Origin of the sequence: Bacillus cereus group sp. BfR-BA-01347 (assembly GCF_022663835.1) — a bacterium.
Classification (GTDB): Bacteria; Bacillota; Bacilli; order Bacillales; family Bacillaceae_G; genus Bacillus_A; species Bacillus_A thuringiensis_K.
The window spans coordinates 1-57,324 of sequence record NZ_JAKUGG010000002.1; the positions used below are offsets into that span (position 1 = coordinate 1).

Sequence of the window (57,324 nt, forward strand, 5' to 3'; positions counted from 1 at the left end):
TAATGAACTCTTGTCTTCAAACGAAAAACACCTCCAATGAATTTGCATACTTAGTATGCGAATTCAGGAGGTGTTTTTTTCATGTACCACTATTCGGGTTCACTTCAAAATCCTCGGTGTTTTTTTACTTAAACCATCCTTTTTTATAAAACCAGGCCATCATTCCCCCGCCAATTAGTGCCATGATAAGTAGACAAATAAAATAACTATATTGTCCACCAAGCTCTGGCATATGCGTAAAGTTCATTCCATATACTCCCGCAATAAATGTTAATGGCATGAAAATAGTCGAGAATACAGTTAATGTTTTCATAATGTTATTCATATGATGTGAGTTTAATGAAAAATAACTATCCCGAATATCTGCTGTTAACTCTCGGCTTGCCTCAATCATTTCTGTTAGTTTAAGCAAATGATCATGTATATCTTTAAAGTAAATTTCATGATCGCTTATACCGTAAAAACGAGTCGAATTTAAAATACGATATAATAAATCACGCATCGGAATGATTGTACGCCTTAGCTTTGATAAATCTGCACGTATATCAAATACCTCTTCTAATACACTTCCTGCTGTCTCCCCCGTTAAATTATCATCAATTGCATTTAAATGATCCTCAATGTAATATACAGGCGCAAAATAGTCATCTACAATTTGGTCGATAATTGTATGAGCTACGTGTAAAGGACTATTTTTAATACGCTTCTTTTCTCCAAGTGTTTTCCATACTCTTTCGATTGCATTGTTATGAGAAAAGTGGAAAGAAACAATATAACGATCACTAATAAATAAATCGATTTCGTGCGGTTCTAGTCCATCTTCCCCAAATGCATGAAGAACTAAAAAGTTATATCCATCATAAAAATCAACTTTTGGCCTCTGTACATATTCTATACAGTCTTCAATTGCAAGGGGATGGAACTTAAAATGGTCTTGCAGAATATATGTATACTCTTCTTTCGTTGGCTTATATAAATCTAGCCAATACCATACAATATGGTCTTTCTTTGTTTCTTCTAGAGAAACATCATATAATACTTCATCTGTTTTTGTTACTGCACAAATTCTAATCATAATTTCACCCATTATTATTATAAACAAAAAATAGTAAAAAAAGCCAAGGAGAAATCTCCTCAGCTTTTTTTATTACTTCGTTACGATACCGTGTACTAAAGTTGGTGCATCTACGTGTTCTTTAGAGATCTTCATGTTCTCATAAATTTTCGCTTTTACATCTTCAACATTTTCGCGGTTTGCGTAAATTGTAACAAGAGATTCACCTTGCTTCACGCTATCGCCTACTTTTTTGCGCAGCATTAGACCAACTGCTAAATCAATTTCAGACTCTTTCGTTGCACGTCCTGCTCCTAAAAGCATTGCTGCTGTTCCGATTTCGTCTGCAACGATTTCTGATACATATCCGTCTTCTTTCGCTTCCACTTCAATTTTAAATTGTGCTTGTGGCAATTTAGAAGGGTCATCAACAACAGATGCGTCGCCGCCTTGCGCTGATAAGAACGTTTTAAATGATTCTAGTGCTTTTCCGTTGTTCATTACTTCAATTAGCTTTTCACGTGCATCTTCTAAAGATGAAGCTTGTCCAGCAAGGTACACCATTTGACTTCCAAGTGTTAAACATAGCTCTTCTAAATCTTTCGGCCCTTTACCTTGTAATGTATCAATTGCTTCTTGAACTTCTAATGCGTTACCGATAGCTTCACCGAGTGGTTGACTCATATCAGAAATAACTGCCATCGTATTACGACCAACGTTATTACCGATGCGTACCATTGCTTCTGCTAAACGTTTTGCATCTTCATCCGTTTTCATAAATGCACCTGCCCCAGTTTTTACATCAAGAACAATTGCATCTGCACCAGCAGCAATTTTTTTACTCATAATCGAACTTGCAATAAGCGGAATTGAGTTTACTGTTGCTGTTACATCACGAAGTGCATATAGCTTTTTATCAGCAGGTGTTAAGTTACCACTTTGGCCGATAACAGCGATTTTATTTTCATTTACAAGACGCATGAATTCATCGTTTTCAATTTCCACATGGAATCCTGGAACTGCTTCTAATTTATCAATTGTACCACCAGTATGTCCTAAGCCGCGTCCAGACATTTTCGCTACTGGTACATCTAAAGCAGCTACTAATGGACCTAATACAAGTGTCGTTGTATCACCAACACCACCTGTTGAATGCTTATCTACTTTTACACCTTCAATAGCTGATAAGTCGATTGTATCACCGCTATTTACCATTGCCATCGTTAAATCCGCACGCTCTTGATCGTTCATATCTTGGAAGAAAATTGCCATTGCAAGTGAACTTACTTGATAATCAGGAATATTACCATTCGTATATCCTTCAACAATAAAGTTAATTTCTTCTGTCGTTAATGCATGTCCGTCACGTTTTTTTGCAATTAGGTCCACCATTCTCATTGTGAAGTCACCCCTTCATTTGTTTTACGATTGCTTTTACTAATGCTAAGAAGTTAGCTTTAACACGTTCTGTCGTTTCAATTACTTCATCGTGGTGAAGTGGTTGATCTAAAATACCAGCTGCCATATTTGAAATACAAGAAATACCTAATACTTTCATACCAGCATGACGCGCTACAATTACTTCAGGTACTGTTGACATACCAACTGCATCTCCGCCAAGTGTACGAAGCATACGAATTTCAGCAGGTGTTTCATATACAGGACCTGTCATTCCTACGTATACACCTTCTTGTACTTTAATATTTAAGTCTGCTGCAACTTGTTTCGCCATTTCGCGAAGTTCTACTGTATATGATGTAGACATATCAGGGAAACGTACGCCCATTTCAGAATCATTTGGTCCGATTAATGGATTCGTACCCATGAAGTTAATGTGATCTGAAATTAACATAAGATCGCCTGGCTCAAATGATGTATTTACACCACCAGCTGCGTTTGTTACAACTACTGTTTCTACACCTAGTTCTTTCATAACACGAACTGGGAATGTTACTTTTTGCATGTCGTATCCTTCATAGAAGTGGAAACGTCCTTGCATTGCTACTACTGTTACACCTTGAAGTGTACCAAATACTAGTTGACCTGCATGGCCTTCTACAGTTGATACTGGGAATTCAGGGATTTCACTGTAAGGTACTGTTACTGCGTTCTCAATTTCGTCTGCTAATACACCTAGTCCTGACCCAAGGATTAGTCCTACTTGTGGTGTCTCTTGAAATTTCTCTTTTAAGTATGAAGCTGATTTTGTAATAAGTTCACGATTCATTTGTTTATCCCCCTATTTCTTTAGCTCGTTTAAGAAGCTTGTTCCGTATTCTGGCATTTTCACACCGAAGTTTTCTGCTACTGTTGCACCAATATCAGCAAATGTTTGACGAAGTGGTAACTCTTGTCCGCCTTCTTTCATGCTTGGGCTATATGCTAATAATGGTACATATTCACGTGTATGGTCAGTACCAGGGTGAATTGGATCATTACCGTGGTCTGCTGTAATTAATAATAGATCATCTTCTTTTAGTTTTGCGAATACTTCTGGAAGACGTGCATCATATTCTTGCAGAGCTTCTCCGTATCCTTGTGGATCACGGCGGTGGCCGAATAATGCATCAAAGTCAACTAAGTTTAAGAAGCTAAGACCTGTAAAGTCCATATTTAATGTATCTACAAGCTTATCCATTCCATCCATGTTAGACTTCGTACGAAGTGATTCAGTTACCCCTTCACCATCATAGATATCAGAGATTTTACCGATAGCAATTACATCGTAGTCACTATCTTTTAATTCATTCATTACTGTACGGCCGAATGGTTTTAATGCATAGTCATGACGGTTTGGTGTACGTGTAAAGTTTCCAGGTTCACCAACGAATGGACGAGCAATAACACGACCTACCATGTATTTCTCATCTAATGTTAATTCACGTGCAATTTTACAGATTTTATATAACTCATCAAGTGGCACTACTTCTTCGTGTGCTGCAATTTGCAATACGCTATCAGCAGAAGTATAAACGATTAAAGAGCCTGTTTCCATTTGCTCTTGACCAAGTTCATCAAGAATCTCAGTTCCAGAAGCTGGCTTATTACCGATAATTTTACGGCCTGTTTTTTCTTCTAATTCATCAAGTAATTCTTTCGGGAATCCTTCCGGGAACACTTGGAATGGTGTATCAATGTAAAGGCCCATGATTTCCCAGTGACCTGTCATTGTATCTTTACCAGTAGATTTCTCTTGCATTTTTGTGTAATATCCAAGTGGTTTCTCTACTTTAGAGATACCTTTCATTTCTCGAATGTTACCAAGACCTAATTTCACCATGTTAGGCATTTGTAACCCATTCATATGTTCAGCAATGTGACCAATTGTGTCAGATCCTAGATCACCAAATTGCTCAGCATCTGGTGCTTCACCGATTCCCACAGAGTCCATTACGACTAGGAATATACGTTTATATTTATTCATAACTGCGACCTCCTATAAGTTCAGTTCTACTTCTTGTAGTATGTTCAAAACGCTATAAAGTGAAACTGTTATCCAAAAGAATTCTCATTGTCAAACAGTACTTCTTTAAATCATTTTCTAACCTATTTCGTTTACTTGAAACGATTCAAAAACATTTCTAGTTTTTTCTAAGTCAGATGTCAGACATCTGATACTGATATCATAACATGTTTACGCTTTCTTTTTAATACATTTTCGTAGAATTTCTCATTTTCTTCACACTTCTATTGTAATCCATTCTGCAACGAAGTGCTAATTTTTTTATGATTTATTTCTTCATATTAAAAATAAAAAGTAGCTCTAAAGAGCTACTTTTTATTTTACTTCTACCGTTTCTTCTTTATGTTCATGCAATTCGCCTTTTCTTACATGTACTTTCACTTTGTAAGCACCGTTCTCTTTGAAAGTATGTTTCGTTTCATACTCTCCTTTATTCCCTTCTTTCGCTGGAATAAATTCGTGTTTTTCAACACCATCTTTCCAAATCTCTAGTTGTACTTCAGCACCAGTTAATGCTTCTTCTTTTTGCTTCAAATGAACTTTCATTGTAGATTCAGCATTTGCCTTTATGTCTCCAGCCATAAGATGGATCATTGTGTCACTTTTATGATCTCCATGTCCTGCACTGTGATCACTATTTTCTTTTTTCGCATCTTCTACTTTCGCATTTCCTACAGCAACTTTTACTTCTGGCATAACGTGCATTTCACGTGCATTTGTGTGAGCGATAATATGGTATACTCCATCCGTTTCGAATGTTTTCTCGACTGCATAAACACCTTTCCCTTTATGCTTACCATCTAACATCTCGTGTTTTTCGTCGCCATCTTTCCAAATTTCAAACTTTACATCATCAGCATCCGTTACTTTTTCTTTTCCTTGTGTAACAAGTGCTTGTACTTCTGTTTTTTCACCTGGTTTAATTTCTTTCGGATTTGTTTGGACTGCTACTTTTACAGCTTCAAGTTTCTGTTCTTTTTTCGGCTCTTCTTTGTTTGTATTACAGCCAGCCAATGCTAGCATCGCGATAAATAAAGTCATAATCAGTTTTTTCATCATCATTTCCTCCTTTATACTTTATTTAGTATAGAGGAAATACATTGTAATATTCCAGTCTTCTGCTGAAAACAATATACGAAATGTTTGTGAAGTTTCTGTGAAACAGTCTTCCCCTCTTAATCTATAAAAAAAGAGCATAGTAACTATGCTCTCGGATGAAACTGTTTATATACATCTTTTAATCTAGTTTTTGAAACGTGCGTATAGATTTGAGTCGTTGAAATATCTGCATGTCCAAGCATTTCTTGTACAGCACGTAAATCTGCTCCATTTTCTAATAAGTGCGTAGCAAACGAGTGACGCAACGTATGAGGTGTAAGCTCTTTTTCAATATTTGCTTCTTTCGCTAATCGTTTTAATATTTTCCAAAATCCTTGTCTTGATAATCGATTACCATGATGGTTTAAAAAGAGTGCATCTACTACTTTTTTCCCCATTAATTCTCTTCTTCCTTTTTCAATATACTTTTGAATCGCTTCCGTTGCTAAACTTCCTAGTGGAATAATTCTTTCTTTATTCCCTTTCCCTATGCAACGAACAAATCCCATCGTTAAATGTACATCTTCTAAATTGAGTGCAATCAATTCTGAAACACGAAGTCCTGTCGCATACAGTAACTCTAGCATCGCCTTATCACGAATCCCAAAAGCACTTGTCATTTTTGGTGTTTGAAGTAACGCCTCTACTTCATCAACTGATAATACTTTTGGTAATTTCCGTTCCCCTTGTGGCGTTTCAATATGTACGGATGGGTCGTGTTCTACCGCTCGTTCACGCAGTAAAAATTGGTGGAACGAACGAATTGATGCGATATGACGCGCCAATGTTTTCGAAGATTTTCCGTTCTCTTTTAAATACTGCAAAAAGTTAACAATGTGTAAACGGGTCACTTCATGAAAAGTTTTCGTCTGTTCCACATTTTGCAAATACTTTACGTAGCTTTTTAAATCCCGTTCATAAGATACTACTGTATTCTTTGCTAATCCTTTTTCGACAACCATATAATGAATAAAATCTTTTAATTGATCTTCCACTCTACACTACTCCCCATTTTCATAGAAAAACATCATTCTATTTACGAAAGCATCCTTTGCCGGTTCTTCATTCCCTGATACTTTTTCTACAGTCTCTTCTTTAGGTTTTTCATAACGATGATAGCTTTCATATTCTTCATTTATCCATAGTATAGCGAAATAAAACAAAATCGTACAACTTGTAAATAATAAAAATACTTTTATTCCATCAAAAGTTAATTTTAAAGCTCGGCGCATTGTAAATTCCTCCAAAATATAAGTTATTACAACATATGCCAAGCTTTCACCTATTTATACCTTATTCAAATAAAAAACCTCTTCCTAGATAAATAGGAAAAGGTTATTTTTCATCCGTTTCATTTTCTTGACAATTTTTACAAATCCCATGGAATGTTAAACGATGATCTTTCACCTTAAAGCTCCAGTCTCGTTCTACTTTCCTTTCCACTTCACCAAGTAAATCTTCTTGTATTTCTTGTACAGCACCACATTGTGTACAAATCAAATGATGGTGGAAACGCTGCGCACCTTCTTGGCGTAAGTCATAGCGTGAAACACCGTCTCCGAAGTTAATCTTATCGACAACTTTTAACTCAGATAATAGTTCTAAAGTTCGATAGACGGTTGCTAATCCGATCTCTGGCGACTTTTCTTTTACAAGGAGGTAAACATCTTCTGCGCTTAAATGATCTTCTTCATTTTCTAGCAGCACACGAACTGTTGCTTCACGTTGCGGTGTTAATTTGTAGCTCGCTGCATGTAATTGCTTCTTAATTCGTTCAATTCTTTCTTCCATTCGGTACTACTCCCTCCTCGCCACTCTTACACCATTATATCAGAAGAAGGGCTTCTGTCAAAAGAAAAAACAATAAAAACAAATTGATAATTATTCTCAAAAAGTATTTATTTTTTATTAATAGCCTCAACGACTTCTTTCATTAAAACTGGTGATGCGTAAGCCTCCACACTAGAAGCAAGTGCTAACACCACTCCAATTACGAGAAAGAAGCATGTATAACGGATTAATAATGGTAATAGTGGTTCGGTTATTTTTCTAATAAATTGATGCCTAATCATCCGTAAAGAAAAACTTGCAGCAATGGTTGTCATAACGAGAAAGACTGGAATGATAATTAAATTTTGTGGCAAAACAGATACAAATGCTAATAATAGTCCATTCCATCCATGCTGACTTACTAAAAAACCAACTGTAAATCCGACGACAACTCCTTTTACAAATAATAAAATAAAAATAAGTGGTAATCCAATAATTGAAATTCCTAAAATCCAAATAAATCCGATGTATTTTAATTGCGAAAAGTAACTTTCTCGAAACATTTCGCCCGCAATGACAAATTCTCCTTTAGAGACTTGTCCAAAAAAACGTTGTAAATAAAATGATAAATCTTGTTTTTGATTGATTTGTAAACTATTCACAAGAATGGCTCCGAATATTACTCCCATCAATAATAAAACAGCGTTAAATATATATAATGAAGAGTTTTCCTGTATGTGAGACATTACACGGTCTTGCCAATTTTTTCGCCACATTTTTCTTCCCTCCGTTCACGCTCTTATTAAAAATGTATGAAAGAAAGAAAAAAGTATGACGAATTAGCATTGAAATTCCGCTCTACTTTGCTAAACTAAAAAGTAGAGAATAGGAGGGATTTCTCTTGAAACCATTATTATTAGATTTTCCAACATTATTTCAAACTGAACGCTTGCAAGTTCGTAAACCATTTCCAGGTGATGGTGCCGAAGTATATGAAGCAATCCAAGCTTCTCTAGAAGACTTAGTACCGTGGATACCAATTAACGCTGAAACAGAAGAGAGTGCTGAAGAAATTGTTCGCGAAGCTCACGGACAGTTTTTACTTCGTGAAACACTTGATTTTCACTTATATGATAAAGTATCTGGTACATTCATCGGAGCAATTACACTAAAGCCTGAAAACTGGGATATTCCAAAGTTTTCACTTCACTTCTGGCTACATAGTGCCTATACAAAACAAGGCTATATGACCGAAGCTGTTAAAGGTGCGATTCAGTTCGCCTTTGATAAACTAGGCGCTAGAAGAATTGAAATTCGTACTGATGCAACAAATATAAATGCATGTAGCTTAGCAGAACGTCTAGAATTCATTCTAGAAGGTACAATGGAAAATGATCTCCTAGCACCAGATGGTAGCTTACGTGATGCACGTGTATATGCAAAAATCAATTAAAAAACACTCGCCTTTGGCGAGTGTTTATCTTTGTAGTTGTAAATATTGTACTGCAAACATCGTCTTCGCATCATGAATACGAAGATCTTTCATAAGAGTAATCGCTTCTTCTAACGATACTTCCATTAATTCCACAAACTCATCTTCATCTAACTCAGCTTTATTTTCTTTTTTTGTCAAACCTGTCGCTTTATATACATATAAAATTTCATCTGCGAATCCTGGAGATGTATAGAAAGAAGTAATGAGCTCCATATTTTCACATACATATCCTGTTTCCTCTTCTAATTCACGAACTGCTGTCACCTCAGGTTTTTCACCGGGTTCTAACTTGCCGGCTGGAATTTCTATAATCGCCTTTTCAAGCGCTTTACGATACTGCTCAACAAGTACCATTTTCCCCTCATCAGTAATAGCAATAATAGCAACTGCACCAGGGTGATTTACAATTTCACGTTTACTCATTGCTCCATTTGGTAATACTACATCATCAACACGAACTTTTATAACTCTACCATCAAAAATTGGCTCAGTTTTTACTGTTCTCTCTGCAAGATTACTCATACTACTTCATCTCCCTGTTCTATTTCCTATTCTTTCCTCATACATTTTACCACATTGAAAGGAGCGTGATAGAAATGAAAGTTTATATTTTACCAAATCGCGTCACTTTAGTCGGAAAAGCATGGCAAATTCGCCATAAGCTAAAACAATATGGCAAAGAGTATACAACTGTACAAGAGTGGATTACAGCAAATAAAAAGTAAACGTTTGTCAACCTCTTTTCCCTTTCGTACAATAAAGGTAAGGAGGTTGACCTATGAAAAAACGTCAATTAGGAAACTCAGATTTATTTGTGACAGAAATGGGACTTGGCTGTATGTCTCTCGGTACATCTGAAACAGAAGCCCTGCGTATTATCGATGGAGCAATCGATTTAGGAATCAATTTTTTTGATACAGCAGATTTATATGATTACGGATTAAACGAAGAATTTGTTGGAAAAGCATTAAAAGGAAAACGAAACCAAATTGTTCTTACAACAAAGGTTGGAAATCGATGGACAGAAGAAAAAAACGGCTGGTCCTGGGATCCTTCTAAGAATTACATAAAGGCTGAAGTGAAAGAAAGTTTACGTAGACTTCAAACTGATTATATTGATCTTTATCAACTTCACGGCGGAACGATTGAAGATCCTATAGATGAAACAATTGAAGCCTTTGAAGAATTAAAAAAAGAAGGTATCGTTCGCCATTACGGTATTTCTTCTATACGTCCAAATGTCATCCGTGAATATGCACAACGTTCAAATATCGTTAGTGTACTAATGGAATATAGCCTTTTAAATCGTCGTCCAGAAGAATGGTTCCCCCTTCTGAATGAACACCAAATTAGCGTCATTGCCCGCGGGCCACTTGCAAAAGGAATTTTAACTGACAACAATGCAAGAAAAATAGAAAGAGTAAAGGAAAAGGATTATCTCTCTTATTCTTACGATGAATTACATACAACTCTAGCGAGTGTAAAAGAAACGATTGGAGAGCGCTCTTTAACAGGAACAGCTATTCAATATTGCTTACATAATAAGACTGTTGCAGCTGTTATACCTGGTGCAAGCTCTATTCAACAATTACAAGAAAATGTACAGGCTAGTAAACAAACACAGTTAACAACAGAAGAATATATACAGCTTCAGCAAATCGCTAAATGTGATACCTACGCTTTACATCGTTAAAAAGACGCTACCAGTATGGTAGCGTCTTTTTATAACGTATCATATTTATCAGGATTCGTTCCTACATGTAAATTACGATTTAACGTATTAATTTGAGTCATCTCTTCTTCCGTTAGTGAAAAGTCAAAGATAGAAAAATTCTCCTGAATGCGAGATGGTGTAACAGATTTAGGAATGGTCACAATCCCGCTTTGAATATCCCACCTTAATATAACTTGCGCAGGTGTTTTTTCATATTTAGTAGCAATGGCCTGAATAATCGGGTGCTGAAATACTTCTCCGCCTCTCATTAATGGACTCCATGCTTCCATTTGAATTTGCTCACCTTGACAGAAATTACGCAACTCAAATTGCGTCAACATCGGATGAAGTTCCACTTGGTTTACCATCGGCTTTATTTTGCAATTAGGTAATAGCAGTTCTAAATGTTGTTTATGGAAATTCGAAACACCAATCGCGCGCACTTTACCTTCTTCATACAATTTCTCCAAAGCTCGGTACGTATCAACATACTTCCCTCTTACCGGCCAATGTATTAAATATAAATCTACATAGTCCATTTGTAATTTTTTCAAACTCTTTTCAAACGCCTCAAGTGTTTCCTCGTATCCTTGATCGTCGTTCCAAACTTTTGTTGTAATAAAGATGTCTTCTCTCGGAATTCCTGATTCACGAACCGCTTCTCCGACACCGCTTTCATTTTCATATACAGTTGCTGTATCAATCGAACGGTATCCAACTTCTAACGCTGTTTTTACTGCTTGTTTTACTTCGTCGCCTTCTTTCGCTTTATAAACGCCTAAACCAATCATCGGCATTTTTACGCCATTATGAAGTGTAGTTGTTGGAATGTGCACAGTCGTCTCCCTTTCATTATTACATTTTTTATAAGCCACCACTTTATTTGAACAAGATTCAACCAAAAAGTCAAAACATATGTACAGTTTACATAATAAATTTATACATATTCAAAAATAATGCGAACTCATTCATTCACGTTATTTTCTATCCATTTCTTCGCTTTTTCATCAACATTACGTACAAACTCAGTTTTCCCTTCTGAATATAACGCACCATCATATGTATACTTTTCAGCTAATTCTTTCTTTAAAGTTGCATATGCCTCAGATTCTTCACAATGAGCCATCATATAATCACGAAATGCTAAATGCCTTACTATCTCTGGATTTCCTTTTTCAAACACGTGTAAATGATACGAGCGTTTTTCTTCAGTTCCATGAATAAAATACCGGCGTCTTGGAATACCATTTTCCCCTTTTACGATGTAACCAAGCTCTATAAATCGTTCATTCCACCTATCTACTCTATCGATACTCTCTACTTCCATAATCATATCTATAATTGGTTTAGCTGCCAGTCCTGGCACTGACGTACTTCCAATATGATGAATTTTCACTGTTTCTGGCATCGCAGATTTTAATCTTTCAGCCTCTATTTGAAACTTTTCACCCCAATGATTTTCATGCGGAACAACTACAATTTTTCTCATTCTAACTCCCCTTTTCTTACAAGCTCGTCAAAAAAATGATCAGCGTTATTTCACTGATCATTTTCGTTATTATTTAAAGTCTTTCCAAGTAAGGTTACTTTCACTTAACAGTTCTTCAAATGATTTATTCTTTTCACGTTCTTTTTGTTCTTGACGCTTTCTTTCCAGTTCTGCTGCCTCTTTTTTCTCTTCTCTCACTTGCAATTCTTTCTTCTTACTCTTTAATTGCTGCATAAGTGAATCGTTTAATTGATCACCTAATGTAAGAGATTCTTTCTTTGGTTGATTCACTTGCGATTGTCTTTGCATTTGTCTTTGTTTCTTTTTCTTCATGCTGCTCACCTTTTACTTTTTTCTCCATTATAGTAGATACACCATGAAATCGACAACAAAAAAGGGACGTTACTCTATTATTCACTTTTTGTAAATATGTTAATTTTTCGAAAAAACTAAATTTTTATATAGATATAATCCTATGAATCTATTAAAATTATGTCGTATGATGTCAGATTATAAAAAAAGGAGAATTATATTATGTGGAAAAAAATCATTCCTGCTGTTGCCGTTTTAAGCACCATTACTTTTTCAACCGTATTCGCCGCTCCCCCATCTCAGAATCCAGCTGAACAAAACCGCTACATAGACGTACAAATGCTTGGTATTAATGATCTCCATGGACAACTAGATACTGTTAAAAAAATCAATAATAAAGAAGCTGGTGGCGCTGATTACTTAGCTACTTATTTAAAAGAACATAAAAAACAAAACCCTAATACACTTCTCGTACATGCTGGTGATATCGTCGGAGCTAGTCCACCAGTTTCAGCATTATTACAAGATGAACCGACGATTGAATTTTTAAATGACTTAAAATTTGATGTCGGTACAATCGGGAACCATGAATTTGATGAAGGCATTGATGAAATGAAACGCCTCATTTACGGTGGATATCATGAAAAAACAGGGAATTTCAAAGGTGCTAACTTCCCCTATGTAGCTGCTAACTTCTATAACAAATCAACTGGCCGCTTATTTTTACCACCATTTACTATAAAAATGGTAGATGGTGTTCCTGTAGGATTCATTGGGGTTGTTACAACTGATACACCAAATGTCGTTATGCCTACGATGCTTAAAAATGTACAAATTACTGATGAAGTAGAAGCAATTAATAAATCAACACAACAATTAAAACGCCTCGGCGTTAAATCTATCGTCGTTCTTGCTCATGTCGGTGGAACAACCGATGAGTCTGGGATAACAAATGGCGATCTTACTCGAATTGCAAATGAAACAGACTCAGAAGTTGATGTTATTTTCGGTGGACATAGTCATACGTATGTAAATGGTACAGTAAATAATAAACTAATTGTCCAAGCAAATTCATACGGAACGGCTTTCTCAGACGTGGATGTAACAATTGATCGTAAAACAAAGGATATTGTAAAGAAAAAAGCTGAAGTTGTTACAACGTATCATGAAGGTGTAGAACCTGATAAACAAGTAAAGAAAAAACTAGATCAATATAAAGAAAAAATCGCACCACTTGTAAATGAAGTAGTCGGAAAATCTACAGCACCTATCGACCGTAAACAAAATGATGCTGGTGAATCCACTCTTGGAAATTTAGTTGCCGATGCTCAGCGTCAAACGATGCAAACCCAAATCGCCCTCATGAATCCTGGTGGCATTCGTAATGACTTAGATGCTGGTGATATTACGTGGGGTGAGTTATACGGCATTCAACCTTTTGGAAATCAATTGATTAAAGTAGATTTAACAGGTCAAGACATTGGCGATATTTTAAATCAGCAATGGCAAAAAGGAACAACAAGAATGCTTCAAATTTCAGGTATTCAATATACGTGGGATGCAAATAAACCAAACGGTGAAAAAGTTACAAATATACGTTTAACAAACGGAGAAGAATTATCTCCATCTACAACGTATAGCGTAGTTGCAAATGCCTTCTTAGCTTCTGGCGGTGACGGATTTGTATCATTTAAAAATGGTAAAAATGCAGAAACTGGTCCAAACGACTTTGAAGCGTTAGTCGATTACGTAAAACAATTAAAAGAACCCATTCAGCCAGTTATTGATGGAAGAATTCAAAAAGTAAATTAAGTGTTTCTCTAATAATAAATTTCATTTTTCACACCATAAAGGATTTGTACTGATCCTCTATTTTATACGTAATATACATCATAAAAAGGATACTCGTTCTTCCAATGAACATAGTATCCTTTTCTTTAGTTATCAAAATGTGATGCTTTGTCAACTTCATATTGCTGTAAAAATTGTTGCAACGCTTCTTCTACAAGTTTAGATTTTTGAATTCCTTTCGATTCTGATATAAGGTCCAATCTTGCTAATATTTCTGTATTAATAGAAAAGGTTCGTCTCTTTTTCTCTGTACTTTTACTCACAATTGGTGCAATTACTTCTTCTCTTTTTCTTAATAACTCATAAATGCTTTGTAATTGCTCATAAATTAATAATTGATAATCTGTTTTCTCATATTGAAGGGCGGTCGCTTCTTGGAGTTGTAAGTGACGTGGTTCTTCTCCATCTCCTACAAAAATACGTTTCTTCTGCTCTCCATCATATTCATATCCAATCAATCTTAATTTCTTCGATAATGTATACGGGCTTATTTCAAGACGCTTTGCTATAATAGCGATGGATTCCCGTCTATTTAAACCATCTATAATTTCTCCAATCGTCACAATTTCCCTCCTCCCGTGTTGAAATGACACTAGTATGGTATGTTACAATGATTTTCTAACAGTATATGCAAAATGAATAGCCTGTGCGATTCATACGATTTCACAAAAGGAGGTTTTCAATATGCTTTTTCGTAGCTACACCCCTCAGTTCTATAACGAAAACAAACAACTCATTCCTAATAGTATCGCTACGATAGAAAGCGTTATGATTAATAATCGAAAACAAACTCTCCTTATGCGTGGGCAAAACGTAGAGCAGCCTATTTTATTATGCTGTCACGGCGGACCTGGGATGGCACAAATCGGATTTATTCGCCATTTTCAAAAAGAATTAGAGAAGCAATTTATTGTTATTAATTGGGATCAGCGCGGGGCTGGTAAATCCTTTTCAATGAAAGATTTCGGAGCAAATTTCACAATCGAACAATTCGTTTCCGATGCAAAAGAAGTGATTCAATATGTACTTAAAAGGTTCAACAAACAAAAACTATTTCTCGCTGGTCATTCTTGGGGAAGTATTATTGGGCTTAACATAGCACATCAATATCCAAAGTATATCCAGGCTTACATCGGTATTGGGCAAATTGTACATATGAAACAAAATGAAGAATTGCTATATCAACATTTAATTCATTCTGCCAAAAAACATGATCATAAAAAAGCATTAGCTTCCCTTTTAAAATTAGGCAAACCACCATTTTTAGATACGAGACGTCTCATTATTCAAAGAAAGTGGCTTGGCACATTTGGAGGCGCAATCCAAAACGGATCTTCCTTCTCTTTCATACGAAAAGGTTTCTTTTCTCCTGAGTATACGCTATTAGATTGGTTCAAGTTTCTCGCAGGAAATTTAAAATCTGGCGTTTTATGGGAAGAAATGCTGACAATCGATTTCTTTTCTTCTATCTCAAGTTTATCTATTCCAGTTTATTTTTGTTCTGGTCGCTATGATTATCAAACTCCTTATGCACTCGTTCAGGAATATTGCGATATTATTGAAGCGCCTATAAAAAAGATGATCTGGTTCCCAAATTCAGCACATTCTCCTGATTTAGAAGAACCAGAATTATTCGCCAATTCTTTGCAATCAATTAAACAAGAGCTAGCTTTTCAGCATTAGTAACAAAAGGCTCTTTTACATTTCATAGAAAACATTTTATAATAATATGTCGCAAGTATGTATAAACATAGCAAAATGTTTCATATTTACTTGTCTTAACAGAATAAAAATTTAGGGAGATTACATTTATTATGAACGCTGTACTCGTCGCAGTAGCAATTATGCTATTGCTTAGTTTGTTACGTGTCCAGGTCATTGTCGCCATCATTGTTGGAGCTTTAACAGGCGGAATTATCGGCGGACTCGGTATCTCAGAAACAATTAACACTTTTACAACTGGTCTTGGAAACAGTGCTCCAATCGCTTTAAGTTATGCAATGCTTGGTGGTTTCGCTATTTCCCTTTCCAAAACAGGACTTCCAGATGCTATGATTCAAACTGCATTAAAATGGATTGGCAGTGAACAAGACACGAAAAAACAAATTTATTCTAAAATACTTATTTTATTCATTATTTTAACGATGGCTTGTTTCTCACAAAATGTGATTCCTGTTCACATTGCTTTCATCCCCATCTTAATTCCAGCACTTTTAAAAGTATTAAATGAGCTGAAAGTGGATCGCAGACTTGTCACATGTATTATTACATTTGGATTGATTACTCCTTATATGTGGATCCCTGCAGGGTTCGGAAAAATTTATCATGACGTATTACAAACCAACGCTGCGCAAAGCGGCCTTACATTCGATGTCACACTTATTCCAAAAGCAATGACTATTCCAGCAATCGGTATGATTATTGGATTATGTGTAGCGGTATTCATTACGTACCGAAAACCTCGTACGTATGAAACAGAACAAATTCATACTACCGAAAATGAAATCGTTCCCTATACAAAACGTAGCATTACTTTCGGGTTATTATCTATCATTGCTACATTAACTGTTCAATTAACTACAGAATCAATGATTTTCGGTGCTTTAGCAGGTATTATCGTCTTATCAGTTAGTGGCAGTCTACCACTTAAAGAAGCAGATGCGATATTAACAAGCGGAATGCGTATGATGTCCTTTATTGGCTTTGTTATGATCGCTGCCGCTGGATTCGGCGCTGTTCTTCGAAAAACAGGACATGTTGAATCTCTGGTGCAAACGAGTGCACATATAATCGGAAATAACAAACCACTCGCTGCATTTCTTATGCTCGTTATTGGACTTCTCGTCACGATGGGAATTGGTTCATCCTTTTCAACCATCCCTATCTTAACAACCATTTTTGTACCTCTTTGCATTCAGCTTGGATTTAGTCCAATGGCCACAATTGCAATTATCGGTACAGCCGGAGCGCTAGGTGACGCAGGATCTCCAGCATCGGATAGTACCCTTGGACCAACATCCGGTTTAAATGCTGATGGTCAGCACCATCATATATGGGATACATGTGTACCCACTTTTCTACATTACAATATACCGTTACTTATATTTGGCTTTATTGCCGCAATTACATTATAAAAAGGTGCGTATAAAACGCACCTTTTACTTTTTTATTTTTCCTTTTAATTGTTGAAAAGCTACTTTTCCGTTATCTTTGACACTGCTTTCAATTGTCGATAGTGATGAACCTATCCATTCACACTCTATGCTCCCATTCGGTCCAACAATTTTTAATTTATTTGGTATATGTATATTTAGAAATCTCGCTGACCGAATTAACTCAATAGCAATCTGATCACTTGAGGCTACAATTCCATCTATATACGGATTGTTTTGCAATAATGTAATAAATTGTTTATTTGTATACCCTTGTACACATTCTTCTCGATAAGAGATTCCTTCATCCCAAACAGCGTCTAAAAACCCTGCTATATGATTTTCCATTTCTTCACTTTCTTCTCCCTCACCGAAATATGCAAGAAAGTGACACCCTTTCTCTTTTAATAAAGAAACAGCTCTCTGTCCACTTTCATAATAATTTCCATGTGATTGTTGCTCATCAATCACAACAAACGGAAATGGAATTTCTCCTATACTTTTAAAAACTGCTCTTGTCAAAATAACACCTGCAATATTATTTTGCTTCAGCATATGTATGTATCTATCTTTATTCTCTATATTACAAATAATGATTTGATAGCCTTCTTTATATGCTATTTCCTCAATACAATGTAGCAAAGTGATGTTTGATGGGTTACTTAAATTATCTACAAGTAATGCAATTATCGTTGAATTCTCTTTAAATAGTGGCTTCGCTGCACTGTTTGGCCTATAACGTAATTCTTCAATTGCTTCCTTTACTTGTTTTACTGTGTCCTCATGAACGTATCCTTTTTCATTAATAACTCGTGAAACGGTTGCGACTGAAACACCTGCCAATTTTGCAACATCACGTATAGTTGCCACATCGTCACCCCTTAATATGGTAATAGATTACAATTTTACGGTAACCTAAATTACACTCACCGTCAAGATTAATGACTTATATTTCTGAAAATTGTTACATCATTTCACTAAACGATACTCCAACTGAATTTCATGTAAAATTGGGATATTATCATATCCAATACGTGGAATTTCTTTCTTTATTTTTCGTGCCTCCTCTACCGCATTCACATATAAATTAGTCATTACAAAATTACGTTTTTGGTAAAATCGTAACGCATTCATATTATCATTTGTTGTAATAAGCCAGACCTGGCTGCACCGTTCTTCTTCTGCAACTTGTAATACACAATCCACAAGTTTCGTCCCTATTCCTTTTCTTTCTTCAAAGCTATCCAGCGATACAATTTCGCACATATTTCCGCTCACTTCATACGTTACAATTCCGATTATTCTGTCATCTAAGAGCGCAACAAAACCTGGCAACTCTTCTAACTGATGTCCCTTACCACGTGAAATCATCAATGAACTTCCCCAGTTCTCACACATGAACATTCGGATTGTTTCTTTCATCGCTGACGTAATTTTTTGTATATGCAGCATTTCCTATTTCTCCCCTTTTATATCATTGTGATACAATATAAGTGTATCACATGTAACGGTATTTGGAGGATGAGGTAAAGTATGAAACGTTTTTTTGCAGCATTGTTTACTATACTAGGTGCAATAACTGCCCTTGGGATTTTCTTTACAAATAAAGTGATGTACTTAAAGAAAAAAACAGAGGAAGAAGTACTCGAAAGAGAAACGAAAAAACATTTTCGTATAGAGGATTTTGATGCTCTTCATAAAGAAGAAATTCATATCCCTTCTCAATTCGGATACGACCTTCACGGATATTACATTCCTGCTGGTCACTCCAATAAGTTTATGGTTTTTTGCCACGGTGTAACTGTAAATAAAATAAACTCTGTAAAATATGCAAACTTATTCTTAAAAAGGGGATATAACGTCCTCATTTACGATCATCGTCGTCATGGTAAAACTGGCGGAAAAACAACAAGCTATGGATACTATGAAAAACATGATTTAAAATCCGTAGTTGACTGGCTAAAAAACCGTTTTGGCACCAATATTACACTTGGTATTCATGGTGAATCTATGGGAGCTGCAACACTTCTTCAATACGCAGGACTTTTAGAAGATGGTGCTGATTTCTATATTGCAGATTGTCCTTTCTCTGATTTTCACGGACAATTACAGCACCGTTTAAAGGTTGAATTCCATTTACCAAAATGGCCTTTATTACCTTTAGCAAACGCATTTTTGAAAGTTCGTGACGGTTATACAATTCGTGAAGTTTCACCAATCGACTGTATAAAAAATATTAACAATCCCGTTCTCTTTATTCATAGTAAAGATGACGACTATATTTTAGCTGATATGACAAAAGCGTTATATGAAGCGAAAGAAAATAATAAACAACTTTATATTGCAGAACACGGTGCACACGCTTGCTCTTATAACGAAAATAAAGAAGAATACGAAGCAGCCGTCGATCAATTTTTAAACACCTATGTGAAAGAAACAAAAAACAGGCTTGCATAAGCCTGTTTTTTATTGCGCTAAAACGTCTGTAACTTGTTCCATATTTTCAGAAATCCATTGCATTGCATCATCTAACGTTGGGAATTCTGTCGTTTGAAATGTTACTTCATCTTGAAGTAACCAAACATCCTTTGCCTCTTGCCCTACACCTGCAATGGACCAATGTAACAAACTATATGGATGATTATCATTCAAAAATGATGCCCACGTGCGCTCATTTGCAATATTTCGTAATGTATGTAATTGTTTATCCATCTCTCGTCACCTTACTCTAGTCAGTTATGAAAACTATTATAACACTCTCTTCTTTCTCAAACAAAGTGCTCTTTTTTCCCCGCTATTTGCGGGCAGTAAAACTCTCACCTCAAAATTCGGCTGAAACAAAGAAGTTAGGTGGGAGATTAACTGCCCCTAAAAGCCCGATTGGTTCAACTAATAATTAGTGGGGGATGCCTTCCCCACTAATTAAAGTTTCACTTTATATTGCCAAGCACTTCCCTTGATTATATGATGAAATTAAGCGTTTGGGAAGGAGGGATAACGTTGGCAAAAGTACAAATTAAAGTAAATGATAATGGCTCTTTTCGCGTTACAGGGGACGTGGAATTAGTCGACTCACAAGGGAATGTATTCCCAGCAAAACCGGCATTTTCTTTATGCCGTTGTGGTTTATCAAAAAATATGCCTTATTGCGACGCTTCGCATAAAGGTAAATTCGAGTCTGTTGTTAGAGCACCAGAGGCAGAATAATTTTACATGTGACATGCACATTTTTTTGTGCATGTTTTTTCTTTTTAGCAACTCCGTTATATCCCTTCTCCTTACAACATTTCTAATACTTTTATTTCCATTCCAGCCTGCATATATTTTCACACAATTCTTCACATTCGAATATTTTTTACTAGCCTTTTATTTTTTTTGTGCTATAATTTGAGCAAACAGCATCCTTCGGGGTCGGGTGAAATTCCCAACCGGCGGTGATGAAGTGAAAACTTCTAAGTCCGTGACCCGTTTTCAACTCGAAAACGGTGGATCTAGTGAAACTCTAGGGCCGACAGTATAGTCTGGATGGGAGAAGGATATGTTTCTAGTTTTTTATATAGTGAATACACTTTTATTTCAGTATGCATATTTTTAAAGATTCATTTTGATTCTTTATATATGTTTAATTTTCTATACTTATTTTTTATACTGAAATAAAAAGAGACAACTAGCGTTTAAAAATTCGATATTTTGCTAGGTTTTTTCCTTATGCAGAAATATCAATTATCGTTAGGTTTCTTTCCTATGCTTTCGTATTCAAACTATATTTCTAGAAATCACGTCTCCCAAACCCCAAGGATATTAAATCCTTGGGGTTTTTTGATTTTTTTAGGAGAGGTGAAGAAAATGACAGATCAAGAATATATGAGGATTGCCCTGCAGTTAGCAGAAGGGACATCAGGACAAACAAGTCCGAATCCTATGGTTGGTGCTGTTGTTGTAAAAGATGGAAACATCGTTGGTATGGGCGCTCATTTACGAGCTGGTGAAGAACACGCAGAAGTTCATGCCCTTCAAATGGCTGGTCAGAACGCCAAAGACGCTACCGTTTATGTAACACTGGAACCGTGTAGCCACTTTGGAAAAACACCACCTTGCTGTGAATTGCTCATTGAAAAAGGAGTTAAGCGTGTTGTAATTGCTACTCTCGATTGTAATCCGCTCGTTTCTGGTAACGGAAAAAGAAGATTAGAGGAAGCTAGAATTGAAGTAACTACCGGTATTCTTGAAGCAGAAGCGCTTTTATTAAATCGCTACTTTTTTCACTACATGAAAACGAAACGCCCTTTTGTAACAATCAAAACAGCAATGAGCTTAGATGGAAAAATAGCAACTGTAACTGGTGAAAGTAAGTGGATTACAGGTGAAGAAGCACGTGCTGATGTTCACCAATATCGCCATACACATGATGCAATTCTTGTTGGAGTGAATACAGTTATAGCTGATAATCCTCATTTAACAACAAGAATTCCAAATGGTGGGAAACATCCTATTCGCGTTGTTTTAGATACCCATTTACGAACGCCACCATCTTCTCATGTTATAACAGATGGTTTAGCACCGACATGGATTATTGTCGGTAAGGATGTAAAGAAAGCGAAGATATCTTCTTATGAATCTAAAAATATAGCTATATTCCAAATGGAAACGAAGTATATAGAAATCGAGGACCTTCTTTCCTTTCTTGGAGAGAAACAAATTCTTTCTCTATTCGTTGAAGGTGGCCAATCAATTCATGCAAGTTTCTTAAAAACAAATAATTTTAATGAAATTGTAACCTATATAAGCCCGAAATTAATTGGTGGGAAAGATGCTCCTACTTTATTTGGAGGAAATGGTTTTTCAAAATTACAAGATGCGCTTTCCTTGAAAATTCAAGAGATGAAACAAATTGGTGATGATATAAAAATCGTTGCGAATGCCCGAAACGAGGTGACGAAATGTTTACAGGAATTGTAGAAGAATTAGGAACGATAGCAAACATGCAACAAAGCGGAGAAGCGATGAAATTAACGATTCATGCAAAGAAAATTTTATCAGATGTTCACTTAGGTGATAGTATCGCGGTTAACGGTATTTGCTTAACTGTAACAAGCTTTACAACTACTTCATTTACAGTTGATGCAATGCCTGAAACGATGCAGTCGACATCACTTCGCATGCTTAAACCGCACTCTAAAGTAAATTTAGAGCGAGCAATGGCTGCAAACGGACGATTCGGTGGACATTTCGTTTCAGGACATATTGATGGCATCGGAACGATTTTAAATAAAAAACAACATTACAATGCCGTCTATTACAAAATAGCAATTTCTGATGAACTGCTGCACTATTGTTTGCAGAAAGGGTCCATTGCTGTTGATGGAACGAGTTTAACGATATTTGATATAGACGAATCTTCCATAACGATTTCACTCATCCCGCACACAGTAAGCGAGTCTGTCATTGGAGAAAAAAATGCCGGAGATATCGTAAACATTGAGTGTGACATGATTGGTAAATATATCGAACGCTTTATTACTAAACCTACAAAACGAGTAGGTTCAATGACTGAAAGCTTTTTACAAGAAAACGGATTTCTATAAGGGGGAAGAACAATGTTTCATCGTATTGAAGAAGCTCTAGAAGATTTAAAACAAGGTAAAGTCGTTATCGTATGTGATGATGAAAACCGAGAAAATGAAGGCGATTTTATTGCTTTAGCAGAGTACATTACACCAGAAACAATTAATTTTATGATTACACATGGCCGTGGTCTCGTTTGTGTACCGATTACAGCAGGGTACGCAGAACGTCTACAATTAGAACCAATGGTATCTCATAATACAGATTCACATCATACTGCGTTTACAGTGAGCATTGACCATGTTTCTACAACAACAGGGATTAGCGCTCACGAACGTGCAACTACGATACAAGAATTGTTAAACCCTGCATCAAAAGGCACTGATTTCAATCGACCTGGACATATCTTTCCATTAATTGCGAAAGAAGGCGGTGTCCTGCGTCGTGCAGGTCATACAGAAGCTGCTGTTGATTTAGCAAAGCTATGCGGTGCCGAACCAGCTGGAGTTATTTGCGAGATTATAAATGAGGACGGCACGATGGCACGTGTACCTGATTTAATAGAATGCGCAAAACAATTTGATATAAAAATGATTACAATAGAAGATTTAATTGCTTACCGCCGCCATCATGAAACACTTGTGACGAGAGAAGTGGAAATTACATTACCTACAGATTTCGGTACTTTCCACGCAATTGGCTATTCTAACTCATTAGATACGAAAGAACATATCGCACTTGTAAAAGGTGATATTTCAACAGGTGAACCGGTACTTGTACGTGTTCATTCTGAATGCTTAACAGGAGATGTATTCGGTTCACATCGCTGCGATTGCGGACCACAACTCCATGCAGCACTTGCTCAAATTGAGCGTGAAGGAAAAGGTGTTCTTCTTTATATGAGACAAGAAGGAAGAGGCATTGGGCTTCTTAATAAGCTTCGTGCTTATAAATTACAAGAAGAAGGATTCGATACTGTAGAAGCAAATGAAAAACTCGGCTTCCCTGCTGATCTTCGTGATTACGGTATCGGTGCTCAAATATTAAAAGATTTAGGTTTACAAAGTTTACGATTATTAACGAATAACCCAAGAAAAATTGCTGGCTTACAAGGTTACGATTTAGAAGTAGTCGAGCGTGTACCGTTGCAAATGCCGGCAAAAGAAGAGAATAAATCGTATTTACAAACGAAAGTAAACAAATTAGGACACTTACTAAACTTATAATTAAAGGAGAGATTTATTATGGTATTCGAAGGTCATTTAGTTGGTACAGGATTAAAAGTTGGAGTTGTTGTTGGACGTTTTAACGAATTTATTACAAGTAAGTTACTTGGCGGCGCTTTAGACGGATTAAAGCGTCACGGTGTAGAAGAAAATGATATTGATGTTGCTTGGGTTCCTGGTGCATTTGAGATTCCTTTAATCGCTAAAAAGATGGCTAGTAGCGGAAAGTATGATGCTGTTATTACATTAGGTACTGTAATCCGAGGTGCTACAACTCACTACGATTACGTTTGTAATGAAGTAGCAAAAGGTGTTGCGTCATTATCACTACAAATGGACATCCCAGTTATTTTCGGCGTATTAACGACAGAAACAATTGAACAAGCGATTGAACGCGCAGGTACGAAAGCTGGTAATAAAGGATATGAATCAGCTGTTGCTGCAATTGAAATGGCTCACTTATCAAAACAATGGGCATAAAAAAAGAGGCTGCGGCCTCTTTTTATTTTTTTACCTTTTTTTGTACATCTTTTATTAATTCATTCATCGTTTTTCCTTCTGTTTTTATATGAAGAGCTTGTGCTGTTCTCCATACATTCTCTCTTTTTTTCGCTTCTTCTATAATAGTAATTTCTTTTCTAACTTCCTTTAAATCTTTTCCTTCCGTTTTCAATCCAAAATGTTCAGCTTTCGTTCGAAAGTGTTGTTCGATTCTTTGTTGCATCTCTTTTTGTTCAGGATTTTCAGCAGCCTTAACTGGATCAGAACTTATTGCTTTTATTAAAATTAAACAAGTCATAATCGCTAATATGTATTTGTACATGTAAAATCCTCCAACCCAATATAAATTACATATTTACTATGTACAACTAGGGCTTGGAAAATTCGTCCACAAAAATTCTTTTTTTCGTTCAAAAACCAATAGCATCAAGCGTTTACAACTATTTATTACATTTTATTTACAAAAAAAGCAAACCCTTTTACAAGTTTGCTTTTTCATCTATCCTATAATGCACATTCTTCAATCTCAAATCCTAAATCTGCAATCATACCCCAGTCCGCAGTCGGCTCTTGTCCAGCTGTCGTTAAGTAGTCCCCGACAAAAATAGAATTTGCTGCAAATAAACCGATTGGCTGTACAGAACGTAAATTGATTTCACGTCCTCCTGAAATACGAATTTCTTTTGTTGGGTTTACAAAACGCATCATTGCCAGTACTTTTAAACATTCTACTGGTGTTAACTCTTTTTGCCCTTCAAGAGGTGTCCCCTTTACAGCAACAAGGAAATTACAAGGGATAGAATCTGCATCTATACGTTGTAATTCAAATGCAATTTCAGCACGCTCTTCAATTGTTTCTCCCATGCCAAAAATCGCTCCAGAGCATGGTGAAATACCAGCTTGTTTTGCTTTTTGAACTGTATCAACACGATCATCGTACGTATGAGTTGAACAAATACTATCGTAATTATTTGCATGTGTATTTAAGTTGTGGTTATAACGATGCACGCCTGCTTCCGCTAAACGTCCTGCTTGATCTTCATTTAAGAAACCTAAACAACAACAAATCTTCAAGTCTGTCGTTTCACGAATTTCCTTAACTGCTCCAATTACGTGATTTACCTCTTTATCCGTCGGACGACGACCAGACGCTACAATACAATATGTACCTGCTTTACGGCGTATTGCTTCATGTGCCCCTTCTACAATCTTCTCCTGCGTTAACCATGCATATTTATCAATCGGTGCTTCTGAAATAATAGACTGTGAGCAATATCCACAATCTTCAGGACATAATCCAGATTTCGTATTAATAATCATATTCAATTTTACTTTCTTACCAAAATGATGATGGCGAATAATGTAAGCTGCATTCATAATTTCTAAAACTTCTGTATCATCAGCTTCTAATATCGCTATTGCATCTTCTTTCGTAATCATCTTCTCTTCCACTACGTCGTATGCTAGTTTTTTCCAATCCTTTTTTGTTTGCACTTGTTTCATTTCATCTCTTCCCCTCTTTTGTTATATGCATAAATAAAGCATGATACGTTGCCATTATCCCTTCATTTCCCGTGAAGTCTCTTTCGTATATGCGTAGCATCGCACGAAAGAGTGAGGGACTTTGACAATATGATCCTTCATTGCTATTAGTTGCTCCTACTTTTCGAATAGAATGCAGAAACTCCTTAACTTCTGTAAAACTCTCTATGTAACATGTTTCAGAAACATGCACCTCCCCTGTTTCTATCTTGCATATATGAAGCAACTGATCTTTTGAATAAAAACGTTGACCAATCGATGTTTCATTTTTTATATTTCTTTCTTCTTTCGCACGTTGGAACGAAGCATGCAATTCTTGAAATGTTTCATGTCCAAACGTTGAAAAGAGTAATATCCCATCTATAGACAAATGTTGAAATAAATTTCTTAACACTTGTTGTAAATTATTTAACCATTGAAATGTAGCATTTGAAATAATGACATCATATGATTCTTCTAATCGTAATCGCTCAATATCTTCACAGTGAAACGTTACATTTTTTACATTTTGTCTAGTTTGCGCAATCGCAATCATACTTTCAGCAAAATCAACTGCTGTAATATGTGCTTTCGGAAATAACTTTGATAATTGCTCTGTTACATAACCCGTCCCGCACCCCAGTTCTAAAATACGTATCGGTGCCGTTTCACTATATCGTTCCTTTAAGATTGAAAGTAATGAATGTGCCATCTTTTTTTGTACATTTGCATATCGATCGTAAGATACGGCTGCCCCATTAAACCGTTTTTGTAGTAACGTTTTGTTGATCATGTCGTATCCCCTCTACAAATTGAATTATCTCATTTGCGCAATATTCAAAATTCGTTACACATAATGCATGCCCTGCTTCACTTACTACTTTCAGCTCGCTGCTGCTATTCTCCGTCATACTACGTGCCGCAGACAATGGGCATATTACATCCTGTTCTCCGTGGATAAGTAGTATAGGTACTTTAATTTCTTTTAGTTCTTCTCTCATATCTGTTTCTATTAAATAATCCAAACCTAGTTGTAAAGACTGAATAGAATCACCTTTAAAATGTTCTACAATGTCCTCAAAGTTTTTGTTCTCTTTTAGCTCATCTTTCGTAAACATATTTTCATAAAACCGCTTGAGCGTATCTTCTTTCCTTCTCGCCAAATTCCTTTTCAGCCGTTCTACATGCAAAGCATTCCATCCATTACTATAGTCGCTCGTATTTGTAAATTTAGCGGTCCCACCAATTAATACGATACCTTTTGCCTCAATCTTTTTATAAGCTTCAACTGCTGTTAACGCTCCTAGTGACCATCCAACTAAAATTACGTTGTCGTTATGCGCTACATCTATAATTCGTTCTGTAAATTCACTTCGTTCTTTCACATTACGCCAATCTATGCATTCAACAGGATATCCTTTAAAATACGGAAGTACTAAATCCCAAATATTCTCTTCCATTCCCCATCCGGGGATAAAAATAATCTTTAGCTCGTTCATACGAAAATCTCCTCTTCTTTCGCAATGTGAATAATTCGGTCAATAGCCCATTTTAAATCAGCTATTGTATGTTGCGATGTAACTGCAAAGCGAATTCGAGAACTATGAACCGGCACAGTTGGCGGACGAATTGCAATGGCCGCAATCCCTGCCTCTTGCAACCTTTTACTAAATCGTAAAGCATGTTCATTTGAACCGACTACAATCGGTACAATATGAGTTGAACTATTCCCAATATCAAAACCAGCATCCCTTAATTTAGTTCTGAAGTATTCTCCGTTTGCTATAAGGTTCTCTCTTCTTTCGTTATCTTCTTTTACAATTTCAATTGCTTTTTGCACTGCTCCTAACGTACTTGGTGGTAAAGCCGTAGTAAAAATAAAGCTTCTCATCATATTTTGTAAATACTCTATATAAATTTCATCGCCTGTCAAATACGCACCATAACACCCTAAAGCCTTGCTAAACGTCCCCATATGTATATCAATTTTTTGAGCAAGTTTTTTTTCTATATGAGATAACCCAGCTCCGCCGATTCCATATATTCCACTCGCATGTGCTTCATCGACTATAATGATTGCCCCGTATTTCTCTTTCAGCTGTACTAAATCTCTCAAATACGCAGTATCACCATCCATACTAAAAACGGTATCTGTTACGATTAATTTCCTTTTTTCAGGCGAAGCCATTTTCAACAGCTTCTCTAAATGATCCAAATCATTATGACGATACCTTTTATGCTCTGCCCCGCTTAATATGATTCCATCAACAATACTTGCGTGATTTAACTTATCACTAAAAACAATATCGTGCCGAGAGGCTAAAGAAGATATGGCACCTATATTTGCCGTATACCCACTATTTACAATTAAAGCTCTTTTAGTACCTTTCCAGTCACATATGCTTCTCTCAACCTCTTCATATAATGGATGATTTCCTACAACGAGACGAGAGGCAGTCGCTCCAGTTCCATATCTTTTTGTACAGGCAATAGCAGCTTCTTTTAACCTTTCATCTCCAGCTAACCCTAAATAATTATTTGACGCTAAATTTAACATCCTTTTTTTATCTCGAATAAGCCAAGTCTCTTCTGCCTTCTCTGTTACATGCAAATCACGATACTGCCCTTGCTCATGTAATTGTTGTAATTTAGATTGAAGGTGCGCCCGCCAATTTTGATTCATTTTGGATAAACTCCTCTAATTTTGAAATCATAATATATTCTTTTGCAGATTCTAATACTTCTTCTTTCGTAAACTCACCTTCAAAGAATGGTAATAATCCTAAAACTGGTACCCCACTCAGCTCTTCAATCATTTCTTTATTTTCTTGCACTCTTTCCATTTCACATTCTTTGCAACCTGATAAAATGACACCCGCTACGGTTAAGCCATGCGCCTTTGCGTAAGCAATCGTTAACACTGTATGATTTACTGTTCCTAATGTAGGACGAGCTACTACAATAAGAGGCAACTGTAATTCTTTTGCAAAATCAATTACTAAAGCATCTTCTGTATATGGGACAGCAAGCCCACCTGCTCCTTCTACAAATAAGCTATTAAACTCTTTTAATAGTTCATTATAGTAATCAGTAATTTCTTTTAACTTTACTACTCTTCCAGCTCTTTTCATGGCAAGTCTCGGAGCAAGTGGTTCTTCAATAGAATAAGGGCAAATTTCATTTTCTTGTGTCGGTACACCTGATAATGCTTTTAACCTTGCTGCATCTCCCTCAGGGTTTGATGCAACATGCCCACTTTGTAACGGTTTATACACCCCTACGTTATATCCTAATTCTCTAAATACACCTGCTATAGCACCTGCAACTACTGTTTTTCCAACTTCAGTATCCGTTGCTGTTATGAAAAAACCACTCATTATTCTCCCTCCGTAACATCCGAGATTGCCTTATATAAAATGCGTAACATATCATCAATCTCTTCAAAAGTAGAAGCAAGTGGCGGCATAAATACAATCGTGTTACCTAGCGGTCGTAAAATCATACCCAGCTCTCTTGAGCGTTTACATACTTGAACACCGATCCTCTCTGTCCAGTCAAACGCTTCTTTCGTTTCCTTATTCTTCACAAGCTCAATACCAACCATTAATCCGCACTGACGAATATCACCTACATGTTTATACGCAAAGAGCTTTTCTAATTGCGCTGCCACATAATCCGTTTTACGTGCCACTTCTTCTATTAAATTTGTTTTTTCATATAGTTCTAGATTCGCGATTGCTACCGCACACCCTAACGGATTGCCTGTGTAGCTATGTCCATGAAAAAATGTTTTTTGTTCTTCATATTCTCCTAAGAAGGTATTATATATTTCATCTGTCGTTACCGTAACTGCAATTGGTAAATATCCACCTGTTAAACCTTTCCCAGCAGTTAAAATGTCTGGCGTCACATTTTCATGTTCACACGCAAACATTTTCCCTGTACGCCCAAATCCAGTCGCTACCTCATCTGTAATAAATAATACATTGTACTTAGTACATAAATCGCGCAGTCCTTTTAAATATCCTTTTGGCATTGTAATCATCCCGCCAGCACCTTGCATTAATGGCTCTACAATGATGGCAGCTACTTCTTCATGCTTTTCTTTCAACAATTCTTCCATTTCTTCTAAATGGCTTTTTACAATTTCCTCCTTATTATTTCCGTAAGGAGAACGATATGTATATGGATACGGCATTTTAATCGCATCAAATAAGAGCGAACTATACACTTGGTGAAACAAGTCTATTGCTCCTACCGAAACAGCTCCAATTGTATCACCGTGATATGCTTCTTTTAATGTAACGAATCTTTGTTTCTTTGGTTTCCCTTTATGCTGCCAATATTGGAAAGCCATCTTAATTGCAATTTCAACAGCCGTAGAACCTGAATCAGAATAGAATACCTTCTTCAATCCATCTGGTACAACCTCAATAATTTTTTCTGCTAATAAAATAGATGGAACGTTAGCAAGTCCTAACATAGTAGAATGAGCAATTTTATTTAATTGCTCACGAATTGCTTCATCTAATTCCGGTACTTGATGTCCGTGAACATTTAACCATATAGATGAAACACCATCCCAATATTCATTACCATTTACATCGTATAGCTTTCTTCCCTCTCCACGTTCAATAATGACAGGATCTTCTTCTAAATAATCTTTCATTTGTGTAAATGGGTGCCATACGTAAGCTTTATTTTTCTCTGCTAATTCTTCATATGTATAAGATGATTTTTCAATCGTTTTACTTTTTATTGTCACAATTGCCACCCCTAATGTTAACTTATTTATAAATATAGTTAACATTAAATCCGAATGACTGTCAATTATTTTAAAATCAAATAGTTCTTAAAAAAGAACAACTTATCATACGATAAGTTGTTCTACTTTCCATGCTGTATCTTTCCAATTTCTAAAATAATTTCTTCATCTTTTTTCCCCTCTGTATCAATTCCAAGTTGCTTAGCGTGCTCAATTAATAAATCATGACGCTTCTCAAACCTAGCGGTATTTACTTCTTTCGTAACCTCTTCTTTTGTTTTCCCCTCAGTAGAAACTCCTAGTTTCTCTGCTGCTTTTTCCATTGATTTCTTCTCTTCTATTTCTTTTACTTTCTTCACTTCTGACTGTTGTATTTGCTTTTGTTTCAACTGCTGTGATTCAGCCGCAAAAGCTGTGTAAATTCCAGCACTTCCGCCAACGACTAGTAAGGTGGTAAAAAGAATTATTTTTTTCTTCACTCTTTCCTCCCCTTTCAAATTCATTATAACGTACAAAATTAGAGCTTTAAAACAATTATCCTTTATTTCCCTAAAAAAACATTTAATATTTTTATTGACATGTAAGATGAAAATATGATAAAAATTTAACTAACATCATATGAATCGGCGTTGATAGGATTTAGTAGTATTTCGATTTCTGATTTCAGAGAGCTGGTGGTCGGTGCGAACCAGTACAGAGCGAATTATGAATTACCCCCTGGAGCTTCTTTTACGAAACGTGAGGAGTAGTGAAAGACGGTTATAGACCGTTATGTCTAAAGAGTGGTGAAACGACACTGTTTCACAATTTAGGGTGGTACCGCGAATTTTTCGTCCCTGCATATATTGCAGGGGCGTTTTTTATTTTATAAGCGCATATCATATGACCCTTTATTTTGTGATACATTCATTTCACAAGCTAGGGTGGTACCGCGATTTCTTCGTCCCTGCATAATTATATGCAGGGACGTTTTTTTATCCAATCATTTCCGCATCATATAGAAGAACTAACAATTACCGGTAATTTGTCACAAAATTCTAAATTTTAGAAGGAAATATACAATATTGGCGAATTTTATATAAAAAAGAGCTATTTCACATTACTTAGGAGGGGAAAACAATGGTTTCAAAAATTGAGTCTGTTCTTTTAACAATTTTTATCTTTTTCTGTATTGGTTTTAGTGTTATTCAATTAGAAGTTTCACCACACATCCCAATTTTATTTGGTATCGTTCTTTTATTAGCATTTGGATTCTTAAAGAAAATCTCTTGGTCTACTATGGAGAAAGGGATGATTAGTAGTATTTCAGCTGGTATTCCATCTATATTTATTTTCTTACTTGTAGGTGTATTAATTAGCGTTTGGATCGCAGCTGGAACTATTCCGACTTTAATGGTATACGGCTTCCAACTTGTATCTCCAAAAATTTTCGTTCCAACTGTTTTTGTTGTTTGTGCAATTGTTGGAACGAGTATCGGTAGTGCTTTTACAACTGCTGCAACTGTAGGACTTGCCTTTATGGGAATGGGTACTGCCCTTGGATACGATCCAGCTCTTATTGCTGGTGCAATTATTTCTGGTGCATTCTTCGGAGATAAAATGTCTCCTTTATCTGATACAACAAACTTAGCGCCTGCTGTAACGGGTGTAGATTTATTTGAACATATTCGTAACATGCTTTGGACAACAGTTCCAGCTTTCATTATTGCTTTTATCGCATTTTTCATTTTAGGAAGCGGATCTGGTGGAAACGTTGATTTCTCAGCATTTATTAACACACTAGAAAAAAATGCAACGATTTCTATCGTTACACTGATTCCTATTTTATTACTGTTCCTATTCGCATTTAAAAAGGTACCCGCAGTTCCAACATTACTTGCAGGAATTGTGGTAGGGATTATTATTCTCTTTATTTTTAAACCTAGCACTTCTTTAGCTGATTTAATAAAAATTATGCAAGACGGTTACGTTTCTAAAACTGGTATCAAAGACATTGACAGCTTATTATCTCGCGGTGGCCTGCAAAGTATGATGATGTCAATTGCTCTTATTTTCCTAGCTCTTTGTATGGGAGGATTATTACAAGGAATGGGTATTATAGCGCAGCTGATGAATATTATCTCTAGCTTCGTAAAAACTAGTACACGCTTAATTATTTCTACTGCTTCAACTGCAATTGGTGTAAACTTCTTACTTGGTGAGCAGTACTTATCCATCGTTTTAACAGGACAAGCATTTGCTAATAAATACGATGAAGTCGGTTTAGAACGTCGTAATTTATCACGAGTATTAGAAGATGCTGGTACAGTAATTAACCCACTCGTACCATGGGGTGTCAGTGGCGTATTCTTAACAAACGTTCTTAGCGTTCCAACATTCGATTACCTGCCATACGCAATCTTCTGTTTAGCTTGTCCAGTCGTAACCATTATCGTCGGCTTTACTGGATTCGGTCTTTCATGGAAAAAAGAAAAAGCAGTACCAGTTTCATAATATAACAAAAAGGATTACCAAATCGGTAATCCTTTTTATATTTCTCGACTATCTATTCGCTTTCTTTCTTCTAAATAACATAAGTAATCCCGCTCCAACAAACGCAAGACCAGCTCCAATTGTAGAAGCAATACTTGCACCTGTTTTCGGTAAATCACGTTCATCTTTTTCAGCTTCTTTATTTTCACTTACAGTTGTTGTTTCTTTTGTATTTTGATCATCTGTTGTAGTTTGTCCAGATCCAGTAGTGTTTCCATCTTGCTTTGGTTCATTACCATTATTACCTTCTTCTGTTGGTGGTGTTGGTTTTTCTTCATTACCTGTTGGCGGTGTTGTTGGGTTTTCTCCATCACCTTTTGGTGGTGTTGTTGGATTTCCTTCACCAGTTTCTTTATCATCATTCTTCTTCGTTATATCAATTGCATATTTAGCAAATTCATTTTCAGATGGTCCAACATATGAAATCTTTCCATCTGCCTTTATATACTTTTGTGCATTTGGTGAAGAATCAAATGTTGTATTTAATTTATCTGCAACAATCGGTTTAAACGTCCAATTTTGATCAGCTGCTGGATTAATAACTGGTGTTTCTTGCATATACTTCACAATAATTTGACGTGTTTCATCTTGCGATTGGTAAATAACTTCTCCTTTACTTACACCAGGGAACGTTTTACTGCTACCGCGATAATTATTTGTAGCAACGATGAACTTTTGATCATCAGCTACTGGCTTACCTTCATATGTCATATTTACAATACGATTCGTATTTGCATTTACAACTTTTCCATCTTTATCGTATTTCGCCGGTTGTGTTACATCAATTTCGTATTTTAAGCCATCTAAAATATCGAAGTTATATGTAGGATAGCCTATATTTACTAACGGCTGTTCTTCTGTTTTCTTTGGATCAATTTGATTAAACTGACCTGCAGACATTTCAAGCCATTCTTTCACTTGTGCCCCATTTACTTTTACAGCATATAACGTATTTGGATATACGTATAAATCTGCAACGTTTTTAATCGCTAACGTTCCAGCTGGAATATCAGTATAATATGTTGCACCGTTTCGGCCACCTGCTTTAAATGGTGCACCTGCAGATAAAACCGGAATATCTTTAATCTTTTCATACTCTGGTTTTTTAAGTTCTTGTTCTACATACCATTTTTGCGCATTTGTCACAATTTGTACGGAAGGATCATCTTGTACTAATGAAAAATAACTATTAATTGGTGCAGTTGTTTTACCTACAGCTGTATTCACATAATCGATTGTCGCTTGATGATCATCTTTAATTTCATTAACTAGTTTTTGATCAGATTCTACTAATGGATTACCTTTACTATCAGCAATCGGACGAAGTTGCGGCTTAGACTGATCTTTTTGCACTTCCCATTTTCCGTTTACCTTTTTCAATTGCATATCAATAATACCTAAGTTACTACCAAAAACACCAGGCATTACAACTGGAACACCATTAAATACATCCTTCACTTCGGTATGTGAATGTCCCATTAATACTGCATCTACGCCAGGAACTTGTGTTGCTAAATAAAACGATGCATTTTCCATTCCTTCGTTGTATCCACTCTTATCAACACCTGAATGCGCTAGTGCAACTATAATATCCGCACCTTGCGCCTTCATTTCCGGAACTAATTTTTTCGCTGTTTGCACAATATCTTTTGCCTTTACTTTTCCTTCTAAATTCGCTTTATCCCAATTCATAATTTGTGGTGGAACAAATCCCATTACACCAATTTTCACTATTTGTTTTTGGCCTGCTTCATCCACTACTTCTTTCTCTAAAATATGATATGGTCTATCAAAGTAATGCTCGTCATTCTCATCATTACCATCATGGTCATCTATATAGACATTCGAGTTAATAACCGGGAAATCCGTTTTTTCAATCACTTTGTTTAGGTAATCTAAACCGTAGTTAAATTCATGATTCCCAAGAGAGATGACGTCATACTTCATTAAATTCATTAAACGATATAATGGATGTGTATAACTAGGATCCACACGATTCTTCGGATCTTTTATTTTATTCGCTACATAATCTCCAAGCGGTGTCCCTTGTAATGCATCCCCATCATCAAATAGGACAGAGTTTTTCGCTTCTTCACGTGCTTTATTAACAAGTGTTGCCGTTTGTACGAGACCTACTTTATTATCTGTTTTCGTTTGATAATAATCGTAATTCATTAAGTTAACGTGAATATCTGATGTTTCTAGAATTCGTAAGTTAACTGTACTCTCCCCAGTGTTCTCATCTGCATGAGCTGTTGCTGGCATTACTTGCGGTGCTATAACACCAATCGCAAGAGTTGCTCCAGCTAGCATTTTTTTTGACTTTTTCACAAAAAATCCCCCTTATACAATTACCAGAAATAATGAAATGAATCCCTATCTGTCTCTAACCACATACCTTTTTTCTTCTATTAGAGACACAATTTTCATTTCACCCTGCGCTAACGAGTAGTCCCCTTAAACGCCCGATTGATGATGACTAACAATTAATAGGAAATAAAGCTCCCACTAATTAAAGTTTCACCTTATCTGACATTATCATATATAAAGTTCTTTCCTATCGTCAATATTTTTTGACAAACTTCAACAAATTTTCTGTAAAGTTATTATAAACTTTTCATAAACATATAATATGCCCTTACATTGCTAATACTGCTGAATATGATACAATTACCAATTACAAGGAGGATGAATTTATGAAAAAAGTCATCTTAACAATTGTTTGTCTCCTCCTTCTGATCATTTCTTATTCTTATTTTGAAAAGAACGACGAGACAAAACAAAATGAATCTGAAGAAAAAACAGAAAAAACATCTGCTCCAAATTGGATTGATAAGCAAACAAACGAATCTTTTTATCATCTTGTATTAGGTGATTCACTCGCTAAAGGATATGGATCGACACAAGGTGGGTTTGCTGAATTAGCTTCTAAGCAAATAGAAGCACAAATTCACAAACCAATTACAGTAGAAAACCTTGGGGTAAACGGTCTTACAACAGATCGTCTCGCAAAAAAAGTTCAATCAGAAGATGTAAAGGAAAAAATTAGAGCAGCAAATATAATTACAATTAATATTGGAGGAAATAATTTATTTCGTTTAAATCGTGATGTTGGTGTTATAGATGGTATAAAAATGTTAAATAAAGAAAAAGCCCATTTTGAAGCGGATATAAAAAGTATTGTAAAGACAGTTCGAGATCAAAATCCTGACGCTTTACTCATTCTCTCAGAACTCTATAATCCGTTACAACTCGATGACTCCATCGCAAGTTATGCAGATATGTTTTTAGATGGCTGGAATGAATCTGTTTATTCCATTTCCAAAGCAAATCAACCATCTATCGTTTTACCAATTCGCAAATTAATATCGAATGATAAAAAAGAGTTATTATTTGACCAAGTACACCCAAATGATAACGGCTATGCGATTATTGCCAATACATTTACAAAGCAAGTGTTATCCTACAAATATTAAAGCGACCATGAAACAATTCTATTTTTATAACATGTCTTTTTTGTTACAATGATAGTGGAAGGGGGCCTTTATATGGAATCACGCGAGTGGGAACGTATTGTTGATCATCTTCTTTCGCTAGTGCCTCTTTTTTATCGCAAATTTATGCTTCCTGGAGAATTTTCTTCTCAAAGACATATGCCGCCATCACATACACAAGTATTACTGCTTTTGCATGAAAACGGCACATTAGCAGTTTCCGAAATCGGCAAGCGGCTAGCGATTTCACGGCCTAACATGACACCTCTATTAAACAAACTTATTCAAGAAGAACTAATAGAGCGTCATTATAGCGAAAAAGATCGACGGGTCATTTTAATTTCTCTAACAGCTGAAGGGAAATTATTAGTAAATCAGTATCAGCAATTCATTTTAGACAAACTAAAAGAAAATTTCCAAACATTATCTGAGGAAGAGCGCGAAAAGCTCATTCATTCTCTTCAAACCATTCAAAATTTAATTTTGAAAACAAACGTATAAAGCTGCTTCTAAATAGAAGCAGCTTTATGATTCGTAATAGTTACCATAGTATACATTGGAATATGGCCATGTTGTTAAATATGGTTTTTTTTCCTGCGTAGGCTGTTGTGTTGGTAATTGTGGTATTTGTGATAATTGCTGTAATTGTTGTTGCCGATATAATTCGTATTGTCTACTCGTATCATAAACCGGATAATAACTTACATATGGATATACTTGAGGTACGTAATAATAATACATTATCCTCTCCTCCTTTTTCTTAAACATATTCAAAGGAGAAAATGAATGTGACATTGTTTATAATTGTACAAGTGGTTCTCTCACTCGTTTCTTCCTTTTCTTCAAACGTAACTTACGGTTCTTTTCGTATAAATAATGCACAACGAAATATGAAATGAGACCAAACCCAACTCCTAAAATCGTCATTCCAATTAATACATACACTTCACTTTGTAATAAGCTCTTTAATATCGTAAAAATGTGACTTGAAAACAAGTCCGATATCGTAAATGGTTCATGTTGAATTTTCTGTACATGAAATGGATAAATCATTTTTCCTAGCGCATACGCAAGCGGAAATAAAAATACTGGGAGAAACGATATTTTCCCAATAATATTGCCAATAACTGCCGCAGGAAAAGATCCCTTTGCTAACCTGACGATTGGATAAAATATTACATATACGAGCGATGCCGTATAAATGACTAACATTTCTAAGCCGAATCCTATAGCAAACCCTAACGATACTTTCTTTGCGCCTTCTGGCGATCGAAGCAACTTATAATATTGAAACTTTAATATTCTCCACATCCGCTGAAAAAACGAATATGTTTTCTTAGTTGTTTTCACCCTCATCATCTCTTTAACTATATTTTTATATGTAGTATGTCCTTACACACTCTGAACAACAAATTTAGTTTTCTCTTTTATTATAAATGATATCAAAATGGTTAACCAAATATACATCCAACATTTTAATATAAAAAAACCTCCCTTTTAGGAAGGCTCTTCTACATTTTTAAATAAACTCACTAATAACGCTTTTTGAGCATGCAATCGATTACCAGCTTGCTCAAAGACGATAGACTGTGGTCCATCTATAATTTCTCCTGTTACTTCTTCTTCACGATGGGCAGGTAAACAGTGTAAGAAACGATATGTTTGCTTCGCATGCTTAACAAGTTCGTCATTGATTTGGTAAGGTTGAAATAAAGTATATTTCTCTTTTTCGCCCTCTTGCCCCATGCTCATCCAAACGTCAGTATAAATGAAATCTGCTTCATTCACCGCTAATTCAGGATCATGCAAAACTTCAATTTCAGCTCCTGTTTCCTTGGCAATCGCTAACGCTTTTTTTACAATCTCTTCATTCGGTTCATATCCTACAGGCGTTGCAACAGTCATATGCATTCCGACTTTTGCACTCGCTAGCAACAATGAATGACATACATTATTTCCGTCACCTACGTAAGCCAATTTTATTCCTTTAAATGTATTTGTTTCTTCATATATCGTCATGAGGTCTGCCAATGCTTGACAAGGATGATGATCATCCGTTAAACCGTTAATAACAGGAATACTCGATTCTTTTGCAAGCTCTTCTACATCCGCGTGTGAAAATGTACGTATCATGATCCCGTCAATATACTGTGATAATACTTTCGCAGTATCTGAAACGGTTTCTCCTCTTCCCATTTGCATCTCTTTCCCACTTAAAAACATACCATGTCCCCCGAGTTGTACCATTCCCGCTTCAAAAGATACACGAGTACGAGTTGAATGCTTATCAAAAATAAGCCCTAATATTTTGCCTTGTAATAAAGGCTCTTGCTTATTCTTTTTTAAATATATAGCGAACTCAATTAATGAAATGATTTCTTCTTGCGTCAATTCTTCTAATGTTAAAAGATCTTTCGTATTTAATTTTGGTACTTGTACAGTTGACATGAAACTTCCCCCTTATATAATTGATACGTTTTTTGTAAAAACTACTTTTTTTATTATATATACTGCCTGTTCTAACTCTTCATTCGTGACAATGAGTGGCGGTAATAGTCTTATAACATTAGGCCCTGCTTGTAATACGAGAAGTCCTTCGTTTTCTAGTTGCTCTATAAAACTTGCAACTTCATGCTTACACTCAATCCCAATCATAAGCCCTTTACCACGTATATTTTGAATACATTCGACATGCTGTAATTCCTCTTGCAACTTCTGTAATACGTACTCGCCCTTTTCCTTTACTTCTTTTAAAAACGATGGTTTCTTAGTTATTTGCAATACTTCTTTCGCTGCAGCCATTGCAATATAATTTCCACCAAACGTTGAACCGTGTGATCCTGCAGGAAACGATGTTCCAAGTTCTTTCCGGCCAATCATTGCTCCGACAGGAATCCCATTCCCAAGTGCCTTTGCAACGGTAACGATATCAGGCTCTATTCGCACTTGTTCATAAGCGAATAGTGTTCCAGTTCTTCCTATCCCCGTTTGAACTTCGTCTATAATAAATAAGGAACCGAACTTATTACATAATGTTTCAATCTCTTTCAAAAAAGATAGATCAGCAGGTATTACTCCTCCCTCTCCTTGAACAACTTCTACCATTACCGCCGCAACTTCTTCATTCATTACTTCCTCTAATGCTTTAATATCGTTAAAAGGGATATGTAAAAAAGATGGAAGTAATGGACCAAATCCTTCTTTTACCTTATCTTGGCCCGTTGCACTCATCGTTCCAAATGTTCTACCGTGAAAAGACTGCTGGCATGTTACGACGAGAGATTTTCCAGTATGCTTACGTGCTAACTTTAAAGCCGCTTCATTTGCCTCTGCCCCACTATTACAGAAAAACACATAATCTAATGCTCTATTTTCTGTTAATAATGACGCAACTTCTTCTTGTAAGCTGTTTGTAAACAGGTTAGATATATGCCATATATCATCAAGTTGCTCTTGTACACTTTTGAAAACAGTAGGGTGACAATGTCCTAAATTACATACGCCAATTCCTGATGTAAAATCTAAATATTGCTTACCTTTATTATCAATAACTTTCGTTCCAGTTCCCTTTACAAACTCAATAGTTCTTCTGCCATACGTTTGAAAAAGATGACTCGTCATACAATACTCACACCTTTCGTTACCGTCGTTCCAATACACTCTCCCGTAACCTCAGTAAAATCTTTTGTACCATTCACAATACTTATCTTTTGCACTCCCATTTTTAATGATGCTAGTGCCGCCTGTACTTTCGGAATCATCCCACCTGTAATAACACCTGTTTCTATAAAAGTAGCAATTTCAGATTCATCCGTTTCCTTTACCAAATTCCCTTCATGTAATATTCCATCTACATCCGTAATAAAAACAAGCTCTTTTGCCCCTAACGCGGCCGCAATCCCAGCTGCAGCATTGTCCGCATTTATGTTATAAATTTCATTACCATTTACCCCGATTGGAGCAATAACAGGAATATAATTCATATTCATTACCCCTTTTAGTAAGGACGTTTCGACATAACTTACTTCTCCCACATATCCTATCTCCTCGTTGACAGGTTGAATTTGAAGTAAATTGCCGTCACACCCTGAACAACCTACCGCAAGTAAATTGTGCTTTTGTAAATTCATTACGAGTTTTTTATTCGTACTTCCGCATAGCACCATTTGAACAATATCCATAACTTCTTTTGGTGTTACGCGTAATCCATCTCTTTTTTCTACGTTGATGTTACAATCTTTTAATTTGGCATCAATTTCTGGCCCACCACCATGGACAATCACTACTTTATACTTCTGCTGTAATTTCTTTATACAATCAAAAAACACATCATTTAATTGATCCAACATACTACCGCCGCATTTCACTACAATATAATCGCTCATCTTCCCTCTCCTTATGTACGATAACAAGCGTTTATTTTCACATATTCATAGCTTAAGTCACAGCCCCAAGCTGATCCTGTCTCTTCTCCTAAATGTAAATACACATCAATCATAATTTCATGTTCTTTTAATTTCATTTCCATTTCCTCTTCAGAAAACATTTGAGGTTCACTATTTTTCAGCACCGTAATAGATTGAAGAGTAATATCAATTGTATTTGGGTTAATCGTGACTTCACTTTGTCCAATACTGCTAATAATTCGCCCCCAGTTTGGGTCTTCACCATGTATTGCTGTTTTCACAAGACTCGAACCGACTATTTTCTTTGCAATTTTCTTTGCCTCTTCATTCGTTCGAGCTCCTAACACATTTACTTCTATTAACTTCGTAGCGCCCTCACCATCTTGTGCGATTTTTTTCGCTAAATCTTCACATACCTTCTGTAAAGCAAATACGAAAGTTTCCCAATCTGCATGTTCCATATTGATTGGTTTCGTTTCTGATAATCCACTTGCCATAACGATGACCATGTCATTCGTAGAAGTATCTCCATCTACCGTAATTTGATTAAATGTACGATTCGTTATTTGTGATAATGCTGTTTGCAATTCTTCATGTTCTATATTGGCATCTGTCGTAATAAAACTAAGCATCGTTGCCATATTCGGATGAATCATCCCTGAACCTTTTGCAACACCAGCAATCGCCACTTTCTTCCCATCAATAATCATTTCATAGCAAGTTTCTTTCGTTATAAGATCCGTCGTTAAAATTGCTTCCGAAAAAGAATATGATTCACTTTCTTCCTTCGTCGGTATAAGAGTTGCAACTCCCTTTCGGATTATATCCATCGGCAGCGGAACACCAATTACACCTGTTGAGGCTATTGCAACGTAGTTTTCTTTCATCCCAAAATGTTCTGCCCCTAATGCGCGCATCTCGTAAGCATCTTGCAATCCTTTCATTCCTGTACAAGCATTTGCATTTCCACTATTAACGATAATAGCTTGTAATTTCCCCTCAGCCGTTATACTATCCTTCGTTACTTGCAAGGGGGCTGCTTGTATTTGATTCGTTGTATACACAGCGGCACATGATGCTGGTACATCACAAACGATGGCACCTAAATCCTTTTTCTCCTTTTTCAAACCATTTGCAGTACCAATTGCCGAAAAGCCTTTCGGCGTTACAATTGAACCATTTTCTAATTTTGTAATAGACGCTACTTTAATCATCATGTCCCCCTTATGGATAAAGCGGCATATGTTGTAAACCTGTTGTCTCTTCTAGTCCCGCTATTATGTTTGCATTTTGCATCGCTTGCCCAGCCGCGCCTTTCATCATATTGTCTATAACAGAAACGACCGTAACTCTTTCTGTTCTTTCATCGTAAGCTATGCCAATATCACAATAATTTGAGCCTCTCACTTCCTTTGGACTTGGAAATTTGCCTTGCGTACAAATTCGGATGAAAGGCGATTGTTCATACGTTTCTTCATACAATTTTTGAAGTTGCTTTATTTCCATCTTTTGTTTTACTTTTGCATAAAGTGTAATCATGATTCCTCGTGATATCGGTATTAAATGTGTGCTAAATGTAATTGGCTGTAATTCACTATTCCATTCTGTAAGCATTTGCTCAATCTCTGGAACGTGCTGATGCTGGTTTACTTTATAGATATGTAAGTTATCGTATAGCTCAGGAAAATGAGTCATTGTTGTTGGTGTTTTTCCTGCTCCTGATACCCCTGATTTCGCATCAATAATAATCGAATCTTCTTCAATCATGCCGCTACGTACTAACGGCGCTATCGCTAGCAATGTGGCTGTAGCAAAACATCCTGGGTTTGCAATTAAATTTGCATTTTGAATCTCAGACCTTTTCCATTCACTTAACCCATACACTGCTTTTCTAAGAATTTCTTCTTTCGCTGCTGGCCTTTTATACCACAGTTCATATGACGAAGGATCTATCATACGAAAGTCTCCAGATAGGTCAATTACTTTTAAACCTTCTGCTAATAACTTGGGAGTTAACTTCGCCGATACTCCTGCTGGTGTTGCTAGAAATACAATTTCTGCTTCTTTCCCTATTGTCTCCACATCAATTTCTTGTAACGTATGAACGAGAACATTTCGAAGGTGTGGATATACATTTGTTATACACTCACCAACTTGTGAAAAAGAATGAAGAGATGCTATAGAAAAATATGGATGTTGTTCTAATAAACGAATTAACTCAATGCCCCCATATCCAGTGGCTCCAATAATTGCGACTTTCATAAGTTCCTCCTCATATTGATTCTTTAAATTAAGTATGATTATAATATTGTATATTTATAGAGTCAATTAAATATTTATAAATTTTTAAAACTAAAAAAACTTAATTTTACTAGAAAAACAATATGCACAACCGAATTTTTATACACAAATAGTGCATGGTAGTTTTTTTATTTCACTTCAAGTACAATAAAACAATACATACGTACATACAGGCGGGAAAAAATATGAACGAAAAATTAATTGAGAAAATGATTATAAAAAGTTTTCAACAATATCAATGCAGTCCAATATCAAAAGAAGATCGGGAAATGCTAGTGAAACATATTCAAACGGTGACTCATTCAAATATTGAAATTGATTTATACGAGGAGATTGAGGATATTGTTTATGATTATGTGACTGGAAAACAATAAAAAATAGGAGATTTCCATGTGGAAATCTCCTATTTTTTACTTAATGATTTACCTGCTACACGTTCAAATAAACCTGGGAATAAAGCATAAAGTTTCGGGCCAATTCCCATCCACTTCGGTAAGTTTACTTCACGTTTTTTCGTGTGCATCGACTTTACGATTTGTTCTGCTACGTATGTTGGTTTTAACATGTAACGTCCCATATTCTTTACATATGTACCAGATTGATCCGCTATTTCAAAAAAGTTTGTATCTATCGGACCTGGATTAATTGCTGTAACATAAATATGTGTATTCGCTAATTCCATGCGTAAACTATTCGTAAAACCTAATACAGCATGTTTCGTTGCTGCATAAGCACTCGATTTCGGAGTTGCAATTTTTCCAGCAAGTGAAGCAATATTAATAATATGTCCTTCGTTCTTGTTTACCATATAAGGTAGTACCGCTTTCGTACATGCTACTAATCCAAATACATTTACTTGGAACATATCTTTTACTTCATCCATTGACGCATCTTCAAACGTTTTAAAAATACCAAATCCCGCGTTGTTTACTAATATATCAATACGTCCTACTTCTTGTAATACCTTTGAAAAAACAGACTGTACTTCTATCTCTTCACTTACATCTAATACATAATAATAGCAAGGCGTATTATAAGTTTCTTTAATTTTGTCTACTAACGCTTGTAGTTTCTCTTCTGTTCGAGCCATTAATACGGGAGTCGCTCCCTGTGCTGCAACTTGCATTGCAACTTGCTCACCAATCCCACTAGAAGCACCTGTAATGACGATTACTTTATTTTGTAAACGTCCTGTCATTGCTGTCACCTACTTTGCATAATAAATCAATCGTTGCGATGACTCATCAATCATCACTTGTTGATTATATGCTAAATAGTCCAATTGTCCAACCGTTTCTGAAATAGTAAGTGGTAACTGTTCTTTATATAATACCGGAAATAGTTTTACACATACTTCAAATGCTGTCATTGGTTTTTCCTTTAATAACTCAAGCACTTTAAAAGCACGTGTTTCTTGCTTTTGTAATCTCGTTTCAATAAGTTGTTTCACATTTAGAACATCTTCCCCATGCCCTGATAAAATGCGTGAAATATTCATTTCGCTTAAACGCTGTAATGTTTGATTATATTGTAGTAATGGGCGTGCCCGCTCTGTTTGCCCTTCATATGGCGGTTCTAGTATTGGATTCGAAGAAATATGACTAATGAGAGCATCTCCACCAATTAATATTCCATCAGATTCTCTATATAAAGAAATATGAGTAGAAGCATGACCTGGTGTTTCAAGTACTATAAATCCAGGCAAAGAATCAATACGATCTCCTTCTCTGACAGTATGCGTTAACGATCTATTACAAGAATATTTAAGTGTCCTCGTCGTCAATAACGACTCGTCTTTCAAAAATGCTGCTGGCACACCAAACTGTAAGGCCGTCTCTCTAAAAAATTCATGATACCGCTTTAAAAATTCTGGATTTTGTGTAATCCAAGGCTCATTCCAAGGATGTCCAATAATATTCGTCTTCTCAGAAAATATATTTAAAAGTCCACAATGATCTGCATGATGATGCGTAATGACTACTGTTTCAATTTCTTCTATCGTATGCCCTAATGCACCTAATTGACTTTCTAACGCATTCCTTGCCTCTTCTGTATTCGTCCCTGTATCAATTAATGTTAATGTCTCCCCCTCAACTAAAAACACATTCACAGTTTCCACTGCAAATGGTACAGGAATCTCCATTCGGTGAATCGCCGTCATGCTTAGCCCCCCTGTCTCTTTCCGGTTCAAAAATGAATACTTCTTCAGTTTACAACTTCTATATATATTTGTCATTATTTTCAGACAAAAAGAGGTGTTTCCTATAAAAAAACGAATGTATGTACATTTATAAGAATTTCTAACCAAAATTAAAGGAGGAACATCATGTCTATTCAAAACATTTCCTTTCTCGGTGCAGGCTCTATTGCCGAAGCTATTATTGGTGGCTTGTTACATGCAAATGTCGTTAAAGGTGAACAAATTACTGTAAGTAATCGTTCTAACGAGACAAGATTACAAGAGCTACATAAAAAATACGGTGTCAAAGGTACTCATAATAAAAAAGAATTACTTACTGATGCAAATATTCTTTTTCTAGCAATGAAACCAAAGGATGTTGCAGAGGCGCTTACCCCTTTTAAAGAATACATAAATAATAACGTGCTTATTATTTCATTACTAGCAGGTGTTTCTACTGACTCAATTAGAAAACTACTTCAAAAAGACATTCCAATTATTCGTGCAATGCCAAATACATCCGCAGCCATTTTAAAATCAGCTACCGCTATCTCCCCTTCAAAACATGCAACAGCGGAGCATATTCGCACTGCAACATCTTTATTTGAAACGATTGGTCTCGTCTCTGTTGTAGAGGAAGAAGATATGCATGCTGTCACTGCATTATCCGGAAGTGGACCTGCTTATATTTATTACGTAGTGGAAGCTATGGAAGAAGCTGCAAAAAATATTGGTTTAAAAGAAGATGTTGCAAAATCACTTATTCTTCAAACGATGATTGGTGCTGCTGAAATGCTAAAAGCAAGTGACAAACACCCTTCTATTTTGCGAAAGGAAATTACTTCTCCTGGTGGAACTACCGAAGCAGGTATTGAAGTATTACAAGAACATAAATTTCAACAAGCACTTATTTCTTGTATTACACAGGCAACGAAACGATCACATAACCTTGGAAAAACATTAGAACAACTAACAAAAGAAAAATAGAAAAAGGAGCTCAAGTTTATTTGAGCTCCTTTTTCTATAATTACACTTAGTTATTGTTCTTCCCAAAAATCTCTTCTTGCAGGCGACGACCAGTTGGCGTTGCTGCAAGTCCACCTTCTGCTGTTTCACGAAGTGCTACTGGCATCGTTTGTCCGATTCTAAACATTGCCTCAATTACTTCATCACATGGAATTGTACTCGTTACACCAGCTAATGCTAAATCTGCTGAAATCATCGCATTTGCAGCTCCTGCTGCATTACGTTTTACACAAGGTACTTCTACAAGTCCTGCAACAGGATCACACACTAAACCAAGCATGTTCTTTAATGAAATTGCCATCGCTGTAGCTGCTTGATCTTGTGTTCCACCAGCCATCTCAACTGCAGCTGCAGCCGCCATTCCACTTGCTGAACCAACTTCAGCTTGGCATCCTCCCGCTGCACCAGAAATACAAGCGTTATTCGCAACAACCATACCGAAAGCTCCTGCTGTAAATAAGAATTCAATCATTTCTTCACGTGTAGGCTGCAATTTTTCTCTTAGTGCAAATAGTACACCTGGCACTGTTCCAGCAGACCCTGCTGTTGGTGTTGCACAAATAATTCCCATCGCCGCGTTTACTTCATTTGTTGCAACAGCTTTGCTTACTGCGTCCAAAATCGTATCTCCTGATAAGCCTTTTCCGCTCTTCATATACGCTTGAACTTTTACAGCATCTCCACCAGTTAAACCAGTTGGTGATTTCACGCCGCGAATACCACGTTCTACTGCTTGCTCCATCACTACTAAGTTCTTTTCCATACCAGCAATTACTTCTTCACGTGAAATACTTCTTGTTTCCATTTCACATTGAATCATAATTTCTGCGATTTTTACATTTTGTTCTTTAGCTTGCGCCACTAGTTCCGCTGCGTTCCGAAACATGGTGTGTCCCCCCTGCAATTATTCCATAATAGTTACTTGACAAATATTTTGTTGCGCTTTTATTTCTTCAATTACTTCATCTGCTAATAATTCATCTGTTTCAATGACCATAAGTGCTCTTCTTCCTTTTTCTTTACGAGAAACACTCATTGTACTAATGTTAATCTCATGTTTCGCAAGGATTGAAGCTACCGCTGCAATAGCACCGAAGCGATCGTTATTTACAATAAGTAGTGCTGGGCTCGTGCCTGATAATTGAAGATCGAATCCGTTTAATTCTACAACTTCAATTTTACCGCCACCAATTGAGCAAGCAACAACTTCAATTTCATCTTCACCTTTATACAAACGAATTCTCGCTGTATTTGGGTGAGGTGCATTGGCATCTTCTTCAATGAATTCCACTTCAATTTCGCGCTCTTTTGCTATTTCTAGCGCCTCTGGAATACGTAAGTCATCTGTTTCAAATCCTAATATTCCACCGATTAGTGCTACATCCGTACCATGCCCTCGATACGTCTTTGCAAATGATCCATATAACGAAATGCTTACTCTTTCTGGTTCATGACGAAACAGCTGGCGAGCAACTTGCCCCATTCTTGCTGCGCCTGCTGTATGTGAACTTGATGGTCCAATCATAACTGGACCGATAATATCAAATACTGAGCGATACTTCATCATAACTCCCCCTAAACCTCTATGAAAAAAATTTATTCTACTATTCTATTAAGCTGCTACATCTGTCGCTTTTCCAGTTGTACCACGAATTTGTTCTGCTGTACGAATTGGATAGTTTTTGAATAAAAGTAATCCAATATAACCTGAAATAATACCAGTTATCATAATACATAAGAATCTTAGCATTATTTTCATTTAAAAATGATACAAGATAATCCACAATAAAGTCTGGTAGCAATCCAAAGTTTAACACAGAAGCCATTGCAAGCATAGCATAAACAAGTGATATAACCATTGCTAATGCAACTAAATTTGCACCCGCTATTCCGCCTATACTACCTGCTGATGTTCTGAACTCTTTTAAAGAGTGGTGTACCAATTAAATCTCCACCACCTTATTAATAAAAAGCTTCTACTAAGGAACTCGCAATAGATACACTTGCTAATCATATCGTTTAGCTAAAAAGTGAAAAAGACTTATGACAAATAATAGTAATATCTTTCCTATTATAATTCTCGTGTTACTCTCTCATGATTTAGTCAACTTCACTTGTTACGATAATGACTAAAATACATGTGACTTATCATAAATTATAATCTGCCCTCATTATAGCTTGTTTTTTATAAAACGCTTACTTTTGTTGAATTTTAAAAGTTCTGAATAAAAGTCCATTTCTGCTATTTGTATCACTTGTATGTCATCTGACTTATATAACAGTTTTTCTAAATAATCATTATTTCGTATTTTTATCCTATATATTCAAACCATCCTAATTTTCTGTATCATCCAAGTATAAGTATAAAATAATAACAGTTTTATTTTTAAATTTTTTTAAACATAAAAAAATGGTAACCCGCCGTTACCATTTTTTACGAAATTATCATTTTTCTACTGGGAATGATTTCAAATCTGTCGCTATTTCTGTATTAGAAAACAACTCTCTAGCCTCTTTCAATAATTCCTTATATGTATCTCCTTGATAGCGAGAACTAATGTGAGTTAATATTAGTCGCTTCGCATTTGCCTGAAGTGCAATGCTCGCAGCTTGCTTAGATGTAGAATGAAAATAATCATACGCTTGTTGCTCATCTTCTGCTGCGAAAGTCGCTTCATGGACAAGTACATCTGCATCTTGCGCAAGCTCCCTACTCGCTTCGCAATATCGCGTATCACCTAAGATAGTAATAATTCTTCCTTTTTGAGGTGGGCCGATAAACTCATTTCCATTTAATATCGTGCCATCCTCTAATTCAACTACTTCACCATCTTTTAAACGTTTAAAGATTGGACCTGGTTTCACACCCATCTCAAGCAACTTATCAACTAAAAGAGCACCTTGTATATCTTTCTCTACAATACGATATCCAAAGCATTCTATACCGTGTGACAATCTTTTCGTTTCTACATAAAATTCATTATCTTCAAATACGGTACCTTCTTCTGTTATCTCCACAACTTCAAGTGGATATTTCACATGTGTCGTACTTACCGATAATGCCACTTCAATAAATTGTTTAATTCCTTTCGGTCCATACACCGTTAAAGGCGTAGTTCCTCCTTGAAATGAACGGCTACCTAATAAACCAGGCAACCCAAAAATATGATCGCCATGTAAATGCGTAATAAATATTTTTTCAATGCGGCGCGGACGTACAGATGTATGTAATATTTGATGTTGCGTGGCCTCACCACAATCAAATAACCAAGTTTGTCCTCGTTCTTCTAACAATTGTAAAGCAATTGCTGAAACGTTCCTTCCTTTTGAAGGAACACCTGCACCAGTTCCTAAAAATACAAATTCCACTTTCTTTCCTCCAGCTCTAAATATACTCTATCTCTCATCTTACGGAATGTTATTTCAAATGGCAAATTGAATTTACATAACGAAACATCTAGACAACTATATAACACGAACGTTATACTTAAAAAATTTAGCTATCGTTCGTTTTTTGTGTTAAAATAATTATACTACATTTTAAGGGAGCGTTTTATTATGAAAGAAGTATTTCGTTTACAAACTGATTTTTCATCTTCATTTGATCGCTGGGTAAGTTCTTTCGTGTCTGATCACCCAGCACAATTAGAATGGACAACTTTAAAGGAATTAATCCATGAATATACAACATCACATACAAATGATACGTTACCAGCATATATTTCTTCAGCTTTAACATATTACGCCCAACGCGTTTCAACTACAAACAGTTCAGAGATTGTTATTTTTGAAAACCCTACAATCTCGTAATCTATAATAAAAAAAGCACTAGTTACAGTGCTTTTTTTATTTATACTTATTTAACAAATAATCATATTCCGTCCAAAAGTCGGTATACATACTTCGCTCAAACTCATTTGAAATTATCTTTTCACTTGATTTATTAAATAATTCTTTTGCTTGTAGTGCAAAAGAAACAATTTGTTTTCTATATTCATTTTCATTCAATTCTATATGAAGTCCTTCATAGTATATAGCCTTTTGATTAGTAGAAATAACTTTGACAAAGTCCTTTAAAATCACGTTTTCACCTATATGGTTTATAGTCCAATGAATTGAAATTGGGCATCCTAACATTAACATAGTGCCACATCCGTGCAAAATAAGCCCCTCTTCATTTTCAATATCACAAATATATTCTTTATCTAAAGTTCGTAACAAAGCTAAAGCTGATTCACTTATTCCCCATTCCTCATCCATACCTGTCTGCGTAATAATCGTTCCAGCCACATTTAAATATATTTCTCCATGAGAACATAAATCTTCCTGCTCATTAAACAACCATTTTTGATTTTCAATTAAAGATTTATTTTTTAATCAATCTTCTTTGACAGGGGAAGCACTTCCTGTAGAAAAATACGAACACTGCTACCATACAGAAAATAAGCATATCTTACCGAAAAACATGAAAAAAATTACAATCCACTCGATACGGAAAACCTTTGCTTCATGGGAACAAATATTGTAAGTGGTAGCGCAAAAGCTGTTGGCATCTCAACAAGTACCGATACGTATTTCCGCTCTTTAGCAAATAAGGTAATTGGAAAGCGTGTAGAAACAAGCTTTGATAAAGGTGTAAACAAAGTAAGCTGGCTCTTAATTACATTCATGCTTATTATGGCAATCGGGATTTATATTCCATTCTCATCACTTGGTGCCTGTATAATAGGAAAGGTGTCATGATTTTACTACTTCATGACACCTTCTACATAAACTTATTTTCTAACTTTTGTTGAAACGACTTCTCTTGCTTACGTAGTAGTTGACTACCTCGTTGTAAAATTGGTGTTCCATACTTATCATTAATTTGATCAATGACAGCAAGTAGTGGTTCTTTTTTCGCATCCTCTTCAAATGAAAACAAATCTAATTGTTTCACCGATTCTGTCTTCCACTCTATTTCAGTAGCTGTAACACCTAGTAAACGAACAGAATCACCATCCCAATGTTGCTTCCATAAACGGGATGCTGCTTGAAAAATATCACGTTCCTCCCAAATTGCATTTTTCAATTGCTTACTCCGTGTTACTGTTCGCCTATCATGGTATTTAATCATAATTTGAATATTATAGCTGACAAGGGTTCGCTTTTGTAATCTTTTACTCACTGATTTTGATAACCGTTCTAACATATCAAGTAATTCTTTCTCTTCATCCATATCCTTTGAAAAAGTCATCGAGTTACCGACACTTTTATGTTGGCCCATTTGACTCGGATCCACTTCCCTATCATCCGTACCTTTTGCACGCTTCTGTAAATCAATACCGTGCTTCCCAATTTTAGCGCGAATGATATGCTCGTCTCCCTTCGCTAATTGTTCAATTGTATGTATATGAATTTCATTTAATTTTTCAGCTGTTTTTTCTCCAATCCCATGCATTGCTTCAACTGGAAGTGGCCAAATCATTTCTGGAATATCACGTTTTCGAAGTACGGTAATACCGAGAGGTTTTTTCATATCAGAAGCTGTTTTTGCTAGGAAAAGATTTGGAGCGATTCCGATACTACACGGAAGCTGCAACTCTGTTAGTAGTGCTTGTTGAATCATCTTTGCTATTTCAAGAGGCGAACCAAGTGCGTAGCAATCTGTAATATCTAAATATCCTTCATCTATTGAGACTGGTTGTATCTTTTCTGTAAAACGAGAAATGACTTGAAACATTTGAAATGAAGCTTCGCGATATAATGTGAAATTAGGACGCCTTACAACTAATTGCGGGCATAACCTTTTCGCTTCCCAAAGGGGCATCGTCGTACGTATTCCGTATTCTCTCGCCTCATAACTACATGTTATAATAATTCCTTTTCTCTCTTTTTCATTTCCAGCAACCGCTAATGGCTTTCCTTGTAATGATGGATCATGAGCAATTTCAACAGATGCGAAAAAACAATTCATATCTACATGTAAAATTACACGACCATTTTTCGGATACATTTCTCGCATAGTACTCACTCCTAATCAGAACGTTCGTTCTTTTATTATATCAAATTTTGCACAATAGTTATAATAATTACTTGTTCTTTTTTATAGTCGATATAAAGAGGATATATAATAAAGTGAAAGTTTAATCAGCCCTCACCAATCGGGCCTTTACGGGCAGCAGGGCCCCACCTAACTTTTTTACTTTCGCTGAATTTTGAGGTAGGGGTGTTACTGCCCGGCAAATAGCGGGATAAACTCAACTATACATTCCTTTTTGTTATATTAATCATTGCAATTAATTATTTACTACTTCCCATTTTCAATATGAATACGTTAGGATTATTCCCTCGTCTAGTATATGTAGCAACAACGTATATACTTCCATAGGTTTTCTTATATTGGCTTATACGTTTTGTCAAAGCAATCGAGTCAAAATAAAAAGCGTGTAAATCACAATTGATTTACACGCTTTTTCTATTCCATTACTTCGCTACTTCTTCAATAATTGCAACAACTAATTCTGCTGTTTTTGCTAACTCTTCAACAGGAATCTTCTCGTTTGTTGTATGAATTTCTTCATAACCAACTGCTAAGTTAACTGTTGGGATACCATGTCCTGCAATTACGTTTGCATCACTTCCGCCACCACTTTGGTGAAGAGAAGGTGTACGACCAATTTTTTCAGCTGCACGTTTTGCGACTTCTACAACGTGATCGCCATCAGCAAATTTAAATCCTGGGTACATAACGTTTACTTCAACGTCTGCATGACCGCCCATTTCTTTTGCAGTTGTTTCAAATGCTTCTTTCATTTTCGCAACTTGTGCTTCCATTTTCTCATTGATTAAAGAACGAGCTTCTGCAAAGATTTGTACATGATCGCAAACGATATTCGTTTGTGTACCACCTTCAAAACGTCCAATATTTGCAGTCGTTTCAGAGTCAATGCGACCAAGTGGCATCTTCGCAATTGCTTTCGCTGCGATAGTAATTGCAGATACACCTTTCTCCGGCGCTACACCAGCGTGAGCTGTTTTCCCGCGAATAATTGCGTTCACTTTCGCTTGTGTTGGAGCTGCAACAACGATTTCACCAACTTTTCCATCGCTATCTAATGCGTAGCCATATTTCGCTGTAATACGCTCACGGTCTAATGCTTTTGCACCAACAAGACCTGATTCTTCTCCGACTGTAATAATAAATTCAATTTTACCATGAGGGATATTTTTCTCTTTTAAAACACGGATTGCTTCGAACATTGATGCTAATCCAGCTTTATCATCCGCACCTAAAATTGTTGTACCGTCTGATACGATATATCCATCTTTAATAGAAGGCTTAATTCCATTACCAGGAACTACTGTATCCATATGAGAAGTAAAGTAAATTGTATCAACACCCTCTTTTGTTGCTGGTAAAGTACAAATTAAGTTACCTGCACCATGACCAGTTACAGCCATTGTGTCATCTTCAAATACTTCTACACCTAAATCTGTAAATTTCTTCGTTAATACTGTGCAGATTTCTGCTTCAAATTTCGTTTCAGAATCTACTTGTACTAATTCCATAAATTCATTTACTAAACGTTCTTGATTAATCATAAGACTGCGCCTCCTGCACTACCATTATGTATGTAACACTATTAATTATAACAGAATTTCGCAAAAGTTTCGAAATACAAGACAAAAAACAGATGGTTTACATGTCTAGATAACCATCTGCTTTCTATTACTCATTTAATAATACCCAGCGCATATGATCTTCCCACACGCCATTTACCATTAACATCTTCCTAGACACGCCTTCATATTGAAAACCTATCTTCGTTACTACTTGTATAGATGCTAAATTACGAGGCATAATCGGAGCTTCTATACGATGTAACTGAAATTCCTCAAAAGCAACTTGAATCGCTTTTCTAAGTGCTTCTGTCGTATACCCTTTGTTTAACTCTGCTTTATCTAATTTATAACTGAGTACACAAGATTGATAAATGCCACGAACGATTAAATTAAATGAAATACACCCAATTATTTTCGTATCATCACCCTTTTTAAAAATCCATAGTCTGATGATTTTCCCTTCTTCGAACTCTTTTCTATCCTTTTGCAATTTTTTCTTTTGATAATCTAGCGTAAAAAAATCATCCGGTCTATACTCTTCCCAAGCTTTTAAAAATTCACGATTTCTGTCGTAATATTGAAGAACTGTTTCAGCATACGACTCATCAATTTCCCTTAAGTATAAACGATCTGTTTCGTATATTTTCATCATCGTATCTCCATTCTTCAGCTTGCTCAACTAAAAATTAACAATATACCCTTTAACTATATTCTCTATACACACTCAAATTTCCTGTTATATTTTGCAATCCCCTCCCGAATTTTGTCCTCACTCTCCTCTTGTCCATAATTTCATTTCTCGTTACAATGAAATTGTACTGATTTGCAAGGAGGTATAACGATGCATAAAAAAGCTCAAAAAATTATGGTTTATGTGATGCTAATTTCTATGCTTGTAACAACATTACTTGCTGGCGCGAGTATGTTTTGGTAAAAAGGGCGATGTGTTCGTCCTTTTTTTACTTTTTACACATGAAAAAATAAACCATCTCGACATCGAGATGGTTTATTTTATATAAAACACAATCGCTACAATACTAAAGGAAAATGACATTACAAGTGCTATTACAAAACTTGTATATTGTTTCTGCTGAAATGCCCCAATAACAAAAGTGAGATTAAGTAATGCCATACATACAATCGCTACAAGATAAGAACATATATTAAAAGTTGCCAATATGAATGTAATAACAAATAGAAATCCCATAAAAAACTGCATATATGAAAGTTTCGGATTCAAGTACATATGAGCAACCCCTTTATCTAATTTTATCTTTCTATACTCTCATTAACGCACGGTTATGTACACATGTCAAGACAACTTATTATAATAGAAAAAGCCAACCTTTTCGTTGGCTTTTTCATATGCAACGGCTCCTTTTTCTTTTGCCAATTGCTGAAATGATTTTTTCGATTTCACAATCCATACTTTCGTTCCAATTGGAATGCGATCAAACAAATATTCCACATCGTTTTTCTTCATTCTTATACACCCTTGTGAAATATACTTTCCAATTGAACTCGGTTGGTTTGTTCCATGTATTCCATATTTACTTCCATCAGTTCCTCTTGCATTAAATCCAATCCACCTTGACCCAAGTGGATTTTTTGGCGATCCACCTGGAATATCCTTCGCAATGTAATACGGATCCTTTGCTTTCATTACAACATCAAAAGTTCCTTCTGGAGTTAATTCATTCGTTTTCCCTGTCGCTACTGGAAAAACCTTTTGAATCTTTCCATCGTCAATGTAAGCTAATTTATTCGTTGCTTTATTTACAATAATAAAAGGATCTCCGGCACGTGGATTATCCCCAAGAGGCCAAATCGGCGATAAAGAAAGACATAATATGATAGAGAGAAGATACGGCATAGATAATTCCTACCTTCTATATAAGTTCTTTTATATTATCCTTTCCCTTAAAGCGACTTTTAATGAGTAAATATTGTTCCATTTCATACACAAGTTGAACAAGTTTCGCACGTATCTCAAATTCTTCGCGTGTAACTGGCAATGGCATGTCTCTAAATAATTCCCTCATTTCTTGAAGCTGCCTTAAGGAAATAACGCCAGTACTCTCAGGGCTAATAGCATTACCAATGTTTTCAACAACATCTGCAATCATGTCAGCTTGTTCATATGTCCACGATAAAGAAGCTGCTAGTGGTATCATTCGCTCTAAAATTTCGAATTGTTGCATGCGCATATTAAAATAACGATAGTAATAATCATCTTCTCGCATAAATGCATTCTCAAGTTTTTTAAACGATAAATCCCTTGCTTCATTTAACATATTCTCGGTTTCAATGAGTTCTGCTCCACTCCAACTACTTTCTCGATTTCGTAAATACACAACCATTTCAAACAAAATCGTTTTAAAATTACTCTCTATTTTATCCTGATACTCTTTTAGCTTATTTTCACTACTCGGCATATACATATTTACTAATAACGCCACGCTAATCCCTATCGTTAATATAGCAATTTCATTTCCAACTATAAGCCATGTAATTTGCTTCAATGAATATAGATGCATAACAATAACTGAACTCGTGACAATACCTTCTTGAATTTTAAGCATTACTGCAGTCGGAATAAATGTAAGTAACAATATGCTAATTGCAAGTGGTGTATAGCCTATCGTTTCAAAAATACAAAACGCGAATACCATTGATAATACACACGCTAGAAAACGATGTAACGACACTTGAAGCGATTTGCGCTTCGTATTTTGTACACATAAAATAACTAAAATACCTGCTGAACTATAAAATTCTAACCCTAATAACTGAGCAATAAAAACT

The 57,324-nt window shown here is 35.9% G+C and carries 64 protein-coding genes, 1 pseudogene, 1 riboswitch and 1 other annotated feature (1 of these 67 only partly in view); of the genes and pseudogenes, 20 read left to right on the forward strand and 45 right to left on the reverse strand.

Annotated elements, in window-relative coordinates; all coding sequences use genetic code 11:
* Window positions 1-124: 124 nt before the first annotated feature.
* From corA to spoIIM, 9 genes are all read right to left on the reverse strand, one after another.
* Complete coding sequence (gene corA, locus MR143_RS03210; RefSeq protein WP_002000765.1) at window positions 125-1,087, reverse strand: magnesium/cobalt transporter CorA; 963 nt, start codon at window positions 1,085-1,087, stop codon at window positions 125-127.
* Window positions 1,088-1,147: 60 nt separating this feature from the next.
* Window positions 1,148-2,452, reverse strand: coding sequence for a pyrimidine-nucleoside phosphorylase (locus MR143_RS03215; RefSeq protein WP_001243086.1), 1,305 nt, complete (start codon window positions 2,450-2,452; stop codon window positions 1,148-1,150).
* Window positions 2,453-2,459: 7 nt separating this feature from the next.
* Entirely contained in the window at window positions 2,460-3,281 is an 822-nt protein-coding gene (locus MR143_RS03220) for a purine-nucleoside phosphorylase (protein ID WP_001078446.1), read from the reverse strand.
* A gap of 12 nt (window positions 3,282-3,293) precedes the next feature.
* The gene (gene deoB, locus MR143_RS03225) at window positions 3,294-4,478 is read right to left on the reverse strand and encodes a phosphopentomutase (RefSeq protein ID WP_001046079.1); all 1,185 of its coding nucleotides are present in this window, start codon (window positions 4,476-4,478) and stop codon (window positions 3,294-3,296) included.
* A gap of 354 nt (window positions 4,479-4,832) precedes the next feature.
* On the reverse strand, window positions 4,833-5,573 hold the full coding sequence (locus MR143_RS03230; protein WP_000733670.1) for a FixH family protein: 741 nt from the start codon (window positions 5,571-5,573) through the stop codon (window positions 4,833-4,835).
* Window positions 5,574-5,719: 146 nt separating this feature from the next.
* Window positions 5,720-6,610, reverse strand: a complete 891-nt coding sequence (gene xerD, locus MR143_RS03235; RefSeq protein WP_000390088.1) for a site-specific tyrosine recombinase XerD — start codon at window positions 6,608-6,610, stop codon at window positions 5,720-5,722.
* A 6-nt stretch (window positions 6,611-6,616) separates the two neighbouring features.
* The gene (locus MR143_RS03240) at window positions 6,617-6,847 is read right to left on the reverse strand and encodes a YqzK family protein (RefSeq protein WP_001250432.1); all 231 of its coding nucleotides are present in this window, start codon (window positions 6,845-6,847) and stop codon (window positions 6,617-6,619) included.
* A 103-nt stretch (window positions 6,848-6,950) separates the two neighbouring features.
* On the reverse strand, window positions 6,951-7,406 hold the full coding sequence (gene fur / locus MR143_RS03245) for a ferric iron uptake transcriptional regulator (protein ID WP_000392657.1): 456 nt from the start codon (window positions 7,404-7,406) through the stop codon (window positions 6,951-6,953).
* A 107-nt stretch (window positions 7,407-7,513) separates the two neighbouring features.
* Window positions 7,514-8,131: a stage II sporulation protein M gene (spoIIM, locus tag MR143_RS03250; RefSeq protein WP_242280614.1), complete on the reverse strand. Its 618-nt coding sequence runs from the start codon at window positions 8,129-8,131 to the stop codon at window positions 7,514-7,516.
* Between the two features lie 155 nt (window positions 8,132-8,286).
* On the opposite strand from spoIIM, the gene MR143_RS03255 reads away from it, so the two are divergent.
* Window positions 8,287-8,838, forward strand: a complete 552-nt coding sequence (locus tag MR143_RS03255; protein ID WP_000803481.1) for a GNAT family N-acetyltransferase — start codon at window positions 8,287-8,289, stop codon at window positions 8,836-8,838.
* A 24-nt stretch (window positions 8,839-8,862) separates the two neighbouring features.
* Here the strand turns inward: MR143_RS03255 and MR143_RS03260 are convergent, their stop codons facing one another.
* Entirely contained in the window at window positions 8,863-9,402 is a 540-nt protein-coding gene (locus MR143_RS03260) for an NUDIX hydrolase (protein ID WP_000067044.1), read from the reverse strand.
* A 74-nt stretch (window positions 9,403-9,476) separates the two neighbouring features.
* Here MR143_RS03260 and mciZ point away from each other — a divergent pair, with 74 nt between their 5' ends.
* Window positions 9,477-9,605, forward strand: a complete 129-nt coding sequence (gene mciZ, locus MR143_RS03265) for a Z-ring formation inhibitor MciZ (RefSeq protein WP_000870295.1) — start codon at window positions 9,477-9,479, stop codon at window positions 9,603-9,605.
* 53 nt (window positions 9,606-9,658) lie between these two features.
* Window positions 9,659-10,573 (forward strand): aldo/keto reductase, encoded by a 915-nt coding sequence (lolS, locus tag MR143_RS03270; RefSeq protein ID WP_000747201.1) that lies wholly within the window; start codon window positions 9,659-9,661, stop codon window positions 10,571-10,573.
* Window positions 10,574-10,602: 29 nt separating this feature from the next.
* On the opposite strand, the gene MR143_RS03275 is transcribed toward lolS, so the two are convergent.
* The 3 genes from MR143_RS03275 to MR143_RS03285 all read right to left on the reverse strand — a co-directional run bounded on the left by MR143_RS03275 (window position 10,603) and on the right by MR143_RS03285 (window position 12,416).
* The gene (locus tag MR143_RS03275) at window positions 10,603-11,430 is read right to left on the reverse strand and encodes an aldo/keto reductase (RefSeq protein WP_000548006.1); all 828 of its coding nucleotides are present in this window, start codon (window positions 11,428-11,430) and stop codon (window positions 10,603-10,605) included.
* A gap of 128 nt (window positions 11,431-11,558) precedes the next feature.
* Window positions 11,559-12,083, reverse strand: a complete 525-nt coding sequence (locus tag MR143_RS03280) for a GrpB family protein (protein WP_242280615.1) — start codon at window positions 12,081-12,083, stop codon at window positions 11,559-11,561.
* A 69-nt stretch (window positions 12,084-12,152) separates the two neighbouring features.
* Window positions 12,153-12,416, reverse strand: a complete 264-nt coding sequence (locus MR143_RS03285) for a YqkE family protein (protein WP_000727559.1) — start codon at window positions 12,414-12,416, stop codon at window positions 12,153-12,155.
* A 201-nt stretch (window positions 12,417-12,617) separates the two neighbouring features.
* Between MR143_RS03285 and MR143_RS03290 the strand changes: the two genes are divergently transcribed.
* The gene (locus MR143_RS03290) at window positions 12,618-14,207 is read left to right on the forward strand and encodes a bifunctional metallophosphatase/5'-nucleotidase (protein ID WP_074593471.1); all 1,590 of its coding nucleotides are present in this window, start codon (window positions 12,618-12,620) and stop codon (window positions 14,205-14,207) included.
* Between the two features lie 125 nt (window positions 14,208-14,332).
* On the opposite strand, the gene MR143_RS03295 is transcribed toward MR143_RS03290, so the two are convergent.
* Window positions 14,333-14,809, reverse strand: coding sequence for a ribbon-helix-helix domain-containing protein (locus tag MR143_RS03295; RefSeq protein ID WP_000151930.1), 477 nt, complete (start codon window positions 14,807-14,809; stop codon window positions 14,333-14,335).
* Between the two features lie 121 nt (window positions 14,810-14,930).
* On the opposite strand from MR143_RS03295, the gene MR143_RS03300 reads away from it, so the two are divergent.
* Both MR143_RS03300 and MR143_RS03305 read left to right on the forward strand, forming a co-directional pair.
* Window positions 14,931-15,929, forward strand: coding sequence for an alpha/beta fold hydrolase (locus tag MR143_RS03300; protein ID WP_000898976.1), 999 nt, complete (start codon window positions 14,931-14,933; stop codon window positions 15,927-15,929).
* A gap of 131 nt (window positions 15,930-16,060) precedes the next feature.
* A complete protein-coding gene (locus tag MR143_RS03305; RefSeq protein WP_000994814.1) occupies window positions 16,061-17,380 on the forward strand; it encodes a Na+/H+ antiporter family protein in 1,320 nt (439 codons plus the stop codon).
* A gap of 24 nt (window positions 17,381-17,404) precedes the next feature.
* Here the strand turns inward: MR143_RS03305 and MR143_RS03310 are convergent, their stop codons facing one another.
* A complete protein-coding gene (locus MR143_RS03310; RefSeq protein ID WP_000201352.1) occupies window positions 17,405-18,268 on the reverse strand; it encodes a LacI family DNA-binding transcriptional regulator in 864 nt (287 codons plus the stop codon).
* Between the two features lie 99 nt (window positions 18,269-18,367).
* Window positions 18,368-18,850, reverse strand: coding sequence for a GNAT family N-acetyltransferase (locus MR143_RS03315; RefSeq protein WP_000902443.1), 483 nt, complete (start codon window positions 18,848-18,850; stop codon window positions 18,368-18,370).
* A gap of 81 nt (window positions 18,851-18,931) precedes the next feature.
* Here MR143_RS03315 and MR143_RS03320 point away from each other — a divergent pair, with 81 nt between their 5' ends.
* Window positions 18,932-19,855 carry an alpha/beta hydrolase gene (locus MR143_RS03320; RefSeq protein WP_000819229.1) on the forward strand — a complete coding sequence of 308 codons (924 nt, stop codon included), beginning with the start codon at window positions 18,932-18,934 and terminating at the stop codon, window positions 19,853-19,855.
* 9 nt (window positions 19,856-19,864) lie between these two features.
* Here MR143_RS03320 and MR143_RS03325 read toward each other — a convergent pair whose 3' ends face one another.
* On the reverse strand, window positions 19,865-20,110 hold the full coding sequence (locus MR143_RS03325; protein ID WP_000360793.1) for a DUF2552 family protein: 246 nt from the start codon (window positions 20,108-20,110) through the stop codon (window positions 19,865-19,867).
* 288 nt (window positions 20,111-20,398) lie between these two features.
* Here MR143_RS03325 and MR143_RS03330 point away from each other — a divergent pair, with 288 nt between their 5' ends.
* From MR143_RS03330 to ribH, 5 genes are all read left to right on the forward strand, one after another.
* Window positions 20,399-20,605, forward strand: coding sequence for a CDGSH iron-sulfur domain-containing protein (locus MR143_RS03330; protein WP_001151582.1), 207 nt, complete (start codon window positions 20,399-20,401; stop codon window positions 20,603-20,605).
* Window positions 20,606-20,795: 190 nt separating this feature from the next.
* A riboswitch (FMN riboswitch) is annotated at window positions 20,796-20,939 on the forward strand.
* A gap of 305 nt (window positions 20,940-21,244) precedes the next feature.
* Entirely contained in the window at window positions 21,245-22,357 is a 1,113-nt protein-coding gene (ribD, locus tag MR143_RS03335) for a bifunctional diaminohydroxyphosphoribosylaminopyrimidine deaminase/5-amino-6-(5-phosphoribosylamino)uracil reductase RibD (protein WP_000131982.1), read from the forward strand.
* A complete protein-coding gene (ribE, locus tag MR143_RS03340) occupies window positions 22,339-22,983 on the forward strand; it encodes a riboflavin synthase subunit alpha (RefSeq protein ID WP_000493906.1) in 645 nt (214 codons plus the stop codon). Before ribD ends, ribE begins: the two co-directional genes overlap by 19 nt.
* A gap of 12 nt (window positions 22,984-22,995) precedes the next feature.
* Window positions 22,996-24,189, forward strand: coding sequence for a bifunctional 3,4-dihydroxy-2-butanone 4-phosphate synthase/GTP cyclohydrolase II (gene ribBA / locus MR143_RS03345; protein WP_000468985.1), 1,194 nt, complete (start codon window positions 22,996-22,998; stop codon window positions 24,187-24,189).
* 18 nt (window positions 24,190-24,207) lie between these two features.
* The gene (ribH, locus tag MR143_RS03350) at window positions 24,208-24,669 is read left to right on the forward strand and encodes a 6,7-dimethyl-8-ribityllumazine synthase (RefSeq protein ID WP_000230895.1); all 462 of its coding nucleotides are present in this window, start codon (window positions 24,208-24,210) and stop codon (window positions 24,667-24,669) included.
* A gap of 22 nt (window positions 24,670-24,691) precedes the next feature.
* Here ribH and MR143_RS03355 read toward each other — a convergent pair whose 3' ends face one another.
* The 8 genes from MR143_RS03355 to MR143_RS03390 all read right to left on the reverse strand — a co-directional run bounded on the left by MR143_RS03355 (window position 24,692) and on the right by MR143_RS03390 (window position 31,455).
* On the reverse strand, window positions 24,692-25,012 hold the full coding sequence (locus MR143_RS03355) for a hypothetical protein (protein WP_000280032.1): 321 nt from the start codon (window positions 25,010-25,012) through the stop codon (window positions 24,692-24,694).
* A gap of 182 nt (window positions 25,013-25,194) precedes the next feature.
* Window positions 25,195-26,193 (reverse strand): biotin synthase, encoded by a 999-nt coding sequence (gene bioB, locus MR143_RS03360; protein ID WP_000815836.1) that lies wholly within the window; start codon window positions 26,191-26,193, stop codon window positions 25,195-25,197.
* Between the two features lies 1 nt (window position 26,194).
* Window positions 26,195-27,004, reverse strand: a complete 810-nt coding sequence (bioC, locus tag MR143_RS03365; RefSeq protein ID WP_000608901.1) for a malonyl-ACP O-methyltransferase BioC — start codon at window positions 27,002-27,004, stop codon at window positions 26,195-26,197.
* Window positions 26,970-27,710, reverse strand: a complete 741-nt coding sequence (locus MR143_RS03370) for an alpha/beta fold hydrolase (protein WP_001004162.1) — start codon at window positions 27,708-27,710, stop codon at window positions 26,970-26,972. Before MR143_RS03370 ends, bioC begins: the two co-directional genes overlap by 35 nt.
* Window positions 27,707-28,894, reverse strand: a complete 1,188-nt coding sequence (bioF, locus tag MR143_RS03375) for an 8-amino-7-oxononanoate synthase (protein WP_001075422.1) — start codon at window positions 28,892-28,894, stop codon at window positions 27,707-27,709. The genes MR143_RS03370 and bioF overlap by 4 nt, the downstream gene beginning before the upstream one ends.
* On the reverse strand, window positions 28,860-29,588 hold the full coding sequence (gene bioD, locus MR143_RS03380) for a dethiobiotin synthase (RefSeq protein ID WP_000012472.1): 729 nt from the start codon (window positions 29,586-29,588) through the stop codon (window positions 28,860-28,862). Before bioD ends, bioF begins: the two co-directional genes overlap by 35 nt.
* Window positions 29,588-31,021 carry an adenosylmethionine--8-amino-7-oxononanoate transaminase gene (gene bioA / locus MR143_RS03385; protein ID WP_002164169.1) on the reverse strand — a complete coding sequence of 478 codons (1,434 nt, stop codon included), beginning with the start codon at window positions 31,019-31,021 and terminating at the stop codon, window positions 29,588-29,590. Before bioA ends, bioD begins: the two co-directional genes overlap by 1 nt.
* A gap of 77 nt (window positions 31,022-31,098) precedes the next feature.
* Entirely contained in the window at window positions 31,099-31,455 is a 357-nt protein-coding gene (locus MR143_RS03390; RefSeq protein ID WP_000726909.1) for a hypothetical protein, read from the reverse strand.
* A gap of 141 nt (window positions 31,456-31,596) precedes the next feature.
* Window positions 31,597-31,817: a binding site (T-box leader), on the forward strand.
* A 278-nt stretch (window positions 31,818-32,095) separates the two neighbouring features.
* On the opposite strand from MR143_RS03390, the gene nhaC reads away from it, so the two are divergent.
* Window positions 32,096-33,469, forward strand: a complete 1,374-nt coding sequence (gene nhaC / locus MR143_RS03395) for a Na+/H+ antiporter NhaC (RefSeq protein ID WP_000253730.1) — start codon at window positions 32,096-32,098, stop codon at window positions 33,467-33,469.
* Window positions 33,470-33,517: 48 nt separating this feature from the next.
* Here the strand turns inward: nhaC and cpdB are convergent, their stop codons facing one another.
* Window positions 33,518-35,839, reverse strand: a complete 2,322-nt coding sequence (cpdB, locus tag MR143_RS03400; RefSeq protein WP_000748641.1) for a bifunctional 2',3'-cyclic-nucleotide 2'-phosphodiesterase/3'-nucleotidase — start codon at window positions 35,837-35,839, stop codon at window positions 33,518-33,520.
* 365 nt (window positions 35,840-36,204) lie between these two features.
* On the opposite strand from cpdB, the gene MR143_RS03405 reads away from it, so the two are divergent.
* Together MR143_RS03405 and MR143_RS03410 are read left to right on the forward strand one after the other, a co-directional pair.
* On the forward strand, window positions 36,205-36,984 hold the full coding sequence (locus tag MR143_RS03405; protein ID WP_000755850.1) for a GDSL-type esterase/lipase family protein: 780 nt from the start codon (window positions 36,205-36,207) through the stop codon (window positions 36,982-36,984).
* 72 nt (window positions 36,985-37,056) lie between these two features.
* Entirely contained in the window at window positions 37,057-37,503 is a 447-nt protein-coding gene (locus MR143_RS03410) for a MarR family winged helix-turn-helix transcriptional regulator (RefSeq protein ID WP_000445819.1), read from the forward strand.
* Between the two features lie 24 nt (window positions 37,504-37,527).
* On the opposite strand, the gene MR143_RS03415 is transcribed toward MR143_RS03410, so the two are convergent.
* The 7 genes from MR143_RS03415 to argC all read right to left on the reverse strand — a co-directional run bounded on the left by MR143_RS03415 (window position 37,528) and on the right by argC (window position 43,670).
* Window positions 37,528-37,743 (reverse strand): hypothetical protein, encoded by a 216-nt coding sequence (locus MR143_RS03415; protein WP_000291961.1) that lies wholly within the window; start codon window positions 37,741-37,743, stop codon window positions 37,528-37,530.
* A 57-nt stretch (window positions 37,744-37,800) separates the two neighbouring features.
* Window positions 37,801-38,361, reverse strand: coding sequence for a DUF2062 domain-containing protein (locus tag MR143_RS03420; RefSeq protein ID WP_033672806.1), 561 nt, complete (start codon window positions 38,359-38,361; stop codon window positions 37,801-37,803).
* Between the two features lie 138 nt (window positions 38,362-38,499).
* A complete protein-coding gene (argF, locus tag MR143_RS03425; protein ID WP_000108892.1) occupies window positions 38,500-39,450 on the reverse strand; it encodes an ornithine carbamoyltransferase in 951 nt (316 codons plus the stop codon).
* 12 nt (window positions 39,451-39,462) lie between these two features.
* Window positions 39,463-40,623, reverse strand: a complete 1,161-nt coding sequence (locus tag MR143_RS03430; protein WP_000200542.1) for an acetylornithine transaminase — start codon at window positions 40,621-40,623, stop codon at window positions 39,463-39,465.
* Entirely contained in the window at window positions 40,620-41,387 is a 768-nt protein-coding gene (gene argB / locus MR143_RS03435; protein WP_001286778.1) for an acetylglutamate kinase, read from the reverse strand. Before argB ends, MR143_RS03430 begins: the two co-directional genes overlap by 4 nt.
* 11 nt (window positions 41,388-41,398) lie before the next feature.
* A complete protein-coding gene (argJ, locus tag MR143_RS03440) occupies window positions 41,399-42,622 on the reverse strand; it encodes a bifunctional glutamate N-acetyltransferase/amino-acid acetyltransferase ArgJ (RefSeq protein WP_000598381.1) in 1,224 nt (407 codons plus the stop codon).
* A 10-nt stretch (window positions 42,623-42,632) separates the two neighbouring features.
* Entirely contained in the window at window positions 42,633-43,670 is a 1,038-nt protein-coding gene (gene argC / locus MR143_RS03445) for an N-acetyl-gamma-glutamyl-phosphate reductase (protein ID WP_000861255.1), read from the reverse strand.
* A 224-nt stretch (window positions 43,671-43,894) separates the two neighbouring features.
* On the opposite strand from argC, the gene MR143_RS03450 reads away from it, so the two are divergent.
* Window positions 43,895-44,083 carry a YqzH family protein gene (locus MR143_RS03450; RefSeq protein WP_001003225.1) on the forward strand — a complete coding sequence of 63 codons (189 nt, stop codon included), beginning with the start codon at window positions 43,895-43,897 and terminating at the stop codon, window positions 44,081-44,083.
* A gap of 29 nt (window positions 44,084-44,112) precedes the next feature.
* Here MR143_RS03450 and MR143_RS03455 read toward each other — a convergent pair whose 3' ends face one another.
* On the reverse strand, window positions 44,113-44,907 hold the full coding sequence (locus MR143_RS03455) for an SDR family NAD(P)-dependent oxidoreductase (protein ID WP_000147790.1): 795 nt from the start codon (window positions 44,905-44,907) through the stop codon (window positions 44,113-44,115).
* A 9-nt stretch (window positions 44,908-44,916) separates the two neighbouring features.
* Entirely contained in the window at window positions 44,917-45,870 is a 954-nt protein-coding gene (locus MR143_RS03460) for an MBL fold metallo-hydrolase (protein ID WP_000125121.1), read from the reverse strand.
* 165 nt (window positions 45,871-46,035) lie between these two features.
* On the opposite strand from MR143_RS03460, the gene proI reads away from it, so the two are divergent.
* A complete protein-coding gene (proI, locus tag MR143_RS03465) occupies window positions 46,036-46,875 on the forward strand; it encodes a pyrroline-5-carboxylate reductase ProI (protein WP_000027247.1) in 840 nt (279 codons plus the stop codon).
* A 46-nt stretch (window positions 46,876-46,921) separates the two neighbouring features.
* Here proI and sdaAA read toward each other — a convergent pair whose 3' ends face one another.
* The 3 genes from sdaAA to rnz all read right to left on the reverse strand — a co-directional run bounded on the left by sdaAA (window position 46,922) and on the right by rnz (window position 50,283).
* Window positions 46,922-47,800, reverse strand: coding sequence for an L-serine ammonia-lyase, iron-sulfur-dependent, subunit alpha (sdaAA, locus tag MR143_RS03470; RefSeq protein ID WP_000489461.1), 879 nt, complete (start codon window positions 47,798-47,800; stop codon window positions 46,922-46,924).
* An 18-nt stretch (window positions 47,801-47,818) separates the two neighbouring features.
* Entirely contained in the window at window positions 47,819-48,478 is a 660-nt protein-coding gene (sdaAB, locus tag MR143_RS03475; protein ID WP_000877445.1) for an L-serine ammonia-lyase, iron-sulfur-dependent subunit beta, read from the reverse strand.
* 881 nt (window positions 48,479-49,359) lie between these two features.
* Window positions 49,360-50,283, reverse strand: coding sequence for a ribonuclease Z (gene rnz, locus MR143_RS03485; protein WP_000397455.1), 924 nt, complete (start codon window positions 50,281-50,283; stop codon window positions 49,360-49,362).
* A gap of 189 nt (window positions 50,284-50,472) precedes the next feature.
* On the opposite strand from rnz, the gene MR143_RS03490 reads away from it, so the two are divergent.
* A complete protein-coding gene (locus MR143_RS03490) occupies window positions 50,473-50,724 on the forward strand; it encodes a DUF3932 family protein (RefSeq protein WP_000665709.1) in 252 nt (83 codons plus the stop codon).
* A gap of 36 nt (window positions 50,725-50,760) precedes the next feature.
* Here MR143_RS03490 and MR143_RS03495 read toward each other — a convergent pair whose 3' ends face one another.
* A complete protein-coding gene (locus MR143_RS03495) occupies window positions 50,761-51,273 on the reverse strand; it encodes a hypothetical protein (RefSeq protein WP_033690062.1) in 513 nt (170 codons plus the stop codon).
* Between MR143_RS03495 and MR143_RS03500 the strand changes: the two are divergent.
* Window positions 51,269-51,597, forward strand: a pseudogene (locus tag MR143_RS03500) (P-type ATPase actuator domain-containing protein); the annotation flags it as partial. The gene MR143_RS03495 and the pseudogene MR143_RS03500 overlap by 5 nt on opposite strands.
* 82 nt (window positions 51,598-51,679) lie before the next feature.
* Here MR143_RS03500 and MR143_RS03505 read toward each other — a convergent pair.
* From MR143_RS03505 to MR143_RS03515, 3 genes are all read right to left on the reverse strand, one after another.
* On the reverse strand, window positions 51,680-52,918 hold the full coding sequence (locus tag MR143_RS03505; protein WP_001208853.1) for a DNA polymerase IV: 1,239 nt from the start codon (window positions 52,916-52,918) through the stop codon (window positions 51,680-51,682).
* 461 nt (window positions 52,919-53,379) lie between these two features.
* Entirely contained in the window at window positions 53,380-54,498 is a 1,119-nt protein-coding gene (locus MR143_RS03510) for a tripeptidase T (protein WP_000609824.1), read from the reverse strand.
* Window positions 54,499-54,625: 127 nt separating this feature from the next.
* Complete coding sequence (locus tag MR143_RS03515) at window positions 54,626-55,171, reverse strand: GNAT family N-acetyltransferase (protein WP_033672813.1); 546 nt, start codon at window positions 55,169-55,171, stop codon at window positions 54,626-54,628.
* A 189-nt stretch (window positions 55,172-55,360) separates the two neighbouring features.
* Between MR143_RS03515 and prli42 the strand changes: the two genes are divergently transcribed.
* Window positions 55,361-55,453: a stressosome-associated protein Prli42 gene (prli42, locus tag MR143_RS03520; RefSeq protein WP_000549037.1), complete on the forward strand. Its 93-nt coding sequence runs from the start codon at window positions 55,361-55,363 to the stop codon at window positions 55,451-55,453.
* Between the two features lie 72 nt (window positions 55,454-55,525).
* Here the strand turns inward: prli42 and MR143_RS03525 are convergent, their stop codons facing one another.
* The 3 genes from MR143_RS03525 to MR143_RS03535 all read right to left on the reverse strand — a co-directional run.
* Window positions 55,526-55,765 (reverse strand): DUF3894 domain-containing protein, encoded by a 240-nt coding sequence (locus tag MR143_RS03525; RefSeq protein ID WP_000281167.1) that lies wholly within the window; start codon window positions 55,763-55,765, stop codon window positions 55,526-55,528.
* Window positions 55,766-55,831: 66 nt separating this feature from the next.
* Window positions 55,832-56,392: a L,D-transpeptidase gene (locus MR143_RS03530; protein WP_001146566.1), complete on the reverse strand. Its 561-nt coding sequence runs from the start codon at window positions 56,390-56,392 to the stop codon at window positions 55,832-55,834.
* Between the two features lie 16 nt (window positions 56,393-56,408).
* A protein-coding gene (locus MR143_RS03535) for an aromatic acid exporter family protein (protein ID WP_000472672.1) crosses the window boundary here: on the reverse strand, window positions 56,409-57,324 show its 3' portion. Its footprint extends 53 nt past the window's final position; only the last 916 of its 969 coding nucleotides appear in the window; the start codon falls outside the window, past its right edge — the gene reads right to left on this strand; it ends in the stop codon at window positions 56,409-56,411.

What these genes read in the sequence shown, in the direction of transcription:
- corA (WP_002000765.1), bottom strand. Translation starts at nt 1,087, where the DNA reads ATGGGTGAAATTATGATTAGAATTTGTGCAGTAACAAAAACAGATGAA.
- MR143_RS03215 (WP_001243086.1), bottom strand. Translation starts at nt 2,452, where the DNA reads ATGAGAATGGTGGACCTAATTGCAAAAAAACGTGACGGACATGCATTA.
- MR143_RS03220 (WP_001078446.1), bottom strand. Translation starts at nt 3,281, where the DNA reads ATGAATCGTGAACTTATTACAAAATCAGCTTCATACTTAAAAGAGAAA.
- deoB (WP_001046079.1), bottom strand. Translation starts at nt 4,478, where the DNA reads ATGAATAAATATAAACGTATATTCCTAGTCGTAATGGACTCTGTGGGA.
- MR143_RS03230 (WP_000733670.1), bottom strand. Translation starts at nt 5,573, where the DNA reads ATGAAAAAACTGATTATGACTTTATTTATCGCGATGCTAGCATTGGCT.
- MR143_RS03240 (WP_001250432.1), bottom strand. Translation starts at nt 6,847, where the DNA reads ATGCGCCGAGCTTTAAAATTAACTTTTGATGGAATAAAAGTATTTTTA.
- fur (WP_000392657.1), bottom strand. Translation starts at nt 7,406, where the DNA reads ATGGAAGAAAGAATTGAACGAATTAAGAAGCAATTACATGCAGCGAGC.
- spoIIM (WP_242280614.1), bottom strand. Translation starts at nt 8,131, where the DNA reads ATGTCTCACATACAGGAAAACTCTTCATTATATATATTTAACGCTGTT.
- MR143_RS03260 (WP_000067044.1), bottom strand. Translation starts at nt 9,402, where the DNA reads ATGAGTAATCTTGCAGAGAGAACAGTAAAAACTGAGCCAATTTTTGAT.
- mciZ (WP_000870295.1), top strand. Translation starts at nt 9,477, where the DNA reads ATGAAAGTTTATATTTTACCAAATCGCGTCACTTTAGTCGGAAAAGCA.
- lolS (WP_000747201.1), top strand. Translation starts at nt 9,659, where the DNA reads ATGAAAAAACGTCAATTAGGAAACTCAGATTTATTTGTGACAGAAATG.
- MR143_RS03280 (WP_242280615.1), bottom strand. Translation starts at nt 12,083, where the DNA reads ATGAGAAAAATTGTAGTTGTTCCGCATGAAAATCATTGGGGTGAAAAG.
- MR143_RS03285 (WP_000727559.1), bottom strand. Translation starts at nt 12,416, where the DNA reads ATGAAGAAAAAGAAACAAAGACAAATGCAAAGACAATCGCAAGTGAAT.
- MR143_RS03290 (WP_074593471.1), top strand. Translation starts at nt 12,618, where the DNA reads ATGTGGAAAAAAATCATTCCTGCTGTTGCCGTTTTAAGCACCATTACT.
- MR143_RS03300 (WP_000898976.1), top strand. Translation starts at nt 14,931, where the DNA reads ATGCTTTTTCGTAGCTACACCCCTCAGTTCTATAACGAAAACAAACAA.
- MR143_RS03305 (WP_000994814.1), top strand. Translation starts at nt 16,061, where the DNA reads ATGAACGCTGTACTCGTCGCAGTAGCAATTATGCTATTGCTTAGTTTG.
- MR143_RS03315 (WP_000902443.1), bottom strand. Translation starts at nt 18,850, where the DNA reads ATGCTGCATATACAAAAAATTACGTCAGCGATGAAAGAAACAATCCGA.
- MR143_RS03320 (WP_000819229.1), top strand. Translation starts at nt 18,932, where the DNA reads ATGAAACGTTTTTTTGCAGCATTGTTTACTATACTAGGTGCAATAACT.
- MR143_RS03325 (WP_000360793.1), bottom strand. Translation starts at nt 20,110, where the DNA reads ATGGATAAACAATTACATACATTACGAAATATTGCAAATGAGCGCACG.
- ribD (WP_000131982.1), top strand. Translation starts at nt 21,245, where the DNA reads ATGACAGATCAAGAATATATGAGGATTGCCCTGCAGTTAGCAGAAGGG.
- ribE (WP_000493906.1), top strand. Translation starts at nt 22,339, where the DNA reads ATGTTTACAGGAATTGTAGAAGAATTAGGAACGATAGCAAACATGCAA.
- ribBA (WP_000468985.1), top strand. Translation starts at nt 22,996, where the DNA reads ATGTTTCATCGTATTGAAGAAGCTCTAGAAGATTTAAAACAAGGTAAA.
- ribH (WP_000230895.1), top strand. Translation starts at nt 24,208, where the DNA reads ATGGTATTCGAAGGTCATTTAGTTGGTACAGGATTAAAAGTTGGAGTT.
- MR143_RS03355 (WP_000280032.1), bottom strand. Translation starts at nt 25,012, where the DNA reads ATGTACAAATACATATTAGCGATTATGACTTGTTTAATTTTAATAAAA.
- bioB (WP_000815836.1), bottom strand. Translation starts at nt 26,193, where the DNA reads ATGAAACAAGTGCAAACAAAAAAGGATTGGAAAAAACTAGCATACGAC.
- bioC (WP_000608901.1), bottom strand. Translation starts at nt 27,004, where the DNA reads ATGATCAACAAAACGTTACTACAAAAACGGTTTAATGGGGCAGCCGTA.
- MR143_RS03370 (WP_001004162.1), bottom strand. Translation starts at nt 27,710, where the DNA reads ATGAACGAGCTAAAGATTATTTTTATCCCCGGATGGGGAATGGAAGAG.
- bioF (WP_001075422.1), bottom strand. Translation starts at nt 28,894, where the DNA reads ATGAATCAAAATTGGCGGGCGCACCTTCAATCTAAATTACAACAATTA.
- bioD (WP_000012472.1), bottom strand. Translation starts at nt 29,588, where the DNA reads ATGAGTGGTTTTTTCATAACAGCAACGGATACTGAAGTTGGAAAAACA.
- bioA (WP_002164169.1), bottom strand. Translation starts at nt 31,021, where the DNA reads ATGTTAACTATATTTATAAATAAGTTAACATTAGGGGTGGCAATTGTG.
- nhaC (WP_000253730.1), top strand. Translation starts at nt 32,096, where the DNA reads ATGGTTTCAAAAATTGAGTCTGTTCTTTTAACAATTTTTATCTTTTTC.
- MR143_RS03405 (WP_000755850.1), top strand. Translation starts at nt 36,205, where the DNA reads ATGAAAAAAGTCATCTTAACAATTGTTTGTCTCCTCCTTCTGATCATT.
- MR143_RS03410 (WP_000445819.1), top strand. Translation starts at nt 37,057, where the DNA reads ATGGAATCACGCGAGTGGGAACGTATTGTTGATCATCTTCTTTCGCTA.
- MR143_RS03415 (WP_000291961.1), bottom strand. Translation starts at nt 37,743, where the DNA reads ATGTATTATTATTACGTACCTCAAGTATATCCATATGTAAGTTATTAT.
- MR143_RS03420 (WP_033672806.1), bottom strand. Translation starts at nt 38,361, where the DNA reads ATGATGAGGGTGAAAACAACTAAGAAAACATATTCGTTTTTTCAGCGG.
- argF (WP_000108892.1), bottom strand. Translation starts at nt 39,450, where the DNA reads ATGTCAACTGTACAAGTACCAAAATTAAATACGAAAGATCTTTTAACA.
- MR143_RS03430 (WP_000200542.1), bottom strand. Translation starts at nt 40,623, where the DNA reads ATGACGAGTCATCTTTTTCAAACGTATGGCAGAAGAACTATTGAGTTT.
- argB (WP_001286778.1), bottom strand. Translation starts at nt 41,387, where the DNA reads ATGAGCGATTATATTGTAGTGAAATGCGGCGGTAGTATGTTGGATCAA.
- argJ (WP_000598381.1), bottom strand. Translation starts at nt 42,622, where the DNA reads ATGATTAAAGTAGCGTCTATTACAAAATTAGAAAATGGTTCAATTGTA.
- argC (WP_000861255.1), bottom strand. Translation starts at nt 43,670, where the DNA reads ATGAAAGTCGCAATTATTGGAGCCACTGGATATGGGGGCATTGAGTTA.
- MR143_RS03450 (WP_001003225.1), top strand. Translation starts at nt 43,895, where the DNA reads ATGAACGAAAAATTAATTGAGAAAATGATTATAAAAAGTTTTCAACAA.
- MR143_RS03455 (WP_000147790.1), bottom strand. Translation starts at nt 44,907, where the DNA reads ATGACAGGACGTTTACAAAATAAAGTAATCGTCATTACAGGTGCTTCT.
- MR143_RS03460 (WP_000125121.1), bottom strand. Translation starts at nt 45,870, where the DNA reads ATGACGGCGATTCACCGAATGGAGATTCCTGTACCATTTGCAGTGGAA.
- proI (WP_000027247.1), top strand. Translation starts at nt 46,036, where the DNA reads ATGTCTATTCAAAACATTTCCTTTCTCGGTGCAGGCTCTATTGCCGAA.
- sdaAA (WP_000489461.1), bottom strand. Translation starts at nt 47,800, where the DNA reads ATGTTTCGGAACGCAGCGGAACTAGTGGCGCAAGCTAAAGAACAAAAT.
- sdaAB (WP_000877445.1), bottom strand. Translation starts at nt 48,478, where the DNA reads ATGAAGTATCGCTCAGTATTTGATATTATCGGTCCAGTTATGATTGGA.
- MR143_RS03490 (WP_000665709.1), top strand. Translation starts at nt 50,473, where the DNA reads ATGAAAGAAGTATTTCGTTTACAAACTGATTTTTCATCTTCATTTGAT.
- MR143_RS03505 (WP_001208853.1), bottom strand. Translation starts at nt 52,918, where the DNA reads ATGCGAGAAATGTATCCGAAAAATGGTCGTGTAATTTTACATGTAGAT.
- MR143_RS03510 (WP_000609824.1), bottom strand. Translation starts at nt 54,498, where the DNA reads ATGATTAATCAAGAACGTTTAGTAAATGAATTTATGGAATTAGTACAA.
- MR143_RS03515 (WP_033672813.1), bottom strand. Translation starts at nt 55,171, where the DNA reads ATGATGAAAATATACGAAACAGATCGTTTATACTTAAGGGAAATTGAT.
- prli42 (WP_000549037.1), top strand. Translation starts at nt 55,361, where the DNA reads ATGCATAAAAAAGCTCAAAAAATTATGGTTTATGTGATGCTAATTTCT.
- MR143_RS03525 (WP_000281167.1), bottom strand. Translation starts at nt 55,765, where the DNA reads ATGTACTTGAATCCGAAACTTTCATATATGCAGTTTTTTATGGGATTT.
- MR143_RS03530 (WP_001146566.1), bottom strand. Translation starts at nt 56,392, where the DNA reads ATGCCGTATCTTCTCTCTATCATATTATGTCTTTCTTTATCGCCGATT.